The organism is Curtobacterium sp. YR515, assembly GCF_900113095.1.
Classification (GTDB): Bacteria; Actinomycetota; Actinomycetes; order Actinomycetales; family Microbacteriaceae; genus Curtobacterium.
On the sequence record NZ_FOOD01000001.1, the window covers coordinates 398,689 to 455,042 of the forward strand.

General features: G+C 70.5%; 56 protein-coding genes and 1 riboswitch. Of the genes, 22 read left to right on the forward strand and 34 right to left on the reverse strand.

The window, feature by feature from the left end; all coding sequences use genetic code 11:
• The first annotated feature begins 73 nt into the window (after positions 1–73).
• Together dapD and BM028_RS01875 are read left to right on the forward strand one after the other, a co-directional pair.
• Positions 74–1,042, forward strand: coding sequence for a 2,3,4,5-tetrahydropyridine-2,6-dicarboxylate N-succinyltransferase (gene dapD, locus BM028_RS01870; protein ID WP_092384210.1), 969 nt, complete (start codon positions 74–76; stop codon positions 1,040–1,042).
• Between the two features lie 11 nt (positions 1,043–1,053).
• Entirely contained in the window at positions 1,054–1,860 is an 807-nt protein-coding gene (locus BM028_RS01875) for an alpha/beta hydrolase (RefSeq protein ID WP_092384212.1), read from the forward strand.
• Between the two features lie 130 nt (positions 1,861–1,990).
• On the opposite strand, the gene BM028_RS01880 is transcribed toward BM028_RS01875, so the two are convergent.
• From BM028_RS01880 to typA, 7 genes are all read right to left on the reverse strand, one after another.
• Positions 1,991–3,289, reverse strand: a complete 1,299-nt coding sequence (locus tag BM028_RS01880; protein ID WP_083403225.1) for a citrate synthase — start codon at positions 3,287–3,289, stop codon at positions 1,991–1,993.
• Between the two features lie 151 nt (positions 3,290–3,440).
• Positions 3,441–4,559, reverse strand: a complete 1,119-nt coding sequence (gene dapC, locus BM028_RS01885; protein WP_092384214.1) for a succinyldiaminopimelate transaminase — start codon at positions 4,557–4,559, stop codon at positions 3,441–3,443.
• A 14-nt stretch (positions 4,560–4,573) separates the two neighbouring features.
• Positions 4,574–4,891 (reverse strand): ferredoxin, encoded by a 318-nt coding sequence (fdxA, locus tag BM028_RS01890; RefSeq protein WP_058728223.1) that lies wholly within the window; start codon positions 4,889–4,891, stop codon positions 4,574–4,576.
• Positions 4,892–4,973: 82 nt separating this feature from the next.
• Positions 4,974–6,173 carry a PIG-L family deacetylase gene (locus BM028_RS01895; protein WP_092384216.1) on the reverse strand — a complete coding sequence of 400 codons (1,200 nt, stop codon included), beginning with the start codon at positions 6,171–6,173 and terminating at the stop codon, positions 4,974–4,976.
• Positions 6,174–6,198: 25 nt separating this feature from the next.
• Entirely contained in the window at positions 6,199–6,741 is a 543-nt protein-coding gene (locus BM028_RS01900; RefSeq protein ID WP_071294977.1) for a hypothetical protein, read from the reverse strand.
• 113 nt (positions 6,742–6,854) lie between these two features.
• Entirely contained in the window at positions 6,855–8,048 is a 1,194-nt protein-coding gene (locus BM028_RS01905; RefSeq protein ID WP_175495958.1) for an amidohydrolase, read from the reverse strand.
• 93 nt (positions 8,049–8,141) lie between these two features.
• The gene (typA, locus tag BM028_RS01910; protein ID WP_070416707.1) at positions 8,142–10,064 is read right to left on the reverse strand and encodes a translational GTPase TypA; all 1,923 of its coding nucleotides are present in this window, start codon (positions 10,062–10,064) and stop codon (positions 8,142–8,144) included.
• A gap of 138 nt (positions 10,065–10,202) precedes the next feature.
• Here typA and BM028_RS01915 point away from each other — a divergent pair, with 138 nt between their 5' ends.
• The 3 genes from BM028_RS01915 to BM028_RS01925 all read left to right on the forward strand — a co-directional run bounded on the left by BM028_RS01915 (position 10,203) and on the right by BM028_RS01925 (position 12,358).
• Positions 10,203–10,952: a CPBP family intramembrane glutamic endopeptidase gene (locus BM028_RS01915; RefSeq protein WP_092384220.1), complete on the forward strand. Its 750-nt coding sequence runs from the start codon at positions 10,203–10,205 to the stop codon at positions 10,950–10,952.
• Between the two features lie 182 nt (positions 10,953–11,134).
• Positions 11,135–11,614, forward strand: coding sequence for a peroxiredoxin (locus tag BM028_RS01920; protein WP_092384222.1), 480 nt, complete (start codon positions 11,135–11,137; stop codon positions 11,612–11,614).
• A 195-nt stretch (positions 11,615–11,809) separates the two neighbouring features.
• On the forward strand, positions 11,810–12,358 hold the full coding sequence (locus BM028_RS01925) for a hypothetical protein (protein ID WP_092384224.1): 549 nt from the start codon (positions 11,810–11,812) through the stop codon (positions 12,356–12,358).
• 84 nt (positions 12,359–12,442) lie between these two features.
• Here BM028_RS01925 and BM028_RS01930 read toward each other — a convergent pair whose 3' ends face one another.
• On the reverse strand, positions 12,443–14,155 hold the full coding sequence (locus BM028_RS01930) for an ABC transporter family substrate-binding protein (protein WP_070416711.1): 1,713 nt from the start codon (positions 14,153–14,155) through the stop codon (positions 12,443–12,445).
• A 262-nt stretch (positions 14,156–14,417) separates the two neighbouring features.
• On the opposite strand from BM028_RS01930, the gene BM028_RS01935 reads away from it, so the two are divergent.
• From BM028_RS01935 to BM028_RS01945, 3 genes are read left to right on the forward strand one after another with little or no spacing between them, the layout of a single operon-like run.
• Positions 14,418–15,398: an ABC transporter permease gene (locus BM028_RS01935; protein ID WP_070416712.1), complete on the forward strand. Its 981-nt coding sequence runs from the start codon at positions 14,418–14,420 to the stop codon at positions 15,396–15,398.
• A 3-nt stretch (positions 15,399–15,401) separates the two neighbouring features.
• A complete protein-coding gene (locus BM028_RS01940) occupies positions 15,402–16,340 on the forward strand; it encodes an ABC transporter permease (protein ID WP_083295025.1) in 939 nt (312 codons plus the stop codon).
• Positions 16,333–18,477, forward strand: a complete 2,145-nt coding sequence (locus BM028_RS01945) for a dipeptide ABC transporter ATP-binding protein (RefSeq protein WP_092384226.1) — start codon at positions 16,333–16,335, stop codon at positions 18,475–18,477. The genes BM028_RS01940 and BM028_RS01945 overlap by 8 nt, the downstream gene beginning before the upstream one ends.
• A gap of 79 nt (positions 18,478–18,556) precedes the next feature.
• Here the strand turns inward: BM028_RS01945 and BM028_RS01950 are convergent, their stop codons facing one another.
• The 8 genes from BM028_RS01950 to gcvT form a co-directional block, all read right to left on the reverse strand.
• Positions 18,557–19,012: a PH domain-containing protein gene (locus BM028_RS01950; RefSeq protein ID WP_092384228.1), complete on the reverse strand. Its 456-nt coding sequence runs from the start codon at positions 19,010–19,012 to the stop codon at positions 18,557–18,559.
• Between the two features lie 98 nt (positions 19,013–19,110).
• A complete protein-coding gene (locus BM028_RS01955; RefSeq protein ID WP_070416715.1) occupies positions 19,111–20,853 on the reverse strand; it encodes a dipeptide ABC transporter ATP-binding protein in 1,743 nt (580 codons plus the stop codon).
• Complete coding sequence (locus tag BM028_RS01960; protein ID WP_071302003.1) at positions 20,850–21,800, reverse strand: ABC transporter permease; 951 nt, start codon at positions 21,798–21,800, stop codon at positions 20,850–20,852. Before BM028_RS01960 ends, BM028_RS01955 begins: the two co-directional genes overlap by 4 nt.
• Positions 21,790–22,719 (reverse strand): ABC transporter permease, encoded by a 930-nt coding sequence (locus BM028_RS01965; RefSeq protein ID WP_071294538.1) that lies wholly within the window; start codon positions 22,717–22,719, stop codon positions 21,790–21,792. The genes BM028_RS01960 and BM028_RS01965 overlap by 11 nt, the downstream gene beginning before the upstream one ends.
• A 231-nt stretch (positions 22,720–22,950) precedes the next feature.
• On the reverse strand, positions 22,951–24,579 hold the full coding sequence (locus BM028_RS01970; protein WP_092384230.1) for a peptide ABC transporter substrate-binding protein: 1,629 nt from the start codon (positions 24,577–24,579) through the stop codon (positions 22,951–22,953).
• A gap of 314 nt (positions 24,580–24,893) precedes the next feature.
• Entirely contained in the window at positions 24,894–27,818 is a 2,925-nt protein-coding gene (gene gcvP / locus BM028_RS01975) for an aminomethyl-transferring glycine dehydrogenase (RefSeq protein WP_092384232.1), read from the reverse strand.
• Positions 27,815–28,192: a glycine cleavage system protein GcvH gene (gene gcvH / locus BM028_RS01980; protein ID WP_092384234.1), complete on the reverse strand. Its 378-nt coding sequence runs from the start codon at positions 28,190–28,192 to the stop codon at positions 27,815–27,817. The genes gcvP and gcvH overlap by 4 nt, the downstream gene beginning before the upstream one ends.
• Positions 28,193–28,196: 4 nt before the next feature.
• Positions 28,197–29,315 carry a glycine cleavage system aminomethyltransferase GcvT gene (gcvT, locus tag BM028_RS01985; RefSeq protein ID WP_092384236.1) on the reverse strand — a complete coding sequence of 373 codons (1,119 nt, stop codon included), beginning with the start codon at positions 29,313–29,315 and terminating at the stop codon, positions 28,197–28,199.
• Positions 29,316–29,485: 170 nt separating this feature from the next.
• A riboswitch (glycine riboswitch) is annotated at positions 29,486–29,588 on the reverse strand.
• A gap of 93 nt (positions 29,589–29,681) precedes the next feature.
• Between gcvT and BM028_RS01990 the strand changes: the two genes are divergently transcribed.
• From BM028_RS01990 to BM028_RS02005, 4 genes are read left to right on the forward strand one after another with little or no spacing between them, the layout of a single operon-like run.
• The gene (locus BM028_RS01990) at positions 29,682–30,056 is read left to right on the forward strand and encodes a BlaI/MecI/CopY family transcriptional regulator (protein ID WP_070416722.1); all 375 of its coding nucleotides are present in this window, start codon (positions 29,682–29,684) and stop codon (positions 30,054–30,056) included.
• Between the two features lie 10 nt (positions 30,057–30,066).
• Positions 30,067–30,807 carry a M56 family metallopeptidase gene (locus tag BM028_RS01995; RefSeq protein ID WP_070416723.1) on the forward strand — a complete coding sequence of 247 codons (741 nt, stop codon included), beginning with the start codon at positions 30,067–30,069 and terminating at the stop codon, positions 30,805–30,807.
• Between the two features lie 35 nt (positions 30,808–30,842).
• Positions 30,843–31,325 carry an FBP domain-containing protein gene (locus BM028_RS02000; protein WP_070416724.1) on the forward strand — a complete coding sequence of 161 codons (483 nt, stop codon included), beginning with the start codon at positions 30,843–30,845 and terminating at the stop codon, positions 31,323–31,325.
• On the forward strand, positions 31,322–31,576 hold the full coding sequence (locus tag BM028_RS02005) for a hypothetical protein (RefSeq protein ID WP_070416725.1): 255 nt from the start codon (positions 31,322–31,324) through the stop codon (positions 31,574–31,576). Before BM028_RS02000 ends, BM028_RS02005 begins: the two co-directional genes overlap by 4 nt.
• A gap of 19 nt (positions 31,577–31,595) precedes the next feature.
• On the opposite strand, the gene BM028_RS02010 is transcribed toward BM028_RS02005, so the two are convergent.
• Complete coding sequence (locus BM028_RS02010) at positions 31,596–32,483, reverse strand: LysR substrate-binding domain-containing protein (RefSeq protein ID WP_092384240.1); 888 nt, start codon at positions 32,481–32,483, stop codon at positions 31,596–31,598.
• A gap of 69 nt (positions 32,484–32,552) precedes the next feature.
• Between BM028_RS02010 and BM028_RS02015 the strand changes: the two genes are divergently transcribed.
• Genes BM028_RS02015 through BM028_RS02025 form a run of 3 tightly spaced genes read left to right on the forward strand, consistent with a single transcriptional unit; the run spans position 32,553 to position 34,138 of the window.
• On the forward strand, positions 32,553–33,050 hold the full coding sequence (locus BM028_RS02015; protein WP_092384242.1) for a GNAT family N-acetyltransferase: 498 nt from the start codon (positions 32,553–32,555) through the stop codon (positions 33,048–33,050).
• Between the two features lie 43 nt (positions 33,051–33,093).
• On the forward strand, positions 33,094–33,294 hold the full coding sequence (locus BM028_RS02020) for a hypothetical protein (RefSeq protein ID WP_071294532.1): 201 nt from the start codon (positions 33,094–33,096) through the stop codon (positions 33,292–33,294).
• Between the two features lie 58 nt (positions 33,295–33,352).
• On the forward strand, positions 33,353–34,138 hold the full coding sequence (locus tag BM028_RS02025; RefSeq protein WP_092384244.1) for a class I SAM-dependent methyltransferase: 786 nt from the start codon (positions 33,353–33,355) through the stop codon (positions 34,136–34,138).
• Positions 34,139–34,222: 84 nt separating this feature from the next.
• Here BM028_RS02025 and BM028_RS02030 read toward each other — a convergent pair whose 3' ends face one another.
• Together BM028_RS02030 and BM028_RS02035 are read right to left on the reverse strand one after the other, a co-directional pair.
• Entirely contained in the window at positions 34,223–35,410 is a 1,188-nt protein-coding gene (locus BM028_RS02030; protein WP_254789356.1) for a MalY/PatB family protein, read from the reverse strand.
• Positions 35,411–35,599: 189 nt separating this feature from the next.
• A complete protein-coding gene (locus BM028_RS02035; protein WP_092384248.1) occupies positions 35,600–36,481 on the reverse strand; it encodes an AraC family transcriptional regulator in 882 nt (293 codons plus the stop codon).
• 97 nt (positions 36,482–36,578) lie between these two features.
• Here BM028_RS02035 and BM028_RS02040 point away from each other — a divergent pair, with 97 nt between their 5' ends.
• From BM028_RS02040 to BM028_RS02050, 3 genes are all read left to right on the forward strand, one after another.
• Entirely contained in the window at positions 36,579–37,355 is a 777-nt protein-coding gene (locus BM028_RS02040; protein WP_092384250.1) for an isocitrate lyase/PEP mutase family protein, read from the forward strand.
• Between the two features lie 83 nt (positions 37,356–37,438).
• On the forward strand, positions 37,439–38,065 hold the full coding sequence (locus BM028_RS02045) for an HD domain-containing protein (protein ID WP_092384252.1): 627 nt from the start codon (positions 37,439–37,441) through the stop codon (positions 38,063–38,065).
• A 232-nt stretch (positions 38,066–38,297) separates the two neighbouring features.
• Entirely contained in the window at positions 38,298–38,585 is a 288-nt protein-coding gene (locus BM028_RS02050) for a hypothetical protein (RefSeq protein WP_071294526.1), read from the forward strand.
• Positions 38,586–38,647: 62 nt separating this feature from the next.
• Here BM028_RS02050 and BM028_RS02055 read toward each other — a convergent pair whose 3' ends face one another.
• Positions 38,648–39,064 (reverse strand): hypothetical protein, encoded by a 417-nt coding sequence (locus tag BM028_RS02055; protein WP_092384254.1) that lies wholly within the window; start codon positions 39,062–39,064, stop codon positions 38,648–38,650.
• Positions 39,065–39,397: 333 nt separating this feature from the next.
• Here BM028_RS02055 and BM028_RS02060 point away from each other — a divergent pair, with 333 nt between their 5' ends.
• Positions 39,398–39,874 carry an XRE family transcriptional regulator gene (locus BM028_RS02060; protein ID WP_092384256.1) on the forward strand — a complete coding sequence of 159 codons (477 nt, stop codon included), beginning with the start codon at positions 39,398–39,400 and terminating at the stop codon, positions 39,872–39,874.
• A gap of 10 nt (positions 39,875–39,884) precedes the next feature.
• On the opposite strand, the gene BM028_RS02065 is transcribed toward BM028_RS02060, so the two are convergent.
• Positions 39,885–40,349, reverse strand: a complete 465-nt coding sequence (locus BM028_RS02065) for a phage tail protein (protein WP_092384258.1) — start codon at positions 40,347–40,349, stop codon at positions 39,885–39,887.
• An 83-nt stretch (positions 40,350–40,432) separates the two neighbouring features.
• On the opposite strand from BM028_RS02065, the gene BM028_RS02070 reads away from it, so the two are divergent.
• The gene (locus tag BM028_RS02070) at positions 40,433–40,951 is read left to right on the forward strand and encodes a hypothetical protein (protein WP_139219725.1); all 519 of its coding nucleotides are present in this window, start codon (positions 40,433–40,435) and stop codon (positions 40,949–40,951) included.
• Between the two features lie 120 nt (positions 40,952–41,071).
• Here BM028_RS02070 and BM028_RS02075 read toward each other — a convergent pair whose 3' ends face one another.
• Complete coding sequence (locus BM028_RS02075; RefSeq protein WP_092384262.1) at positions 41,072–41,305, reverse strand: hypothetical protein; 234 nt, start codon at positions 41,303–41,305, stop codon at positions 41,072–41,074.
• 43 nt (positions 41,306–41,348) lie between these two features.
• Positions 41,349–42,422 (reverse strand): redox-regulated ATPase YchF, encoded by a 1,074-nt coding sequence (ychF, locus tag BM028_RS02080; protein WP_070416738.1) that lies wholly within the window; start codon positions 42,420–42,422, stop codon positions 41,349–41,351.
• Positions 42,423–42,677: 255 nt separating this feature from the next.
• On the opposite strand from ychF, the gene BM028_RS02085 reads away from it, so the two are divergent.
• Positions 42,678–43,313: an exonuclease domain-containing protein gene (locus tag BM028_RS02085; RefSeq protein ID WP_083295392.1), complete on the forward strand. Its 636-nt coding sequence runs from the start codon at positions 42,678–42,680 to the stop codon at positions 43,311–43,313.
• A gap of 73 nt (positions 43,314–43,386) precedes the next feature.
• Positions 43,387–44,145 (forward strand): GntR family transcriptional regulator, encoded by a 759-nt coding sequence (locus tag BM028_RS02090; RefSeq protein ID WP_070416740.1) that lies wholly within the window; start codon positions 43,387–43,389, stop codon positions 44,143–44,145.
• Positions 44,146–44,154: 9 nt separating this feature from the next.
• On the opposite strand, the gene BM028_RS02095 is transcribed toward BM028_RS02090, so the two are convergent.
• The 11 genes from BM028_RS02095 to iolC all read right to left on the reverse strand — a co-directional run bounded on the left by BM028_RS02095 (position 44,155) and on the right by iolC (position 56,189).
• The gene (locus BM028_RS02095) at positions 44,155–44,562 is read right to left on the reverse strand and encodes a tautomerase family protein (RefSeq protein WP_092384264.1); all 408 of its coding nucleotides are present in this window, start codon (positions 44,560–44,562) and stop codon (positions 44,155–44,157) included.
• A gap of 121 nt (positions 44,563–44,683) precedes the next feature.
• On the reverse strand, positions 44,684–45,901 hold the full coding sequence (locus BM028_RS02100) for a Gfo/Idh/MocA family protein (protein WP_070416742.1): 1,218 nt from the start codon (positions 45,899–45,901) through the stop codon (positions 44,684–44,686).
• Positions 45,898–47,010, reverse strand: a complete 1,113-nt coding sequence (locus tag BM028_RS02105) for a transaldolase family protein (RefSeq protein ID WP_092384266.1) — start codon at positions 47,008–47,010, stop codon at positions 45,898–45,900. The genes BM028_RS02100 and BM028_RS02105 overlap by 4 nt, the downstream gene beginning before the upstream one ends.
• Entirely contained in the window at positions 47,007–47,876 is an 870-nt protein-coding gene (locus BM028_RS02110; protein ID WP_092384268.1) for a sugar phosphate isomerase/epimerase family protein, read from the reverse strand. Before BM028_RS02110 ends, BM028_RS02105 begins: the two co-directional genes overlap by 4 nt.
• Positions 47,877–47,879: 3 nt before the next feature.
• Complete coding sequence (locus tag BM028_RS02115; RefSeq protein WP_070416745.1) at positions 47,880–48,911, reverse strand: Gfo/Idh/MocA family protein; 1,032 nt, start codon at positions 48,909–48,911, stop codon at positions 47,880–47,882.
• Between the two features lie 20 nt (positions 48,912–48,931).
• Positions 48,932–49,858, reverse strand: coding sequence for a sugar phosphate isomerase/epimerase family protein (locus BM028_RS02120; RefSeq protein ID WP_070416746.1), 927 nt, complete (start codon positions 49,856–49,858; stop codon positions 48,932–48,934).
• Between the two features lie 38 nt (positions 49,859–49,896).
• Entirely contained in the window at positions 49,897–51,777 is a 1,881-nt protein-coding gene (iolD, locus tag BM028_RS02125) for a 3D-(3,5/4)-trihydroxycyclohexane-1,2-dione acylhydrolase (decyclizing) (protein WP_175495991.1), read from the reverse strand.
• A 17-nt stretch (positions 51,778–51,794) separates the two neighbouring features.
• On the reverse strand, positions 51,795–52,697 hold the full coding sequence (gene iolB / locus BM028_RS02130) for a 5-deoxy-glucuronate isomerase (protein WP_070416747.1): 903 nt from the start codon (positions 52,695–52,697) through the stop codon (positions 51,795–51,797).
• A 6-nt stretch (positions 52,698–52,703) separates the two neighbouring features.
• On the reverse strand, positions 52,704–54,215 hold the full coding sequence (locus tag BM028_RS02135) for a CoA-acylating methylmalonate-semialdehyde dehydrogenase (protein WP_070416748.1): 1,512 nt from the start codon (positions 54,213–54,215) through the stop codon (positions 52,704–52,706).
• Entirely contained in the window at positions 54,212–55,243 is a 1,032-nt protein-coding gene (locus tag BM028_RS02140; RefSeq protein WP_092384272.1) for a class I fructose-bisphosphate aldolase, read from the reverse strand. The genes BM028_RS02135 and BM028_RS02140 overlap by 4 nt, the downstream gene beginning before the upstream one ends.
• On the reverse strand, positions 55,236–56,189 hold the full coding sequence (gene iolC / locus BM028_RS02145; protein ID WP_441294437.1) for a 5-dehydro-2-deoxygluconokinase: 954 nt from the start codon (positions 56,187–56,189) through the stop codon (positions 55,236–55,238). Before iolC ends, BM028_RS02140 begins: the two co-directional genes overlap by 8 nt.
• Between the last annotated feature and the right edge of the window lie 165 nt (positions 56,190–56,354).

The window sequence follows — 56,354 nt, forward strand, 5'->3', positions numbered from 1 at the left end:
CCGACCCTTGCAGCCCGGCGGAGCCGTCCGGACGGACGGGTGGCCCCCTCCCCTCGCTGGGTACCCTGGTCCGGTGACCGACACGACCGCTGCCACCGCCCGCCCGACCCACGCCTGGGGCCACGGCCTCGCGACGATCGCCGCCGACGGCACGACGCTCGACACCTGGTACCCGGAGACGTTCGTCGGCACACTGCCCGCCGACGCCGTGTTCCCCGCCGACCTGCGCGCACACGTCGGCGACGACCCGCGCCGCGGTGTCACGATCGAGGCGGTCACGACCGAGGTCACGATCGACGCCGCACCCGCGAGCACGCCGGACGCGTACCTCCGCCTGCACCTCCTCAGTCACCTGCACGTGGCGCCGAACGAGGTCAACCTCGACGGTGTCTTCGCCCACCTGCCGATCGTCGCGTGGACGAACGCGGGCCCGGTGCACCCCGACGACCTGACCCGCCTCCGCCCCGGCCTGCAGCGCGCCGGGATCGCCGTGCACGCGATCGACAAGTTCCCCCGGCTGGTCGACTACGTCGTGCCCGACCGCGTGCGCATCGCCGACGCGAACCGGGTCCGGCTCGGCGCCCACCTCGCTCCCGGCACGACGGTGATGCACGAGGGCTTCGTGAACTTCAACGCCGGCACCCTCGGCGACGCGATGATCGAGGGCCGTGTCTCGCAGGGCGTCGTCGTCGGGAACGGCACGGACATCGGCGGCGGTGCCTCCATCATGGGCACGCTGTCCGGCGGCGGCACCCACCGCGTCTCCCTCGGCGAGCGCGCGCTGCTCGGTGCGAACGCCGGTCTCGGCATCTCGCTCGGCGACGACTCCGTGGTCGAGGCCGGGCTGTACGTGACGGCCGGCACGAAGGTCGTCGTCGTCGGCGCGGCCCCGAACCCGGACGGCACCCCGAAGACGGTCAAGGCCGCCGAGCTCTCCGGCACGCCCAACATCCTGTTCCGCCGCAACTCGGTCTCCGGCGCGGTGGAGGCACTGCAGCGCCAGGGGCAGGGCATCCAGCTCAACACCGCGCTGCACGCGTAGGCGGTCCGTCCGTGGGGGGAACGGTCGACGGACCGCACGGCCCGGTGCCGGTCCGCCGGTACGCCGCACGCCGGGGCACGACGTCGGCCACGACGCTCGTGTGGTTGCACGGGGGTGGGTTCTTCCGCGGCAGCCTCGACCTGCCGGAAGCGCACGTCGTCGCCGGCACCCTCGCCGACCGCGGGCTCGACGTCGTCACGGTCGGGTACCGCCTCGCTCCCCTGCCCGGGTTGCCCGTCGTCGGACGCCGAGGAACCCGGGGGCGACGCCGCCACCCGGTGCCGAACGACGAGGTCCGCGCCGTGCTCGAGGTCGTCCGCGGCGAGACCGACGGTCCCGTCTTCCTCGGCGGGGCGAGTGCCGGCGCGTGCCTCGCAGCAGCCGTGACCCGGACGCTGCCGGACGCCGCACGGCCGGACGGACTCGTCCTCGCGTACGGGTTCTTCCACGCCCGCACCCCGCGCGACGCGGCAGTCCTCCGATCGGTCCGCGGGCACCGGCGGCTCACGCACCACCCGGCACTGCTCGACCGGGCGAACCGGAACCACGTCGGCCGCGCGGGTGACACCGCCACCGCGTTCCCCGGCGGCGAGGACCTCTCCGGCTTCCCCCGCACGCTCATGGTGGACGCCGAGCACGACACGATGCGGGCCTCGGGCGACCGGTTCGCCGACGAGCTGCGCGGCGCCGGGGTCGCGGTCGAACGGCACGTGCTCCCGGCAGCGCGCCACGCCTTCCTCAACCGGCCGGGGTCATCGGACTCGGACCGGGCGCTCGATCTCGTCACCGCCTGGGCGGCGCGCTCGTCCGGCGCCTGAGCGGCGCGGGCGGGCACGCGGCGGAGCCGACCGTGCGACGGACGGGAGGCACGGTGCCAGCCCGCACCGTGCCTCCCGTCGGTCGATCCGTACCGTCCACCGCCGCGCCCGCGCGTGGCTGCGCGGCGCGTCAGCGTGCGGGCAGGTCGCGCTCCGGGTGCCCGACGTAGAGCTGCTGCGGGCGCCCGATCTTGTTCAGCGGGTCGTTGTTGAGCTCGCGCCACTGCGCGATCCACCCGGGCAGACGCCCGATGGCGAAGAGGACCGTGAACATCCGCGGCGGGAAGCCCATCGCCTTGTAGATGATGCCCGTGTAGAAGTCGACGTTCGGGTAGAGCTTCCGGCTGACGAAGTACTCGTCCTCGAGCGCGATGCCCTCGAGCTCCATGGCGATGTCGAGCAGGTCGTCCTGCACGCCCAGCGCCTCGAGCACCTCGTGCGCCGACTCCTTCACGAGCTTCGCCCGCGGGTCGTAGTTCTTGTAGACGCGGTGCCCGAAGCCCATGAGCTTCACGCCGCGCTCCTTGTTCTTCACCCGCTCGACGAAGCGGGTCACCGGCTCGCCCGAGTCCTTGATCTGCTGGAGCATCTCGAGCACGGCCTCGTTCGCACCGCCGTGCAGCGGACCGTACAGCGCGTTGATGCCGGCGGAGATCGAGGCGAACATGTTCGCCTTCGTCGACCCGACCATCCGGACCGTGGCGGTGGAGGCGTTCTGCTCGTGGTCCTCGTGCAGGATCAGGAGCCGCTCGAGCGCCTTCGACAGCACCGGGTTCGGCTGGTAGGTCTCGGCCATCGTGCCGAAGTTCAGGCGCAGGAAGTTGTCGACGAAGGACAGCGAGTTGTCCGGGTAGAGGAACGCCTGCCCGATGGACTTCTTGTGCGCGTACGCGGCGATCACCGGCAGCTTCGCGAGGAGCCGGACGGTCTGGAGCTCGACCTTCTCGGGGTCGTCGACGTCCATGTCGTCCTCGTAGTAGGTCGACAGGGCGCTGACGGCGCTGGAGAGGACGGACATCGGGTGCGCCGAGTGCGGCAGGGCGTCGAACAGACGACGGAGGTCCTCGTGCAGCAGCGTGTGGCGGCGGATCCGGGCGTCGAAGGACTCGAGCTCGGCGGGCGTCGGCAGCTCGCCGTAGATGAGGAGCCAGGCGACCTCGAGGAAGGTCAGGTTCGACGCGACCTGGTCGATCGGGTAGCCGCGGTACCGCAGGATGCCCTGGTCACCGTCGATGTAGGTGATGGCGCTCTTCGTCGACCCGGTGTTCACGAACCCGTAGTCGAGCGTGTTCATCCCGGTCTGCTTCTTGAACGTCGAGATGTCGATGGTGGACGCACCGTCGACGCTCGGCAGGATCGGGAACTCCGCCGTGCCGCCCGGGTACGTCAGCGTCGCGGTCGCCGCGGTCTGCTCGGCGGCGGGACTCACGGGGACGGGCGTGGTGGGCGGTGTGGCCGTCTTCTGAGCGTCATTGGCAGTGTCAGTCACGGTGACAGCCTAATCGCGCCCACTGTCGGTCGTGCACACATCGAGCCTCAGGACTTGGTGGGAACCACGGATTGCGCCGAGCGCGAAAGGCTCAGGCGGACGCCAGACGACGCCCGCTCGCCAGTCGCTGCGCGGCTGCGGCGATGCGCTCGTCGGTCGCCGTGAGCGCCACACGCACGTGCTCGGCACCCGCTGCACCGTAGAAGGTCCCCGGTGCGACGAGGATCCCGCGCTCGGCCAGCCAGGCGACGGTGTCGAGCGCCGCTTCGCCGCGGGTGGCCCAGAGGTACAGGCCCGCCTCGCTGTGGTCGACCCGGAAGCCGGCGCCTTCGAGTGCCCGTCGGAGCATGTTCCGTCGGGCGCGGTAGAGCGCCTTCTGCGCCTGCACGTGGGACTCGTCGGCGAGGGCGACGATCATCGCTTCCTGCACCGGGAGCGGCGGCATCATGCCCGTGTGCTTGCGGACCGCGAGCACCTCGGCGAGGACCCGCGCGTCACCGGCGACGAAGGCCGCCCGGTAGCCGGCGAGGTTCGACTGCTTCGAGAGCGAGTAGACGCTGAGCACCCCGTCCACCGAGTCGCCCACGACCCGGGGGTCGAGGATCGTCGGGGTCGGTGCGGTGTCGTACGGCGGTTCCCACCCGAGTTCGGCGTAGCACTCGTCGCCGACGATGACGGCGCCGAGCTCCCGCGCCCGCTCGACCGCGGCGCGCAGCTCGTCGATCGACAGGACGCGGCCGTCGGGGTTGCCCGGGGAGTTCAGCCAGACGAGCTTCGTGGTGGACGGCCAGGCGGCCGGGTCGTCCGACGCGAGGGCGTCGGCGCCGACCAGGGCCGCACCGAGCTCGTACGTCGGGTACGCCGCGGCCGGGAACACCACCGTGTCGCCGCGGCCGATGCCGAGCCAGAGCGCGAGCCCGGCGATGAACTCCTTCGACCCGATGGTCGGGAGGACCTGGTCCGGCGTGAGGGTCACGCCCTGGCGCCGGCCGTACCAGTCCGCGATCGCCTCGCGCAGGGCCGGGGTGCCGGCGACCTGCGGGTAGGCGTGCGCGTCGGTCGCCTCGGCCAGCGCCGTGCGGACGACGGCGGGCGTCGGGTCGACGGGCGAGCCGACGCTGAGGTCGACGATGCCGCCCTCGACCGCCGCGGCCTGCTGCTTGAACGGGACGAGCTGGTCCCAGGGGAAGTCGGGGAGGTCGAGCGCCACGGGTCGGATCCGGTTCAGCCGCGGGGCGGTTCGGCCATGACGACCGGGTGGTCCTTGTGGATCACACCGACCTTCGCGGCACCGCCGGGGGAACCGACCTCTTCGAAGAACTCGACGTTGGCCTTGTAGTAGTCGGCCCACTCGTCGGGGAGGTCGTCCTCGTAGTAGATCGCCTCGACCGGGCACACCGGCTCGCACGCACCGCAGTCGACGCACTCGTCGGGGTGGATGTACAGCGACCGGTCACCCTCGTAGATGCAGTCGACCGGGCATTCGTCGATGCAGGCGCGGTCCTTGACGTCGACACAGGGCTGGGCGATCACGTACGTCACGGTTGGGGTGCTCCCTTCGGACTGAGCAGATCGAGTCTACCCGCGCGACCCGGCCGCACCTGACCGCCCGGCGGACGGACCGTCAGGCCCGGTCGGCCGTCCCCGACCGCCCGGCGGCCGACGCCCGGATGCCGGACAGGTCGGGCCACGCGAGCACGAGCGCCGTGACGGCCGCCGGCCCGAACGTCCACACGTAGCCCGCGACGTTGGCGAGCACGAGCGGGGAGCTCTGCCCGCCCACCGACGACAGCACCTGCGTCGCGGCGATGATCCCGATGCCGACCGCGGCGACCATCGCCCGCGACCGGTACAGCAGCCGGATGCCGACCGTGAGCCCGATCACGATCAACGAGGTGAGCACGATGCCGACCGGGAAGCCTCCGAGGGTCTGCTGGTGCGTGACCGTGCCGAGTCCCCCGGCGACGAGTCCGAGCACGAGGGCGACCACGACGGCGGTGACCTTCCCCTGCCGCGAGAACTCGGCGAACGTCTGCGGCGCCTGCGGGACCCGGTCGGCGTCGTGACGGAACGCCTCGACCGCCGGCGCCTGGTGCCGGGCACCGTGCGGCATCACCCACGACAGCGCGGTCGGGTCACGGGGATCGACCGGGTCGACCGTCACCTGGGACCGGTACTGCTCGACGGCCGCCCGGACCTTCGCCCGCACCGGTACGACGTCGACGGTCAGGTCGGCCTGCCCGGAGTCCGGGTCCACGATCATCGAGAACGGGAGTTCCTCGGCACGGGCGGCGTACCGCGCGGCGTGGTGGACCCGCACGTGGTCGGGGTGGCCGTAGCCGCCGTCGTCGGCGTAGCTCACCACCGCGTCCGCGCCGGCGGACCGGATCGCGGCGCGGATGTCGTCGACGACCTCGCCGAGGTCCGCCGCGGTCAGCGAGTCCGCCGGGGCGTCCCCGGCGGCGACGGCACGTCCGTCGGGGCCCCACTGCATGCCGGAGTCGGTGTAGCGGCGCTCGGGCAGGTCCGTCGGACGCGCACCCGACCCGCCGAGCCAGAGGTGCGCCGGACCGCCGAGTGCGGCGAGGGCGGCGGCGATCTCGGTCTCGCGGTGCGCGGCGACCCGCGGACCGTCGCCGAAGAGCGGCGCGAGCTCGGGCGTCAGCATCTCGCCGCGCTCGCCACGGGTGGCGGTGAGCACGGTCACCTCGGCGCCGAGCTCGAGCAGGGTGGCGATCGTCCCGCCCGACGAGAGCGTCTCGTCGTCGGGGTGGGCGTGCACGAACAGGACGCGCTCGGGGCGGGTTGCGGGGGCCTTCGACATCGGGTCCAAGCGTACCCAGCGGTGGCTAGCGGGGCGTCACGATGTAGGTCGCGGTGACGCCGTCGCTGCCGTCGGAGAAGGTCAGGACCACCCGGTAGCCGTCGCTCCGGAACATCCCGAAGGCGCTGGACGAGTCCGCCCGCTTCGCCGACTCGGTGAACCCGGCGTCGGTGAGCTGCTGCGCGGCGGCCTCGAAGTCGTCGACCGAGGCGGCACGGACCTGTGCCACCCACCCGGATCCGTTCGGCCCGCTCCCGCCGCCGAGCACGGTGCCGTCGACGAGCGGGACGTCCTTCGTCGGGAAGCCGTCGGGGACCTTGCCGTCCGAGGTCACGTTCGCGCCCTTGAGCGCGGTGTCGAGTGCGCCGTCGATGCCGCCGGCGACCGAGGCCATGCCGTCCTGGACGGCCTTGCCGTCGATGCCCTGCACGCCCTCGGCGACGCTCGACGCGACCGACGAGCCGAGGTCGGTGGCCTGCTTCACGGCGTCGGACGAGCAGCCGGCCAGTCCGGCGAGGGCGATGCCGGCGGCGACGGCGGCGATCAGGGTGCGGGTCGGGGTGCGCATGCCCAGCACCCTAGGGGGCGAGACGGGAGGCGCGGCGTGAGTCCCCTGGGAACGTCACGTGCGTGGCGGGGTCGCGCCGCGCCTCCTGGCTCGGTCCTGCGAGACCGCCCGCGTCAGGCGACGTACGCGCGCGTCGCCGCCACGAGGGCGTCGACGCCCACCGGGATCGCCGTCTCGGCCTGCGGCGCGTAGAAGGGCGAGTGGTTGCTCGGGATGTCCTCGCCGCGACGGAACAGCTCCGGGTCGGTGATGCCGGTGAACCAGTACACGAGCGGCGCCCCCGCCGCGGTGGCGAGCTGGCCGACGTCCTCGGACGCCATCGCCAGGCCGATCTCGAGGTCGCGGGCTCCGGGGACCTCGGCGCGGATCGCGTCGAGCACGGTCTGGGCGGCCTCGGCGTCGTTCACGGTGACCTCGGCACCCGGCGACCGCACGATCGTCGGCTCGGGGAGCCCACCGGCCTCGCTCTCGGCGCGGACGATGCGCTCGATCGAGGCGATGATCCGCTCGCGGGTCTCCTCGTTGCGGGCCCGCGTGGAGATCTCGATGACGGCCTGGTCGGGGATGATGTTCGCGCGGGTGCCGGCGTGGAAGCTGCCGACCGTGACGACCCCGGCGTCGCTCGGCGAGACCTCGCGCGAGACCACGGTCTGCAGGCGCACGACGGCCGACGCGGCCGTGACGACCGGGTCGAGCGAGGCCTGCGGGGCGGAACCGTGCGCGCCGCGGCCGTTGAACGTGACCGTCAGCCGGTCGCTCGACGCCATCACGGGGCCGCTGCCGACCGCGACGATGCCGACCGGCGCCGGCGCGGAGTGCTGTCCGAGGACGACGTCGGGCGTCGGGAAGCGCTCGACGAGCCCGTCCTCGACCATCGCCCGGGCGCCGGAGATGACCTCCTCCGCCGGCTGGAAGACACCGACGACGGTGCCGTGCCAGTCGCCCGTGGTGGCGGCGAGGCGCTCGAGGGTCCCGAGCAGCCACGTCACGTGGATGTCGTGGCCACAGGCGTGCATCGTCGGGACGTCGTTGCCGTCCTCGTCGGTGCCGTGGTGCTCGCTGGCGTAGGGCAGGCCGGTGCGCTCCTGGACCGGCAGCCCGTCCATGTCGGCGCGGAGCCACACGACGGGCCCCTCGCCGTTCGACAGGACGCCCACGACACCGGTGCCGCCGACGCCCGTGGTGACCTCGATCCCGCCGATCTCCGCGAGCCGGTCGGCGACGATGCCCGCCGTGCGGTGCTCCTGGAAGCCGAGCTCGGGGTGGGCGTGGAGGTCCTGGTACAGCGCGAGGAGGTCGAGAGTCACGCGCACCACGGTACATCCGACGACGGCCCGGCCACCTCGAACGAGGTGACCGGGCCGTCGGGGGGAGGCCGTGCCTCCTGGATGGACCGCTGCTTACGCGTCCTGACGCTTCAGGCGGGCGTAGGCGCGCTGGCGGGCCTGCGCGTCGAGCTCGACCTTGCGGATGCGCACGGCGTCGGGGGTGACCTCGACGCACTCGTCCTCACGCGCGAACTCGAGGCACTCCTCGAGCGACAGCTGGCGCGACGGCGTCATCGACTCGAAGGTGTCAGCGTTCGCCGAACGCATGTTCGTGAGCTTCTTCTCCTTCGTGATGTTGACGTCCATGTCGTCGGCGCGCGAGTTCTCGCCGATGACCATGCCCTCGTAGACCTCTTCGGTGGGGTTGACGAAGAACGTCATCCGCTCCTGGAGGTTCGTGATGGCGAACGGCGTGACGACACCCGAGCGGTCGGACACGATCGACCCGTTGATGCGGGTCTGGATCGGGCCGGCCCACTCGTCGTAGCCGTGCGAGATCGCGTTGGCGATGCCGGTGCCGCGGGTCTCGGTGAGGAACGACGTGCGGAAGCCGATCAGGCCGCGCGACGGGACGATGAACTCCATGCGCACCCAGCCGGTGCCGTGGTTCGTCATGTTCTCCATGCGGCCCTTGCGAGCGGCCATGAGCTGCGTGATCGCGCCGAGGTACTCCTCCGGCGTGTCGATCGTCATGTGCTCGTAGGGCTCCTGGAGCTTGCCGTTCTCGTCACGCTTGGTGACGACCTGCGGCTTGCCGACCGTGAGCTCGAAGCCCTCACGACGCATCTGCTCGACGAGGATGGCCAGTGCGAGTTCGCCGCGGCCCTGGACCTCCCACGCGTCGGGACGACCGATGTCGAGGACCTTGAGCGAGACGTTGCCGATGAGCTCGCGGTCGAGGCGCTCCTTGACCATGCGGGCGGTGAGCTTGTGGCCCTTGACCTTGCCGACGAGCGGGCTGGTGTTCGTGCCGATCGTCATCGAGATCGCCGGGTCGTCGACCGTGATGGTCGGCAGCGGACGGACGTCCTCGGGGTCGGTGAGGGTCTCACCGATGGTGATCGTGTCGAAGCCGGCGACGGCGACGATGTCACCGGGGCCCGCCGACTCGGCCGGGTAGCGCTCGAGCGCCTTGGTGACGAGCAGCTCGGTGATGCGGGCGTTGACGACGCTGCCGTCGTGCTTGACCCACGCGACCGTCTGGCCCTTCTTCATGGTGCCGTGGAAGATGCGCAGGAGCGCGAGGCGACCGAGGAACGGCGACGCGTCGAGGTTCGTGACGTGCGCCTGCAGCGGGTGCTCGTCGTCGTACTTCGGGGCGGGGACGTGCTGGAGGATCGCCTCGAAGAGGGGCTCGAGGTCGTCGTTGTCCGGCAGCGAGCCGTCGGCCGGCTTGTTGCGGCTGGCGGCACCCGCACGACCCGAGGCGTAGACCACGGGGACGTCGAGGATCGCGTCGAGGTCGAGGTCGTCGACCTCGTCCGACAGGTCGGAGGCGAGCCCGAGCAGGAGGTCCTGCGACTCGGACACGACCTCGTCGATGCGGGAGTCCGGGCGGTCCGTCTTGTTGACGAGCAGGATCACCGGGAGCTTCGCGGCGAGCGCCTTGCGGAGCACGAAGCGGGTCTGGGGCAGCGGGCCCTCTGATGCGTCGACGAGGAGCACGACGCCGTCGACCATGGAGAGGCCGCGCTCGACCTCACCACCGAAGTCGGCGTGACCCGGGGTGTCGATGACGTTGATCGTGATGGGGCCGTCCGCGCCGAACTCGGTCGCGTGCTTGCCGTTGTAGAGCACCGACGTGTTCTTCGCGAGGATCGTGATGCCCTTCTCGCGCTCGAGGTCGTTCGAGTCCATCATGCGGTCTTCGCCCTCGAAGTGGGCGTCGAACGAGTTGGTCTGCGTGAGCATCGCGTCGACGAGGGTGGTCTTGCCGTGGTCGACGTGTGCCACGATGGCGACGTTGCGCAGGTCGGACCGGGTGGCGAGCGCCATACAGGACATCCTTTGGTGTTCGGAAGAAGATCGGGCGGCCGACTGTGGCGCTCGCGCCGCGGTGGCACTGCCCGGAGGTGGGCAGAACGCCCGACACGCCAGTCTACCGGTAGTTCGCAACCGAGAGGAGTACCCCCGATGAGCCGTCGGCGAACGTGGATCGAGATCACGATCGTGCTGATGCTCTCGCTCGGCGGCAGCGCGCTGTACTCGGTGCTGCAGATCATCGACGACCTGTCGCAGACGACGCCGCTCGGGCAGCAGTCCACGGCGCTCAACACCTCGACCACGACCGTGCAGTACGTCGACCTCGCCCGGCAGCTCGTGGGCATCGCGGTCGACCTCGCGCCGGTCGCGCTCGTCTGCTTCCTGCTCTGGAGCACCACCCGCCCGCACCTCGGTCGGCTCGGCATCGACCGGTTCCGCGTGCGGCCCGACCTCGGTGGCGCGGCGCTCATCGCCCTCGGCATCGGGATCCCCGGGCTCGCGCTGTACTTCACCGGGCGGGCGCTCGGGTTCACCGTGAACGTGAACCCGGCGGCGCTCGACTCGTACTGGTGGACGATCCCCGTGCTGCTGCTCTCGGCGATCCGCTCCGGGCTGCAGGAGGAGGTGATCGTCGTCGGGTACCTCTACGAACGGCTGGGCGGCCTCGGGTGGGGGCGCTGGCAGGTCGTCCTGTCCACCGCGGTCCTGCGCGGGAGCTACCACCTCTACCAGGGGTTCGGCGCGTTCGTCGGGAACGCCGTGATGGGCATCGTGTTCGGCTGGATCTACACGAAGTGGGGTCGACTCCTCCCCCTGGTCATCACGCACTGCCTGCTCGACGCCGCGGTGTTCGTCGGGTACCCGTGGGTCGCGCACGCGTTCCCGCAGCTCTTCCGCTGACGCTGGTCGCCCGCGGCACGGCGGGCGACCGGTCCCGGGCGTCCGCCGCGCCGACCGCGCGGCATCCCCCCGTTCGGGCGTCGGCGATGCGGCGGACCCGTCCGACCCCGGTCCGACGGACCCACAGCGAACCCACAGCGCGGCGCCGCACCGGACCGTGGTCCCGCACCTACCGTGGCCGCATGAGCATCCCCGAGGTCGGCGATCCCGCACCCGGATTCACCCTGCCCGGCATGATCGTGCGCGACGGCACCCGCACCGACGACGAGTACGCCCTGTCGGCCGAGATCGGCCGGACGCTCGTGCTCGCCTTCTACCCGGGCGACGCCACCCCGGTCTGCACGGCACAGCTCTGCAGCTACCAAGAGGAACTCGACGACTTCGGCGACCTCGGCGCCGTGGTGTGGGGCGTCAGCCCGCAGGCGCTCGACTCGCACGAGGCGTTCGCCCGCGGGTCCTCGCTCACCTTCCCCCTGCTGAGCGACACCGCGGGGGACATCATCCGCGCGTACGGCGTGCAGGCGCCGGGGATCGGGCTCCGGCGGTCCGTGTTCGTGATCGGGCCGGACGGCGTGGTCCGCTGGCGGCACGTGGGGCTCGTCGGGCTCCGGTTCCCCAGGGCGGACGCGATCCGGGCGCAGATCGAGCTCCTCGTGGCGTGACACGGCGTGTCGGTCCCCCGAAAATGCGACGGTCTGGGGTATTGACACCCGAACGGGGGCCGAGGACGATTGACGCCACGAGAGGTCCACACAGGATCTGCCTCCCCGGGGAATCGGGTCGTCCGGAGATACGCGCTGGTGTGTCACACCCGCTCCCCGGGCGTTCCCGGGGAGGCATCTCGTAACCTCTTCGGCGTGACCACGATCCTCGCCCCCGGCATGCGTCTGCTCGCCGTCGTCCTGTGGGTCGCGGCCGCCGCGCTCGTTCCCCTCGCCCTCCTGAGCGGCGGCACCGCCTGGCTCGCCCCGGTCCCGAGCATCTGCATCGCCTTCATCGCGTGGGCGGTCCTCTGGCGCCCGCGCTTCGAGCTGACCGACGAGCACCTCCGCATCGTCGACGTCCGCCGCACCAGCACCTACACCTGGCGCCGCGTCACCGAGGTCCGCACCAAGTACGGCATCGAGATCGTCACGAGCGAGGGCGTCCGCCGCACGTGGCTCGCCACCCGCAGGTCGGCCCGGCTCGCCGCCGTGGTCGACGGTCGTCCAGGAGGCGCGGATCGCGTCGACGTCGACGCTGCGGCCGAGCGCATCCGGGCGTTCGTGCCCGAGCCGCCCGCACAGGACGGCCCGCCTCCGGCGACCGTGACGGCTGCGCCGATCACGCACCGTGTGCACGGGTGGACGATCCTCGCGATCGTCGTCCTCGCGTTCGTCGCGACCCTGGCGGCCGCGCAGCTCTGACCGCCGCGATCCCTCCGACGAAGAACGACATCCCCGACGTCGTGCGACGTCGGGGATGTCGTTTCCGTTCTCCAGCGGAGCGGACTACTTCTTGTAGCCCACGTCCTGCCACTTCACGGAGGACTGCTGGAACTGCGCCGGACCGTAGTTCACGAGGTCCTTGCGCACGCCCCAGGCGTAGGGCTCCGGGAACAGCGGGATCGTGCCCGCGACCTTGACGATCTTCTTGTCGATCGCGTCCGCGTCCTCGATGCGCTTGTCGGCGTCGAGTTCGGCGTTCGCCTTGTCCCAGGCGGCACCGAGCGAGTCGTCGGTCACGCCCGTGTAGTTCTGCCCCGCGTCGGCCGGGTAGTAGATCGACTTCAGCGACGACACCGGGAACGGCGTGCCCTGCCAGGCGAAGTACGTGGCGTCGAAGTCACGGCCGTCGGTGGTGACGTACTTCGTGAAGAAGTCGTCGGTCGGGACGGTGTCGATGGTCACCTTGAAGCCGGCGAGCTTCGTCTGCTGCTGCACGAGCTGCGCGACGTTCGCCGAGTTCTGGTTGTCCGACGGGATGACGAAGCGGACGTCGAGCGTCTTGCCGCCCTTGGTCGCGTAGCCGTCCGAGCCGATCGTGTAGCCGGCGTCCTCGAGCTTCTTCTTCGCCTTGTCGGTGCTGTAGCCGTAGACCGAGGAGACGTTGTCCTGGTAGCCCTTCTGGCCGGGCAGGTAGACGAGGTTGTTGAGGACCTGCACCGGGCTCTTCACCGGCGAGAGGATCGCCTGCGCGACGACCTGGCGGTTGATCGCCTGGGCGAACGCCTGGCGGACCTCCTGGTCCTTGAAGACGTCCGACGTGCCGTTCAGGGTGATCTGACGCTGGGTCGTGCCGAGCGAGCGCTCGATCTTCGAGTCCGAGCGGCTGTTCGCGGTCTTGAAGTTGTCCGCGCTGCCGTTCAGGTTGAAGGCGTCGAACTCCTTGTTCGCGTAGGCCTGGGCGACACCGTCGCGGGACACGGTCTTGAAGACGATCGTGTCGAGCTTCGGCGCGTCACCCCACCACTTCGAGTTCTTCTCGAAGGTCACGACGCCGCCGTTGGCGTCGAAGGTCTTGAGGATGTACGGGCCGGCGGAGACGTACGTCTTGCCGTCCGCGGCGAACGGACCCTTCGCCCACGAGTTGTTGAAGTGGTCGGGGGTGTCCACGGCCCAGTAGGGGTAGATCGCGGTGAAGACGCTCGGCCAGTCGGCGTTCGTCTTCGAGAACGTCACGATGACGTCGCGCTCGTCCGAACCCTGCGTGACGGAGTCGACGTCTTCCCAGACGTTGGTGGCGAGCGGGGCGAAGGCCTTGTTCGTGCCGTTCAGCGCCTTCCAGTTCGCCTCGACGTCCTTCTCGGTGATCGGGGTGCCGTCGGACCAGACCGCCTTGGGGTTGATCTTGATCTCGACGGTCTGGGGCGAGTCCTTCGTCAGCTCGATCGAGTCGACGTAGTCCTTGTTCGCCTCCCACTCGCCGTTGGCCTTGAACTGGATGAACCCGGGCAGGTAGGTGCCCGCGATCGTGTTGTCGTCGACCGTCCCGGAGTCGAGGTTCGACAGCTGCCAGTTCGCCGGTGCGGAGTCGATCGGCAGGGTGAGCGAGCCGCCGTCCTTGATCGTGTCGCGGTCGGCGACCGTCCAACCCGTCGACTTCAGCGACGACGTGGCGACGGCCGAGCTGCTCTGTCCGGCGGACCCGCCGCCGGAGCAGCCCGCGAGCACGAGTGCCGCGGCGGCTGCTGTGGCGAGCACGGCCGTCGTCTTGATCCTCATTCGCATGGCGAGGATTCCCTTTCGTTGTGGTTCGCGCCGGAGCGCCGGGACGCGACGGCCCCCGCCGCCACGCCTGTTGGTTGAGAACCCTAGTCACATCCGAAGGTCGCACAAGGGCTGCTGTACCGAATCGAAACATGCTCGTAACGAATGTTGCATAGCGTCAACAGGGATCACCCACCCCGGCTCGGAAGCGGCTAGCCTGTCGCCACCGAACAACGCCGTCCGGACGGACGGCCGCACCCCACTGAGGTCCCAGTACATGCTTGCTTTCCTCGCGAAGCGGATCGTCAACTACGTGATCCTGACGATCGTCGCGACGACGCTCGGCTACATCCTCGCCAGCGCGACGCTCAACCCGACGTCCCGGTACCTCGGCAAGAACCCGCCGGTCCCGCAGAGTTCGATCGACGCCGCGCTCCAGAAGCTCGGCGCCGACCCGAACACCCCGCTCCTGGTCCGCACGTGGAACTGGTGGGTGAACCTGGTCACGCACGGCTCACTCGGCATCAGCGCCCGCGGCACCGAGGTCACGGCCGACATCGTCGCCCGCTCCGGCACGAGTCTGCGACTGCTGGTGATCGGCACCCTGCTCGGTGCGATCCTCGGTGTCCTGCTCGGCGTCTGGAACGCCGTCAAGCAGTACAAGACGTCCGACCAGGTGTCGACCTACCTCTCGTTCGCGGTGCTCGCGACGCCCCCCTTCGTCATCGCGGTGGTGCTGATGATCCTCGCGACGACCCTGAACGGGGCGGTCGGGACGCAGCTGATCTCGTTCACCGGTGAGTACACCCCGGGGGTGACCGGGTTCTTCCCGGTGCTCGGCGACCGGCTGGTGCACCTGCTCTTACCGACGATCTCGCTGACGGTCGGCGCCGTCGCCTCGTACTCGCGCTACCAGCGCTCCGCGATGCTCGACGTGCTGTCGAACGACTTCATCCGGACGGCGCGCTCGAAGGGCCGGACGCGTGGATCGGCCATCATGCGGCACGGTGTCCGCGTCGCCCTCATCCCGATGTCGACGTTCTTCGCGTACTCGTTCGGCCTCATCCTGACCGGCGCGAGCATCACCGAACTGGTCTTCAGCTGGCACGGCATGGGCGAGTACTTCGTCCAGAGCATCAGCAACAACGACATCAACGCGGCAGCGGGCACGATCCTCTTCACGGCGATCCTCGTGCTCATCGCAGGCACCCTCGCGGACCTGCTCTACGCCGCGCTCGACCCGCGAGTGAGGGTGTGACCCGTGTCTGTTCTCGACCCCACGACCACGACCACCGCCGGCGACCCCGGTGACGGCAACGCCGGGCAGCCGGCGCACGTCGTCGAGGTGAAGGGAGGCCGCACCCCGCTCTGGCGCAAGGTGCTCGGCACCTGGCGTGCCCGCATCGGTGGCGGTGCACTCCTCCTCATCCTGCTCTGGGCCTTCGTCGGTCCGTACCTGTACCACTGGAACGCCGTCGACTCCGACGGGCTCGCCTTCGGCATGCCGCCGAGCGCCTCGCACTGGTTCGGCACGAACGACATCGGCCAGGACATCTACGCCCAGACCCTGGTGGGCCTGCAGAAGTCCCTGCTCATCGGGCTCATCGCCGGTCCCGCCGCGACCCTCATCGCGGGCATCGTCGGTGCGATCGCCGGGTACTTCGGCGGGTTCGTCGACCGGGCGCTCGTGTGGGGCATCGACCTGCTCCTGGTCATCCCGTCGTTCTACGCGCTCGTGCTCCTCAGCCCGCTGTTCAAGAACCTCAGCTGGCTCGCGCTCATCGTCGGCCTGGCGATCTTCGGGTGGATGATCATGGCCCGCGTGATCCGCGGACAGACGATGTCCCTCCGGGAGCGCGACTACGTCAAGGCCGCACGGTTCATGGGCGTCCCGTCGTTCACGATCATCCGGCGGCACATCCTGCCGAACGTGGCCTCGCTGCTCATCATCGACGCCACGCTCGGCGTCGGCGCGATGATCCTCTCCGAGAGCGCCCTGAGCTTCTTCGGCTTCGGCATCCAGGTGCCGGACGTGTCGCTCGGCACCCTGCTCGCCGCCGGCAGCCAGTCCGCGGTCACCCGACCGTGGCTGTTCGTCCTGCCGGCTGCGACGCTCGTCGCCACGGTCCTCTCCACCAGCCTGCTCGGCGACGCCCTGCGCGACGCCATCGACCCCACCTCGGGAGCCAACCGTGACTGAGCCGCTGCTCACCGTCTCCGACCTCGCCGTCACGTTCAACCCGGGCTCCAAGCCCGTGTACGCCGTGCGCGGCGTGGACTACTCCGTCAACCAGGGCGAGTTCCTCGGCATCGTGGGCGAGTCCGGATCGGGCAAGTCGGTGTCCTCGATGGCCGTGATGGGTCTGCTGCCGTCGTCGGCCAAGGTCGAGGGCAGCATCCGGTTCGACGGCCGCGAGCTGCTCGGCCTGAACGACCGCGAGATGTCGAAGCTCCGTGGCGGCGACATCGCGATGGTCTTCCAGGACCCGCTCTCCGCCCTGACGCCCGTGTACACGATCGGCCAGCAGATCATCGAGGGGCTGCGGCTGCACGACCGGAACCTCACCGCGCACGCCGCCCGGGCCCGCGCCGAGGAACTCCTGCGCGTCGTCGGCATCCCGAACCCCTCGCGGCGGCTCGACGCCTTCCCGCACGAGTTCTCCGGCGGCATGCGGCAGCGCGCCATGATCGCGATCGCCATCGCCAACGACCCGAAGCTGATCATCGCCGACGAGCCGACCACGGCGCTCGACGTGACGATCCAGGCACAGATCCTCGACGTGCTGCAGACCGCCAAGGACATGACCGGTGCCGCCGTCGTCCTCATCACGCACGACCTCGGCGTCGTCGCGGGCAACGCGGACCGGGTCGCCGTGATGTACGCCGGCCGGATCGTCGAGACGGCACCGGTCGAACCCCTCTTCCGCGAGCCGGTCATGCCGTACACGATCGGTCTGCTCCGCTCGATGCCGAACATGGCCTCGGCACGCTCGGAGCGCCTCGTCCCGCTCGACGGCCGCCCGCCGCTGCTCACCCAGAAGCCGACCGGCTGCCCGTTCGCCGACCGCTGCCCCGCGGTCCTCGACGCCTGCCGTGAGGGCGAGCCGGCCCTGATCGCCCCGTCGGTGGCACCGAGCGACGACAACCCGGTCCTGACCGGTGCGACGCCGACCATCACGAACGGCGCCTTCGACGACGAGCACACCGCCGCGTGCATCCGCCGCGACGAGATCGCCGCCGGCACGCTCGCCCGCTCCGAGATCTTCCCGCGCCCGGAGGACGTCCCCGAGTCCGAGATCGACCACGGCGACGACGTGGTCCTGCAGCTCGACGACGTCGTGAAGACCTTCCCGCTGACGAAGGGCGCCCTGTTCCGCCGGCGCATCGGCGAGGTGCACGCGGTCGACGGGATCTCGCTCACGCTGAAGCGCGGACAGGTCCTCGGGCTCGTCGGCGAGTCCGGCTGCGGCAAGACCACGACGATCATGGAGATCCTCGAGCTCGCCGGCGCGCAGCAGGGCAGCATCAAGGTGAACGGCGTCGACACCGGCACGCTGTCGAAGTCCGACCGCCGTGCGCTCCGGAGCGACATCCAGGTCGTCTTCCAGGACCCGATGGCCTCCATCGACCCCCGACTCGACATCGGGTCCGTGATCGGCGAGCCGCTCACGGTGCAGGGCGTGCCGAAGGACGAGATCCGCCGACGCGTGCGGGACTCGCTCGAGCTCGTCGGTCTCGAGCCGAGCTACATCGACCGGTACCCCCACGAGTTCTCCGGCGGCCAGCGACAGCGCATCGGCATCGCCCGCGCGCTCATCGTCGAGCCGAAGATCCTCGTGCTCGACGAGCCGGTGTCGGCGCTGGACGTGTCCGTGCAGGCCGGTGTCATCAACCTGCTCGAGGACCTCAAGCACCGCCTGGGCCTGTCCTACCTGTTCGTCGCGCACGACCTCTCGGTCGTCCGGCACATCGCCGACGACGTCGCGGTCATGTACCTCGGCCGGATCGTCGAGTACGGCGACGGCGACCGCGTGTTCGACGACCCGCAGCACCCCTACACCAGGGCCCTGCTGTCCGCGGTCCCGGTGCCGGACCCGTTCGCCGAGGCCGCCCGCGGACGCATCCTGCTCGACGGCGACCTCCCCTCCCCCACGGAACGGATCGACGGGTGCCGGTTCCGCACCCGTTGCCCGCTGTACCAGCTCCTCGACGAGGACCGGCAGCAGCAGTGCCGTTCGGTGGACCCGCGCCTGCAGGACGTGCACGGACGCGGCGTGGCCTGCATCCAGACCGACCAGAACCACCTGCTCACCGAGCGGGTGTCGGCGACGGTGTGACCGACTGACGTTCCGTGTGACGGACGGGAGGCGCGGTGCCAGCTGGCACCGCGCCTCCCGTCCGTCCTGTCGGGACGTCTCAGACGACGATCGCGACGACGCAGAGGGCGAACACGGCGATGCCGGACGCGACGGCCGGCACGTCCCAGCCCCGGACGACGGGGGCGTCGGGCGTGCGCCCGTGCCGTTCCGACCAGCGGTCGCGGACCGCGACGAACTCGTCCGGCTGCCGCAGCACGCGGGGCTCCCCGCGTCGGGTCGGCTTCGGCCGCGGCAGCGACGGACCGCCCCAGCAGGTGAGCCGGCGGCCGTCGGCGAGGTCGAGCACGATCTGCCATCGCATCCGGACGTCCTCGACGGCGCCCCACGGGACCGTGGTGGACCGGAGCGGGTTCACCACCGTGATCGCGTGGTCGGTGATCCGTACGTGCGGGCGGAAGGTGAGCACCCAGAGCACCCAGACGAGCGCGGCGAGGGGACCGACGGCGTGCAGGACGACGTCCCAGCTCCCCCGCACCGCGGCGTCGCCGAGCATGAACAGCGCCAGGAACGCGACGAGGCCGGACGCGACCGCGCCTCCGCGGCCTGCGCGGAGGACGACGGTGCGTCCGGCCTCGTTCGTGTCCAGCGGGATCAGCGTCCGAACTCGAACCCGGCGCCGGGGATGGCGTCCAGCAGGTCCTTCGTGTACTGCTCGCGCGGGTTGGCGAAGACCTCGTCGGTGGTCGCCTTCTCGACGATCTGTCCCTTGCGCATGACGCAGACGTTGTCCGCCACGAGGCGGACGACGGCCAGGTCGTGCGTGATGAACAGGTAGGTCAGGCCCAGCTCGGACTGCAGCTCGGTGAGCAGGTCGAGGATCTGGCCCTGCACGAGCACGTCGAGCGCGGAGACCGCCTCGTCGAGCACGATGACCTCGGGTTTGAGCGCGAGGGCCCGCGCCACGGCGATGCGCTGCCGCTGCCCGCCCGAGAGCTCGTTCGGGTAGCGGTTGACCATCGACTTCGGCAGCGCGACCTGGTCGAGCAGCTCCAGCACGCGGGCCCGGCGGGACGCCTTGTCGCCCACCTTGTGCGTGTGCAGCGGCTCGGCGATCGTGTTCCCGACGTTGTACATCGGGTCCAGCGAGCCGTACGGGTCCTGGAAGACCGGCTGCACGCGGCGGCGGAAGTCGAAGAGGTCCTTGCCCTTCAGCGCGCCGATGTCGATGCCGTCGAACTGGACCGTGCCGCTCGTGATGGCCTCGAGCTGCAGGACGAGCTTCGCGACGGTCGACTTGCCCGAACCGGACTCGCCGACGAGCGCCGTGGTGGTGCCCTTCGGGATCGAGAACGAGACGTCGTCGACGGCCTTGAGCTCGCGGGAGGCGAGGTTCTTGCCGCGCAGCTTGTAGACCTTCTCGAGGTTCTTCACCACGATGAGGTCCTTCGCCGGTGCCTGCTCGCGCTCCTGGGCGCGGGCGAGGAGCTCGGCGTCGTCGCTGCCGACGTCCGCGATGTCGACGCGCTGGTGCTGCACCTTGGACTGGATGCGACGGCTCGCGAGCGAGGGTGCCGCGGCGACGAGGCGCTGCGTGTACGGGTGCCGCGGGTTCGCCAGGATCTCCTTCGAGGGCCCGGCCTCGACGACCTGGCCCTTGTACATCACGACGAGCTTCTCGGCGCGCTCGGCAGCGAGGCCGAGGTCGTGCGTGATGAACAGGACGGAGGTGCCGAAGTCGCGGGTGAGGGTCTCGAGGTGGTCGAGGATCACGCGCTGCACGGTGACGTCGAGCGCACTCGTCGGCTCGTCGGCGATGAGCAGCTTCGGGCGGCTCGACAGACCGATGCCGATGAGCACGCGCTGCCGCATGCCGCCGGAGAACTCGTGCGGGTACTGCTTCAGGCGGGTCGACGCGTCGCCGAGGCCGGCCTCCTGCAGGACCTCGACCGCACGGGCACGGATGGCGTGCTTGCCGGTCGCGATGCCGTTGGCCTTGATGGCCTCTTCGACCTGGAAGCCGATCGACCACAGCGGGTTGAGGTTCGACATCGGGTCCTGCGGGACGTAGCCGATCTCCTTCCCGCGGATCTCCGACATCTCCTTGTCGCTCAGGCCGACGAGCTCGCGCCCGTTGAACTTGATCGACCCGCCGGTGACCTGGCCGGTCCCGGGCAGGAGCTTGATGATCGCCTGGGCGCTCGTCGACTTGCCGGAGCCGGACTCGCCGACGATCGCGAGCCGCTCACCCTGCTCGAGGGTGAAGCTGGCACCGCGGACCGCCTGGACGAAGCCGTTCTGCGTCTTGAAGCCGACCTCGAGGTCGGTGATCTCGAGCAGGGGCGCACCGGAGCCGCCGGTACGGCTGGCGTTCGGCTGGGTCAGTGTCTCGCTCATCGGCGGGCCCTCGCCTTCGGGTCGAGTGCGTCGCGGACCACGTCACCGAGGAGGAGGAACGCGAGCACGGTGATGGACAGGGCGGCGGACGGCCAGAAGATGGTCGACGGCGCGGTGCGGATCGACGCCTGGGCGTTGCCGATGTCGACACCCCAGCTGAGCGCCGACTGCGGCAGTCCGATTCCGAGGAAGGACAGCGTGGCCTCGGCGACGATGAACGTGCCGAGGGACACCGTCGCGACGACGATGACCGGTGCGAGCGAGTTCGGGACGACGTGGCGGACCAGCGTGGTGAAGCGGCTGACACCGAGCGCGGCCGAGGCCGTCACGTAGTCGGACTGCTTCGCGCTGAGCACGGCGCCGCGCATGATGCGGGCGATCTGCGGCCACGCGAACACGGCCAGCACGAGTGACACCGTCAGGGCGTTCCGCGCGGGGATCACGGACATGATCACGATCGCGCCGAGGACCGTCGGGATCGAGAAGAAGATGTCACCGATGCGGGACACGATCGTGTCGAGCCACCCGCCGAAGAAGCCGGCGAGGGCACCGATCACGATGCCGACGATCGACACGAGGACGGTCGCGACGACACCGACGATGAGCGAGTTGCGCGTGCCCCAGATGGTGCGGGCGTAGACGTCGTTGCCCTGGCGGTTGAAGCCCAGGATGTGGCCGGCCTCGGGTCCCTCGTTGCTCTTCGCCAGGTCCGCCGCACGCGGGTCGACGTGGGCGAAGAGCCCCGGGAAGAGCGCCACGAGGACGATCAGCAGGATGAGGACCGACGACACCCAGAACATCGGACGGGTCCGCATCGAGTCCCAGGCGTCGCTCCAGGTCGAACGGGTCTTCTCGTCCTCGTTGACCTGGTCGACCGCCTGGAGCGGGGTCTCCTCGATCGGGGCGACGTAGTGCGTCGCCGAGCGGGGTGCGGCGTTACTTGGCATAGCGGATCCTCGGGTCCAGGACGGCGTAGAGCAGGTCGACCAGGAGGTTGGCGAGCATGAAGATGATGACCATCACGGCGACGAACGACACGACGGTCGGACCCTCGCCGAGCTTGACGGCCTGGAACACCGTGCCACCCACACCGTGGATGTTGAAGATGCCCTCGGTGACGACCGCGCCGACCATCAGGTTGCCGATGTCGACACCCAGGTAGGTCACCACGGGGATGAGCGAGTTGCGGAAGATGTGCACACCCACCACGCGACGGCGCGGGAGCCCCTTGGCGGTCGCGGTGCGGACGAAGTCGGCCGACACGTTCTCGGCGACGCTCGCGCGGGTGAGGCGGACGATGTACGCGAACGACACCGACGCCAGCACGATCGCGGGCAGGACGAGCTCGGACCACGGCGCCTGACCCGACACCGTGACCCGGAACAGGCCGAGGTTGATGCCGAGGACGTACTGCAGCAGGAAGCCGACCACGAACGTCGGGACCGAGATGAGCAGGAGGCTCACGACCAGGGCGGTCGCGTCGAAGAGCTTGCCCTTGCGGAGACCGGCGATGACACCGACGACGATGCCGGCGATCGACTCGAACAGCAGGGCGAGGATCGCGAGGCGAGCCGTGATCGGGAAGGCCTGCGCGAGCTGCGAGCTCACGGGCAGACCCGAGTAGGTCAGCCCGAGGTCACCGCGGAACACGCCGCCGATCCAGAGCAGGTACTGGATGATGAACGGCTTGTCGAGGTTGTACTGCTGGCGCAGCTGCTCGATGACCTGCGGCGACGGCTGACGGTCACCGAACAGGGCGGCGATCGGGTCACCCGGCAGGGAGAACACCATGAAGTAGATGAGGAACGTGGCCCCGAAGAACACGGGGATGAGTTGCAGGAGGCGCTTGCCGAGGTACCAGGCCATCAGATCCCTGCCTGGTTCGGGACGCGCATGTCGTTCAGGTTCATGTCGTGAGGGGTGGACGGTCCGCGGGTCGGCACGGGAGTCCGGTGCGGGCGGCGGCGCCCGCTGTGGTGGGGGAAGGTGTTGCCGCCGAGGTACGGGGGTTCGGGAGCCTGGTGGGCTCCCGAACCCCCGTCCGGTGGTCGCGGAGCAGGATACCCGTCCGCGATGTGTCTCACGAGGAGACTGAGGTTACTTCTTGACCTCGACGTCGTAGTACAGCGGCACCGAGTTCCAGCCGAACTTCACGTTCGACACGGTGTCCGCGTTCCACACGCCGGTGACGTTGGAGTACCACAGCGGGATCTCCGGGAGGTCCTTGAACAGGAGCTCCTGCGCCTGGTCGAAGAACTTGTTGCCCTCTTCGACGGTCGCGGCCGAACGGCCCTTCTGGAGGAGCTCGTTGTACTCGGCCGAGTCGTAGCGCGAGTAGTTGCTCGACGAGCCGTCACCCATGGTCGGGCCGAGGAAGTTGTACAGCGACGGGTAGTCCGCCTGCCAACCGGTACGGCTGCCGCCCGTGAGCTTGTCGTCCGTCTGGACCGCGAGGGCCTCGGCGAACGTCGGGTACGCCTTGCCCTCGGCCTTGATGCCGAGCGTGCTCGAGATCGAGTTCGTGACCGCGGTCACCCACGCCTCGTGTCCGCCGTCGGCGTTGTACGAGATGGTGAGGGTGTCGTTGTACTTCGAGATCTTGTCGGCCTCGGCCCACAGCTCCTTGGCCTTCGACTTGTCGTAGGTCAGGACGTCCGAACCGTCGAGGTCGTCGTTCCAGCCGGCGATCACCGGGGAGGTGAAGTCCTTGGCCGGGGTGCGGGTGCCGTCGAAGATCTTGTCGGTGATCTGCTTGCGGTTGATCGCCATCGAGATCGCCTCGCGGCGGAGCTTGCCCTCTTCACCCTTCCAGTGGTCGAGGTAGTAGGGCAGGTAGATCGCCTGGAAGATGGCGGCGGCCTGGTTGACGTTCGAGTCCGGGAAGTCGGACTTGTAGGTCGCGAAGGCGCTGTCCGGCACGGCGTCGAGGACGTCGAGGTTGCCGCCCTGCGCATCGGAGTACGCGGTGTCCTGCGAGGTGTAGAACGTGACCGTCAGGCCGCCGTTCTTCGGCTTGCGCTTGCCCTCGTAGTCCTTGTTGGTGACGAGCTTGATCGACTGGTTGTGCGTCCACGCACCCTTGCCGTCGAGCTTGTACGGGCCGTTGCCGATCGGGTTCTCACCGAAGGCCTTGGTGTCCTTGTAGAACTCCGAGGGCAGCGGCACGAACGCCGAGTAGCCGAGCGACAGCGGGAAGTCCGACTGCGCCGACTTGAGCGTCACGGTGAACTCGTCGTCGCTGACGACCTTGAGGCCGGTGAGCTCGGAGTCCTTCGTGGCGTCGTAGCCCTCGATGTTCTCGAAGAAGTAGCTCGCGCCCTGCTTGTTCGAGAACTGGGCGGCCCAGTTCCACGCCTTCGTGAACGACTCGGCCGTGACCTTCTCGCCGTTGGTGAAGGTGTAGTCGGTGTTGAGCATGATGTCGAACGTCTTCGAGTCATCGGTGTCGATGCTCTTCGCGACCTCGTTCACCGGCTTGCCCTTGGCGTCGTAGGACACTAGGCCTTCGAAGATCGAGTCGATGATCTTGCCGCCGCCGACCTCGGTGGTGTTCGAGGGGATGAGCGGGTTCTGGGGCTCGTTGCCGTTGGTGGTGACGATGCCGGACGCGTTCGTCGAGCCCGCCTTGTCACCTCCACTGCTGCTGTTGCTGGAGCAGCCGGCCAGGGCGATTGCTGTGGCCCCGAGCACGGCGAGGGCTGCGAGCCCAGCGCGCTTCTTGATCAAGATTCCTCCTGGTGCATGGGACGCGGCGGGCGCACGGGTGCCTGCTCGCCACGTTTGACCTTTGCACTGTAGGCAGTGTGGGGAGTGCTCACCAAGCCCAGGGGAGATCGGTTACAAATCGGAAACCAAGTTGCACGATCCTTGCGAGAGGATGCAAGATTCGGGCGGATCACGGACGCCGGGGCGAGATTGTTGCAACCGCATCGAGATGCTTGCGTCCGTGCACAACTCTGTGCAAGCCGATTGCCTGGCTGCGCACAGCAGTGTGCCCCGCCCGGGACACCGGACGGGGCACACGTTACGCGAGCTCGGGATCAGGCGAACGCCTCGACCGGCGGGCAGGCGCACACGAGGTTCCGGTCGCCGTACGCCTGGTCGATCCGGCGCACCGGCGGCCAGTACTTCCGGGCGCTGATGCCCGGCAGCGGATAGACCGCCTGCTCGCGGGTGTAGGCGTGCGTCCACTCCCCCGAGATCACCGACGACGCGGTGTGCGGGGCGTGCACGAGCGGGTTGTCGTCCGCCGGCCACTCCCCGCGCTCGACCGCCGAGGCCTCGGCACGGATGGCGAGCATCGCGTCGACGAAGCGGTCGAGCTCGGCGAGGTCCTCGCTCTCGGTCGGCTCGACCATGAGCGTGCCCGCGACCGGGAACGACATCGTCGGGGCGTGGAAGCCGTAGTCGACCAGGCGCTTCGCGACGTCGTCCACCGTGATGCCCGTCGTGTCCCGGAGCGGGCGGAGGTCGAGGATGCACTCGTGCGCGACGAGACCCGACTCCCCCGTGTAGAGCACCGGGAACGCGTCGCGCAGGCGTGCGGCGATGTAGTTCGCCCCGAGCACCGCGGCCTCGGTCGCACGGGTGAGCCCCTCGAGCCCCATCATCCGGACGTACGTCCACGTGATCGGCAGGATGCTCGGGCTGCCGTACGGCGCTGCACTGACCGGGCCACCGGCGTGCGCGTCGCGGTCGGAACCCTCGGCGCGCACGGAGCCGGTGCGACGGTCGGCGTCCTGCGCGAACGGGTGGCCCGGCAGGAACGGTGCGAGGTGCGACTTCGCCGCGACCGGACCGACCCCGGGCCCGCCGCCACCGTGCGGGATGCAGAACGTCTTGTGCAGGTTGAGGTGCGAGACGTCCCCGCCGAAGTCGCCGAACCGAGCGTGGCCGAGCAGCGCGTTGAGGTTCGCGCCGTCGACGTAGACCTGGCCACCGGCGTCGTGCACGGCGGCGCAGATCTCGCGGATGTCGTGCTCGTAGACGCCGTGCGTGGACGGGTACGTGATCATGAGCGCGGCGAGCTGGTCGCCGTGCTGCTCGGTCTTCGCACGGAGGTCGTCGAGGTCGACGTTGCCGTTCTCGTCGCAGGCGACCACGACGACCTGCATGCCGGCGAGGACGGCCGACGCGGCGTTCGTGCCATGCGCGCTCGACGGGATGAGGCAGACCGTGCGGGACTCGTCGCCGCGGGACCGGTGGTACCCGCGGATCGCCAGGAGTCCGGCGAGTTCGCCCTGACTGCCCGCGTTCGGCTGCAGGGAGACCGTGTCGTACCCGGTGACCTCGGCCAGCCAGGACTCGAGGTCGCCGATCATGTCGAGGTAGCCCTCGACGTCGTCGCGCGGCGCGAACGGGTGGATGTTCGCGAACTCCGGCCACGTCACGGCAGCCATCTCGGTCGCCGCGTTGAGCTTCATCGTGCAGCTGCCGAGCGGGATCATGCCGCGGTCGAGCGCGTAGTCCTTGTCGGCGAGGTGCTTGAGGTAGCGCATCATGCGGGTCTCGCTGCGGTGGGCGCTGAAGACCGGGTGCGTCAGGTACTCGCTGCTCCGCAGCAGATCGGACGGGAGGCGCGTGGCCGCGTCCCGCACGGCGGTCTCCGTCGCCGGGACGGTCGCGTCGACCGCGCCGAACACGACGGCGAGGGCCGTCACGTCCTCGGGCATCGTCGTCTCGTCGACGGACAGCTGGAAGGTGTCGGCGTCGACGAGGTGCAGCAGGCGGTCCGCGTCACGGGCCGCGGCGACGAGTGCCTCGGCGCGTCCGGGCGCGCGGAGGGTGAGCGTGTCGAAGAACGCGTCGTGCACGACCTCGAGCCCGGCGTCACGGGCGGCCCCGGCGAGCGCCGACGTCGTCCGGGCGACGCGGCCCGCGATGAAGCGGAGCCCCTCGGGTCCGTGGTACACCGCGTACATCGAGGCCATCACGGCGAGCAGGACCTGCGCGGTGCAGATGTTGCTCGTCGCCTTCTCGCGGCGGATGTGCTGCTCGCGGGTCTGCAGGCTGAGGCGGTAGGCCATCTGCCCGTCGGCGTCGAAGGACACCCCGACGAGGCGGCCGGGCAGCTGGCGCTCGAGGCCGGCACGGACGGCGAGGTACCCGGCGTGCGGGCCACCGAAGCCGAGCGGGACGCCGAAGCGCTGGCTCGTGCCCACGGCGACGTCGGCGCCGAGGTCGCCGGGGCTGGCGAGGAGCGTCATCGCGAGGAGGTCCGCCGCGACGACCGCGATGCCCCCACCGGCGTGCACGCGCTCGATGACCGACGACGGGTCGACGATCCGACCGGAGGCGCCGGGGTACTGCACGATGACGCCGAAGGCACCGTCGAGCTGCTCGTCGGTCGGTCCGGCCACGGCGTCGAACCCGCGCAGGGCGATGCCGACGGCCTCGGCCCGGTGGTCGAGCAGCGCACGGGTCTGCGGCAGCAGGTCGGCGTCGACGAGGAACGCGTCGCCCTTGACCTTGGACGCCCGGCGGGCGAGGAGCATGCCCTCGACCACGGCCGTGCCCTCGTCGAGCATCGAGGCGCCGGCGGTGGCCATGCCCGTCAGGTCCGAGACCATGGTCTGGAAGTTGATGAGCGCCTCGAGCCGGCCCTGCGAGATCTCCGGCTGGTACGGCGTGTAGGCCGTGTACCAGCTGGGGTTCTCGAGCACGTTCCGCTGGATCACCGCGGGGGTGTGGGTGCCGTGGTACCCGAGCCCGATCATGGCGCGACGGACGGTGTTGCGGGCGGCCTTGGCGCGCAGTTCGGCGAGCGCCTCGGTCTCGCCGATCGCTGCGGGGATGCCCGAGTGGACGGTCGGCGCCGCGTGGATCGCCTCGGGGATCGCGGCTCGGACGAGGGCGTCGAGGGACGGCTGGCCGACGGCGTCGAGCATCGTCCGCTGGTCGGCCGGTGTGGTGCCGATGTGGCGGTCGGCGAAGGACGTCTGGAGGTTCTGGAGGTCGCCGGTCATGCGATGGACGCCCGGTACGCGTCGTGGTCCATGAGGTCCTCGGGGAAGGAGGTGCCGTCCACCTTGATCTTGACGAGCCAGCCGGCGCCGAACGGGTCCTGGTTGACGGTGTCGGGGGCGCCGACGACGGCGTCGTTGATCGCCACGACCTCGCCCTCGATCGGGGCGAAGAGCTCGCCGACGCTCTTGGTCGACTCGATCTCGCCGATCTGCTCGCCCGCGGTGGTGGCGGTGCCGACGGCGGGGAGCTCGACGTAGACGACGTCACCGAGCTGTTCGGCGGCGTGGTCGGTGATGCCGACGGTGACGGTGTCGCCCTCGACGAGCAGCCACTCGTGGTCGGCCGTGTACTGGAGTGCGGTCTGGTCGGTCATTGCATCAGCCTTTCGAGGCGCGGCGGTAGAAGGGGAACGCGGTGACGGTGCTGGGGATGGCCGTTCCGCGGACGTCGATGTGGAGGAGCTGTCCCTCGGTGGCGAGCGCCGGGTCGACGAACGCCATCGCGACGGGGTGGCCGAGGGTCGGCGAGAGCGCACCGGAGGTGACGGTGCCGACGACGACGCCGTCCTGCACGACGTCGTACCCGGCACGCGGGGCCCGGCGGCCCTCGGTGACCAGGCCGACGAGCACGCGGGCGTCGTCCGACGGGGTGACGCCGGTGGCGCCGACGAAGTCGCCGTCCTTGGCCACGACCCGGCCGAGGCCGGCCTGGGCGGGACGGACGTCGGTGCCGAGCTCGTGCCCGTAGAGCGGCATGCCCGCCTCGAGCCGGAGGGTGTCGCGGGCGGCGAGGCCGGCGGGCACGACCCCGCGGTCGGCGCCGGCCTCGAGCAGGGCGTCCCAGAGCGCTCCGGCGACGGACGGGTCGCTGTAGACCTCGAAGCCGTCCTCGCCGGTGTAGCCGGTGCGCGCGACGAGGACCTCGGCGCCGTCGAACACCGCGTGCAGCGCCCGGTAGTACCCGAGCTCGTCGAGGGGGCTCTCCGGCTGGAGCCGGTCGGCGACGACGAGCGCGTCGAGCGTCCCGGCAGCGGCCGGGCCCTGGATCGCGACCAGTGCGGTGGTGTCCGAGTCGTCCGACACCTCGACGTCGAAGCCGTCGGCCCGTGCCGTCAGGGCGTCCACCGCGACCTGCCGGTTCGACGCGTTCGCGACGACGAGGAAGACGTCCTCGTCGGTGCGGTAGACGACGAGGTCGTCGAGGATGCCGCCGTCGTCGGCGAGGAGGAGTGAGTACTTCGCCCGTCCGACCGGCATCGCCCCGAACGATCCGGCGAGCGCGTGGTCGAGGAAGGCCACGGCCTGCGGACCGGTGACGCCGACCTCGGCCATGTGCGAGAGGTCGAAGACACCGGCGGCCTGACGCACGGCGTGGTGCTCGGCGAGGTCGGACGAGTACCGGACGGGCATCCGGTACCCGGCGAAGTCGGTGAAGGTGGCGCCGGCGGCTTCGTGGGCGGGCTCCAGCGGCGACGAGCGCAGTGGGGACGTTGGCATGGGCGGAGTTCTCCTGGCATCGGCAGGACCCGACGACCGTCGTCGGGCGGAACTCCCCCTCTGTCATGGGCCTGAGAGTTTCACCGCGGCCCGTGAGGTCCGGCGGCTTTCACCGTGGGCGAGCCACGGACCGACCCGGTGGGGGCATCGTGGCTGCTTTTCAGAGTGGCCTGTCCGCTGCGGTGTGGGACCTGAGAGATTGTCGGGGGGATTGCTCCTTCGGTGCCGTGCAGGGTGCCCAGGGCACCGCACGACGTCTCCCGCGGCGGATGAACGGCCGGTCTTCAGTTGTCGGGCCGATCATACCGACCCCGCGTTTCGGGCATGTGACGGACCCGGTGGTTCGACATCTCGTAGAATGCGGGGATGGCAGGTCAGCGATCACGCCCCCGCGGGCAGCTCGAGCAGGCGGTGCTCGACGCGCTCTGGTCGGCGGACGGCGGGCTCAGCGCGCGCCAGGTGCTCGACGCCTTCCCGGAACCCCGGCCCGCACTGACGACCGTGCTCACCGTGCTCGACCGCCTCGGTCGCAAGGGTCGGGTGGAGCGGCAGCAGCACGACGACGCACCGCTCACCTTCCGTGCGACGAACAGCAGGGAGGAGCAGACGGCCTCCCTCATGTCGAACGCCCTCGCTGCCGCGACCGACCGCGAAGCCGCCCTGCTGCAGTTCACCGGCTCGCTCGCCTCCGACGACCTCGACGTCATCCGCCGCGCCCTCGACGCCCGAGCCCGTTCCTGACGGATCCGCCGTGGTCGTCACCGGAGTCGTCCTCATCGCGCTCGCCCTGGCGGTCGTGGTGCTCGCGCCCCGGGTCCTGACCCGCTCCGCGTGGACGATCGACCGGCCGCGAACCGCGCTGGTGTGCTGGTCGGTGGCGGTGCTGCTCGGCGTGGTCGGCTTCGTCGCGGGCATCACGTTGCTCGTCGTGGCGAACCGCCCGATCACCGACCCGATGGGCTTCGGCGGCTCCCCCACGCACGGCCTCAACGTCGGGGTCGCCCTGCTCGCCGTGCTCGCGTTCGTGATCGCGGTCCGGGTCCGGCCCGGCCCCGAGCACGAGGCCGTTCGCGAGGCGATGCGCTCCGGCGCGGCACCGCACCGCGAGATCGACGGCACGCCGGTGTCCGTCCTCGAGGCGGACCACGCACTCGCCTGCGCCGTCCCCGGCAGGTCCGGCGGCGTGCTCGTGAGCACCGGGCTCGCGGACCGTCTGCGCACCGACGAACTGGAGGCCGTGGTCGCCCACGAACGCGCGCACCTGACCCAGCGCCACGCGGTCGCGGTCGGGATCGCCGAGTCGATCGAGCGTGCGGTCCCGTGGATCCCCGGTGCGCGCGCCATGGCGCGCTCGACGCGCGTCCTCGTGGAGTTCGCCGCCGACGACGCGGCCGCACGACGTGTCGGACGCGACGCGCTGCGGCGAGCCGTCCTGGTGGCGGACGGGACGAGCGCGCTCGGGGCGATCCGCGCCTCCCGTCTGGGGTCCTGACGCGTGTCGGCGGTGGGGCATATGGTGATTGCACCGTGAAGCCACTGACCGAAGCAGACATCCGTTCGTCGTTCGTCAACGCCACCCCGGACGAACTCGCCCAGCTGCCCATCCCCGGCCTGCACGAGACGCTGTGGGACGAGCGCGAGTTCCTCGGGTGGCGCGACCCGCAGGCCGCCCGCCGCGGCTACATCGTGTCGTGGATCGACGACCGCCCGGTCGGGATCGTCGTGCGCTCCGCCGGTGGGTCCCTCCGCCCCGGGATCGCGGCGATGTGCTCGTTCTGCCACTCCCCGCAGCCGGCGACGCAGGTCCGCCTGTTCTCGGCCGCGCGTGCCGGAGAATCGGGGCGGAACGGCAACACCATCGGCTCCTACATCTGCGAGGACCTCGGGTGCCCGATGCTGATCCGCACCGCGCCGCCGCACCTCAACCCGCCGGCGACGATCGCGATGCGCGGCGAGGCGCTCCTGCAGCGGGTGCGGAACTTCACCGAGGACGTGGCGAAGACCGCGTGAGCCGGTTCAGCACCGCCCGGTGGGCCGTCGTCGAGGAACTCGGCGACGGCCGGTGGCGCCTGACCCTTCACGACGAGGCGGACGACGAGCTCGGCGCGTTCGGACTCGGCGTCGAGGGGCCGTGGGACCCGGACGTCGAACCGCACGTGGGCTTCGTGCTCGCGCAGCTCGGTCTGACGCTCCGCGGCACCCGACCCTGGCGGGTGGACGAGCTCGGGGACCAGCGGGCACCGGTGCTGCCGCTGGCGTGAGGGGCCCGGCGCTGCGGACTCACTCCGTCGCGGCGATGAAGTTCCGCAGGATCTCGCGGTCGTCGTCGGCGCGGGCGGCCCAGACGAGCTCGCTCCGGTGGTCGTCCGCCTCGAGCGGCAGCAGCACGACGGTGTCCGGAGCGGCGAGCGTGGCGCTCTCCGGCGCCACCGTCACCCCGAGGCCGGCGCCGACCAGGTGCAGCACCGTGGCCCAGGTGGTGGCCTCCTGCACGATGACGGGTCGCCGGGGACCGGACACCACCGGGGCGAGGTTGCGTTCGGTCGCGACCGATCCGGCCTCCGCCGGGAAGAACACGAACGGGTCGTCGAGCAGCTCCGGTCCCCGGATCGATGCCCGCGCCGCGAGCCGGTGCCCACGCGGGACCGCTGCCACGAACCGCTCGCTGCGGAACGGCAGGAAGCGCACGGCCGGGTCGGGATCGGGATCGCGCACGATCGCCAGGTCGAGCTCCCCACGGACGATCCGCGCCAGCAGGGTCGACGAGTAGCCCTCGGTGAGTTCCACGCGGACGAGCGGGAAGCGCTCCCGGAACACCTGCACGCGTTCGATCGGACCGAGCGGCAGCGCGGAGACGACGAACCCGACGTCGAGCCGACCCGCTTCGCCCCGGCCCACCCGCACGGTCTCGTCGAGGTCCCGGCGCGCCTGCTGCAGGAGCGATCGTGCCCGGCCCTGCAGCACCCGTCCGGCCGGGGTGAGCGCGACGCTGCGGCTCGTCCGCACGAAGAGGTCGACGCCGAGCGCCCGTTCCGTCCGCCGGATCTGCTGCGACAGTGCCGGCTGCGCGATCCGGAGCGCCTCGGCAGCACGTCCGAAGTGCAGTTCGTCGGCCACGGCGAGGAACGCCCGGAGCTGCCGGAGGTCGACGTCGGGCTCACGATCCATGCACACAGCGTATCGATCCGCGCGAACGAGTATTGGACGGGACTCGGCACGGCGTCCGATGATGGGTGCATGCCCGATGCGACCACCACCGACGCCGTGCTCATCACCGACATCGCCTCCGCTGCCGACGCCGAGGCGTTCCGCGTCCTGAACGAGGCGTGGATCAGCCGGTTCTTCACGCTCGAGGACAAGGACCGCAAGCTCCTCGGCGACCCGCTCGGCCAGATCGTCGAGCCCGGCGGCGCCGCCTTCGTCGCACGGCTCGGATCGGACGGGCCGGTCATCGGCTGCGTCGGCATCGCGCCCGTCGGGCCCGGGGTGTTCGAGCTGGTCAAGATGGCCGTCTCGCCCGAGCACCAGGGGCACGGCACCGGCCGGAAGCTCATCGCCGCGGCGCTCGAACGTGCCCGGGCGATCGGTGCGCACCGGGTGGTGCTGGAGAGCAACGCGCAGCTGGCCAGCGCCGTGCACCTGTACGAGGCGTTCGGGTTCCGGCACCTCGGCCACGACGAGGTCGCGCCCAGCCCCTACGCCCGCGCGGACGTCCACATGACACTCGACCTCTGAGCGGAGCCGCCAGGGAGCGGTACCAACCCGGTACGCTCGCGGCATGGCGACACACGAGGTGCAGGCCGTCCGCGAACGCGGCGCGTGGCAGGTGTTCATCGACGGGTTCCTGGTGACCGAGGTCACCCGGTGGCCCTCCGTCGGGTTCGTCGCCCGCGAGTGGATCGGGCTCACCGAAGAGGTGCCCGCGCGCGAGGTCGACCTGACGATCCGCGTCGTCGGACGCAACCAGTACGTGGCCTGACGCTCCCCGTCAGCGAGCAGCTGCGACGAGCTGGCGCCCTCGCCGGGGAGACGCCACCATGGACCGCGTGAGCACCACGACCTTCGACGACCTGATCGCGATCGGCGAAGCCGCCGACGTCACCGGCTGGGACTTCTCGTGGCTCGACGGCCGCGCCACCGAGGAGCGCCCGCCGTGGGGCTACGCGAAGCTGCTCGGCGAGCGACTCGGCCGCCTCGCCGAGGTCCCCGGTTCCGCCAGCCTCGACGTGCAGACCGGCGGTGGTGAGGTCCTCGCCGAGGCCACGGCGTTCCCGGCCACGGCGGTCGCGACGGAGTCCTGGGCGCCGAACGTCGCCGCCGCCACTCGGCTCCTGCACCCGCGCGGAGTGGTCATCGTCGCTGACCCGGACGAACCGCCGCTGCCCTTCGCCGACGGCGCCTTCGACCTCGTGACGAGCCGGCACCCCGCCGCGATCCACTGGGACGAGATCGCCCGGGTACTCGCCCCCGGAGGCACCTACTTCGCCCAGCACGTCGGCCCGGCGAGCGTGTTCGAGCTCATCGAGTTCCTCCTCGGCCCGAAGCCGATCGAGCGTCGGGGGCGACACCACGACGACGAGGCCGACGCCGCGCGAGCCGCCGGCCTCGAGGTCGTGGACCTCCGGACCGCTCGCACCCGCATCGAGATCCGCGACGTCGCGGCGGTGGTCTACCTGCTGCGGAAGGTGATCTGGTGGGTGCCGGACTTCAGCGTCGAGCGGTACCGCGACCGTCTGCGCGACCTGCACGAGCTGATCCAGCGGGACGGACCGTTCGTGGCGTCCTCAGCCCGGCACCTCATCGAGGCGCGCCGACCCGAGTAGCCGACCCGCGCCTCCAGGCCGACGGCAACAGCCGACAGCCGATAGCCGACAGCCAGCAGCTGACGGCCCGCACCAGCCCGCCGCTCACGCGACGTGCCAGACCAGCCCCTCCTGCGCACTCGACGGGTAGGCAGCCGCGATCCGCAGCACCGCCTCGCGCAGCGTGTCCGGCGAGCACGCCAGGTTGAGCCGCGCGAACCCGCGGCCCTGCGATCCGAACCCGAGGCCGGAGTTCAACGCGACGTAGGCGTGCTCCCGGAGCGGCACGGCCGGGTCGTCCCCGAGCCCGATGCCGCGGAAGTCGAGCCACGCCAGGTAGCCGGCGCGGGGCCGGGTGTACACGACGCCGGGCAGGTGCTCCGCGAGGAGGGAGCCGAGCAGCCGTTCGTTCGCGACGATCCGAGCGACCACGTCGTCGAGCCAGTCCGTCGCCAGGCTGAACGCCGCGAGGTTCGCGTGCAACCCGAGGATGCTCGTGCGGCAGGCGACCTCTTCCCAGAGCGTGTCGAGGAGCGCTGCCGTCCGTGCGTCCCCGGCGACGATGATCGAGCACTTCACCCCGGCGAGGTTCCAGCCCTTGCTCGCGCTCGTGACGCAGATGCTCCGCGCCCCGGCGGGCTCGGCGACCGCGGCGAACGGGGTGAAGCGGACGCCGGGGTGCGTCAGCGGTGCGTGGATCTCGTCGCTGATGACGAGGACGTCGTACCGTGCGGCCAGTTCGGCGAGCGCCACGAGGTCGTCGTGGTCGTGCACGAGGCCGACGGGGTTGTGCGGGTTGCAGAGCAGGAAGACGCGGACGCCGTCGGCGAAGGCGCGCTCGAGCCCCTCGAGGTCGAGCCGGTAGACGCCCCACTGCTCGAGCAGCGGGACCTCCACGACCTGACATCGGGCCTCTTCGACGAGCTCGAAGAACGGCGGGTACACCGGCGGCGTGATCGCGACCCGGCCGCCGTCCGGCAGCGCGAGGCGGAGCGACTCGACGATCCCGACGCTGACGTCCGTGGCGAGGGAGACCCGGGCGGGGTCGACGTCCCAGTCCCAGCGGTCCTTCGCGAACGCGGCGAACGCCGGTGCGAGCGGCCCGGGCCCGTCGAGGTACCCGAGGTCGGACTGCTGCACCCGCTCGATGAGCGCCTGCCGGATCGCCGGCGCGACCTCGTGGTCCATCTCGGCGACGAACAGGGGCAGCACGTCGGGCGCGTACCGCGTCCACTTGATGCTCGTGCGGACCCCTCGCAGGGTGCCGACCGGGTCCTCCTCGTCGTGCGCCATGCGTCCCAGCATGCATCGGACTGGAGGCGCGGCGCGAGTCCGGCCGTCATCCTGCGTCGTGCGCGGGCCGGCCCGCGGCCGCGGGCCGGCCCGCGCGCCGGGGCCGCGCCGGGGCCGCGGATCGCATCGTGAGCAGAAAGAGTCGGGTTGCCTGCGCCGACCCGACCATTGCTGCTCAGCAGATGCGCGTCACGCCCCCGGCTCGGGCTCGACCGCGAGCCAGAGCTCGGCCTCCGCGGTACGACCGCCGGGTGCGAGCCGGACACGAGCGATCTCCGGCGCCGCCACGAGACGGTACGGGTTGGCGGGCAACCACTCCCCGAACGCCTGCGGCCACAGCGCCTGGATCGCTCCGGGCACCGGTCCCGAGCCGGAGAACACGACCCACGTCGCTGCCGGCACCTCGATGACTTCGAGGCCCGGTGCGCTCTCGACCGAGGTGGCGGCGACCACCGAGTAACGGAGGAGACTGCCGTCCGCGCGGCCCTCGGCGAACGCATCGGAGACGGACAGCACGCCCGAGGGCTCCTGGTCGGAGAGTCCGGCGATGCGCTCCCGGTCCTCGGGGGTGATGCTGCGTTCGAACGCCTGGATGGCGTCGTTCGGCCCCTCGTACACGAGCGGGACAAGGGTCGAGCGTCCGATGAGACGGAAGGCGGGTTTCTGGACGAGGCGGTACTGCACGGGAGTGCTCCCTTCGACGGTGAGACGGAAGGACAGCCGACCCTGCGACCGGAGGACGGCGCCGGGCTCGCGCGCCTCCTGCGGCCCGATGCCGTGCACGGCGCGGAACGCCCGCCCGAACGCATCGGCCGAGCCGTACCCGAAGCGTGCGGCGACGTCCGAGACGGTCGTCGTCCCCGAGGCGATGACGGCCGCGGCAAGCGTCATCCGCCGACGTCGGACGTACTCGGAGAGCGGCATCCCGGCGAGCGCGGAGAACACGCGCCGGAAGTGGTACTCGCTCGTCCCGGTGATGCGCGCGAGCTCGTCCACGTCGAGCACGGTGTCGTCCGGGCCGCCGTCGAGGTGCTCCTCGACCGCGGCGATCGCCTCGTTCCAACGCTCCATGTCGGTGTCCTTCCTGGTGGTGTCCTCGACGCTACGGTGACGTCGCGCGACGGACACGATGATCCCTGCCCGGGCTGGTCGGCCTACTGTCTGGGTCATGAGCACGAGCACCGCCGACAAGGCGACCACCCTCACGCAGCTGCACGAAGCACCGGAGATCCTCCGCGTCGTCAACGTCTGGGACGCGATCAGCGCGAAGGTCGTCAGCGACCTGCCGGAGACGAAGGCGATCGCCACCGCCGGGCACTCCATCGCCGCCTCGCACGGGTACGACGACGGCGGGATGCCGCTCGACCTGGCACTGTCGGGCGCCGCGACCGTCGCCGCCGCCACGGACCTGCCCGTCACGGCGGACCTCGACGACGGCTACGAGGACCCGGCCGAGACGATCCGCCGCGCGATCGCTGCGGGAATCGTGGGCGCGAACGTCGAGGACCGCCTCCGCCCGTTCGACGAGGCCGTCGCCCGGGTCGCCGCCATCACCGCCGCCGCCCAGGCCGAGGGCATCGACTTCCAGCTCAACGCCCGCACCGACGCCATCGCCCGCGGCGGGGACCGCCCGATCGAGGAGAGCATCGCCGACGCGATCGCCCGCGGCAAGGCGTTCCTCGACAACGGCGCCGCGCTGGTGTTCGTGCCGGGAGCCATCCAGCGTGACGTCGTGGAGCAGCTCGTCGCGGGCCTCGGTCGCGGCAAGCTGTCCGTGATCGGGCTGCCGGGCGCCCTGCCCGCCGCCGAGTACGAGGCCCTCGGGGTCGCCCGCATCTCGTACGGCCCGCTGACGCAGCGCGTCGCGCTCCGCGCGCTGCGCGACCTGGCGACCGACCTGTACGGCGGTGGCGTCGTGCCGGAGGACACCCCGACCCTGAACTGAACCAACAGGTGGCCTGGAGGCGCGGTGCCAGCTGGTGCCGCGCCTCCCGTCCGTCGGTCGGTCGCCTCCGATACCTTCTTGCCATGACCCTGGACGTCGACGCGCTGCTCGCACCGCCCTCCCCCGTGGCCGCGCGGGCGCTGGATGTCGTGCGTGCGTGGTCCTCGCCGGCGCTGGTGCACCACTGCCTGCGCTCGTGGGCGTGGGCGTCGCTCCTCGCACCGACCATCGAGCTCGAGCCGGACCGTGAGCTGCTGTTCGTCGCCACGATGCTGCACGACCTCGGCGTGACGCCGTCTTTCGACGCCCACGCCGTGCCGTTCGAGGAAGCCGGCGGTGCGGTCGGCAGCGTGTTCGCCCTCGGTGCCGGGTGGGACGCCGCCCGTGCCCGCCGGGTCGGTGAGGTGATCGAGCGCCACATGTGGACGTCGGTCGACCCCGCGCTCGACGTCGAGGGACACCTGCTCGAGGTCGCGACCTCGCTCGACGTCTCCGGGGCCGGGTTCGCCCGGTGGACGGCGTCAGACCTGCTCGCCGTCACCGCGGCAGTCCCCCGCCTCGACTTCTCCGAGGCGTTCGACGGGCTGATCCACGAGCAGGCCGGTCGCAAGCCGTCGTCCTCCGCCGCCAGACTCGACGGCTCGGGCAACGTCGCTGCCGGTGGGAGCCGTTGGACATCGTTCCTGGACAATCCGGGCATCGTCGAGTAGAGTATTCTTTTGGTGCACTGCAGCGAACCCATCTGACTCGCGCACACCGAACCGTCTCGAAGCCGACTCACCCGAGTCGCATTCCCACGAGACCACCGCTCGATCCGAACGGACGAGCTGCACGTCGAAGCTCGACGTGCGCGCCCCGCACTCGATGCGTCGCGCCGGACTCAGCCGTCCGCCGACACCGAGTCGCCCTGGGCGCCGAACGACCAGGAAGTACCGCAACACCATGACCAGCAACGAACGAATCACCATCACCGGCACCGCCCTCGCGGCGCCGACCGTCTCCCCCGACCGCATCGCCGAGTTCGGTGTGCGCGACGAGCGCTCGCAGCGCGAGTACCTCGTCCGCATCCCGGCCGACGACCTCGGTCTCTTCATCACCCGTGGCGCCCGCGTCGACATCGACGGCGAGGCCGGCTGGACCGTGCCCGGTCGCTCGTGGCGCGGCGAGGCGAGCCGCACGCTCGTGCAGGCGCAGTCCGTCCGCGTGGGCGAACTGGCACTCGCAGCCTGAGCCCAGCACGCCACACACGAAGGCCGCCGAGCACTGCTCGGCGGCCTTCGTCGTGTGTCGGGTCAGTCGGTCTTGTCCGCGGCCGCTGTGTCCGCCGCGGCCGTGTCCGCGGTCGCCGTATCCGCGGCCGCCGTGTCCGCGTCCGCCGTGTTCGCTTCGTCGGCGTCGGCGAAGCGGTGCCCGCCGTCGACGTCCACCGGCCGTTCGGTCCCCGCTCGCTCCGCAGCGTCCCGCAGCCGCCGGATGAACGCGTGGTCCTCGGGCTCGAGTTCGTCGTCGGGCGCCGCGCTCACGGTCAACTCGCTCGCGGGGCCGATCAGCACCGTCGTCCGGGTCACCGAGCCGTCGTCGGCCACCGCGGGGATCGCAACGGTGTCGGTCCTGCCGTTGGCACCGAGGATCGCCGCGTAGTCCGCGACCGCATCGGCGATCGCGTCCCCCGTGAGGATCTGGCTGCCGTCGTAGTGGATGTACTTCACGTTGCCTCCTAGCCTCTCGACGGTAGGTGGGCGTGATGCGCGTGGGCCGAGCAAGCGCGTTCTGTGGCCAAACCGACGCGAGCGCGGCGCTGACGCTCGTTCCGCTGCTCCGTCAGGAGTGTTCGCATCGCTCGCAGCCTGGAGGTGTCGCCGGACAGCCCAGTGCGCGCTCCGTGCAGGAGCGAAGGGAAGATCCTGGTCTTCATCGTGCAGGCCACGTCCTCTCGTCGAAGTCACCCGATACTCGCGCGAACGTCCTGACCGCCACGAACATTCGGAATGTACGGGCGGATCGACTGCCCACCCCCATGGTGGTGATCTGGAGGTGCCCCGATGCTCGTCGAACGCAGCGCCGCCCTCATCCGTGCCTCGCGGGAAGATGTCCGCATGTCCACATCGAGCCTAGGGTCGGCGGCCGGAGTGGATCCTTCGATGATCGAGGCGTTCGAAGCAGGCACCGAACAGCCGTCGGAAGCGGTTCTCACCCGGATCCTCCGAGCGGCACGCCTCCGCCCGAGCATCCCGCTCGCGCTCTTTGCCGACGAGATCATCGCCGTCGCCCGCGAGTTCCACCTCCGGGACGTTCGTGTGTTCGGGTCGACGGTACGCGGCCACGACACCGACGCGAGCGACATCGATCTGCTGGTTTCCACCACGCCGGCGACGTCCCTCTTCGATCTCGGAGGCTTCGCCGACGCCGTCGAATCGATGACCGGTTTCCCTGTCGACGTCCTCCTCGACGACCTCCTCGACGACCTCGAGGATGACGAACACTTCCGTCACGTGCTCGTCGAGGCCGTGCCCCTCTGAGCGGGACAGATCAGTACTCGCCCTTGACGACGAAGTACGAACCGCGGATCGTCCCCGCCAGCTTCGACTTCTGCCGCGCGAACTTGAACTTGTCCGCCAGCTCCTCCGGCACTTCCATGCCGTCCGAGAGCTTGAACCCGACCGCTCGCTTGCCGCCCGGCTCCAACGTGTAGAGGACGTTGACCGCGAGTCCGGACTCGTAGAAGACGTGGGTCCAGCGGATCCCGTCGACGAAGGCCTCGGTGGCTTCGAGCGGCTTCGAGGCGATGACCAGCCCCCGCTCGTCCTGGAGGACCTTCGTGACGTAGTCGACCAGGTCGGGCACGTCCTCGGCGGGGTGGGTGGTGAAGACGTGGTCGTACTTGTTCTTGAAGTACCTGGCCTCGTTCGCCCGGAGTCCGGCGAGGGCGTCGGCGACCGGCGAGGACTCCAACCCCACGGTGGACACGTGCTCGAAGTCGACGACGTACGACATGGGGCCTCCTCGGCGATGGACTCAGCGCAAATCTAGTCGGTTCGCAATTCGCGTTGCTGTCCGTACGCGCGGCGATGCGGACCGTGTGGCTGACGCTCGCGCTCACCGTGCCGATAGCGTCCGTGATGCAAGCTTCTTCGGTATGGCGTCGGATCGCCTCCAATCCGTTCCTTCGATGGGTGAACACGTTTCTCCTCGGTGCGCTCCTCATCCCCCTCACGATCGGTGCGGTCAACCAGCAGAATGCCAACGACGAAGCAAACCGAGCCCGCATGATCGAGACCTACGACGCGGTCATCACGACGTCGACGGCTTACATGGCCGTGCGGAGCTCACCAACATCAGATGGTCCACACCTCGAACAGGTCCAGGCGGACTTCGACGCCGCCTACTTCACTGCCCTGATGTATGCGAGCAGCAACTCGAGCGAGGAGAACGTCCGGGTCTTCGCCGCGCTGAACAAGCTCATGTCCGAAGTCCACGATGAACGCGATCTCGATCAGAAGCGGTTCTATACACGGCTCCTGAACCTCGTGATCGCGACCTGCTCGGTACACAACAGTCCGAGCAAATGCTCCGATCGGGCACTCTTGACCGAGTGACCAGCCCCATTGGACATGAGCGGCGCGGCCCGGACGACGCGGTCCGATGGCGCTTCTGCCCCTTGCACGTGCACCACGAATTGTGGAACGAAACTCCCCCACGCTTCGCCGTGCACGGCGTCAACTCCTGAGGACCTCGAGCAGTGCGGTCACGACCATGACGAGACCGAATACACCGAGCACAGCACCCAGCATGCGAATCCAAGCGGTTCCCCACCTCGCCTGCGGATTCCACGCGAGGCCAGCTTTCTCCGCTGCCAACGCCAGCTTGATGATCACCTGCGGGAAGACCACCACGAAAGCGCCCCACAGCAGCACCACGGCCCCGACGATCAGTTGGAATCCCGTCCCCATGCGAACGACGGTACTGGTCGTGACCGCAGCGGGGGCAACTCGCTCAGTTGTTGAAGCGGAACTCCACCACGTCGCCGTCCTGCATGACGTAGTCCTTGCCCTCGATCCGTGCCTTGCCGTGCGCACGGGCCTCGGCGATGGAGCCAGCAGCCATGAGGTCCTCGAACGAGATGACCTCGGCCTTGATGAAGCCCTTCTCGAAGTCGGTGTGGATCACGCCGGCAGCCTGGGGTGCCTTCCACCCCTTGCCGATCGTCCACGCGCGGGCTTCCTTCGGACCGGCCGTCAGGTAGGTCTGCAGCCCGAGCGTGTCGAAGCCGATGCGGGCGAGCTGGTCGAGGCCGGACTCGGTCTGCCCGGTCGATTCGAGGAGCTCCGCGGCGTCGGCCGGGTCGAGCTCGATCAGCTCGGACTCGACCTGGGCGTCGAGGAACACGGCCTGGGCGGGCGCGACGAGGGCGGCCAGTTCGGCCTTGCGGGACTCGTCGGTGAGGATCGCCTCGTCGACGTTGAAGACGAAGATGAACGGCTTCGCCGACAGGAGCCCGAGCTCGGCGATCGGAGCGAGGTCGATCGAGGTGGCGGACAGGAGCGTGCCCTGCTCGAGCGCTGCCTTGGCCTCACGAGCGGTCTCGAGCACGATCGGCTCGGCCTGCTTCAGCTTCACGGTCTTCTCGTACCGCGGCAGCGCCTTCTCGATGGTCTCGAGGTCGGCGAGGATCAGCTCGGTGTTGATGACCTCGAGGTCGTCCTTCGGCGACACCTTGTTCGCGACGTGCACGACGTCGTCGTCGGTGAAACCACGGACGACCTGCGCGATGGCGTCGGCCTCGCGGATGTTGGCGAGGAACTTGTTGCCGAGCCCCTCGCCTTCGCTCGCACCCTTGACGATGCCGGCGATGTCGACGAACGACACGGGGGCCGGCACGGTCTTCTCGGAGTTGAAGAGCGTTGCGAGCTGGTCCAGCCGCGGGTCGGGGAGGTTCACCACGCCGACGTTCGGCTCGATCGTCGCGAACGGGTAGTTCGCGGCGAGGACCTGGTTCTTGGTCAGGGCGTTGAACAGGGTCGACTTGCCGACGTTCGGGAGACCGACGATTCCGATGGTGAGTGCCACGGGAGGACAGCCTACCGGCGGCCGCCCGCCGGGGCCGACCCGCGCCTCCAGTCCGACAGTCCAAGGGCGGACGGCGGACGGAGGACGGCCGACAACCGACAACCGACAACCGACAACCGACGCCCCCCCCCCCCCCCCCCCCCCCCCCCCCCCCCCCCCCCCCCCCCCCCCCCCCCCCCCCCGGCCCGGCCCGGCCCGGCCGCAACGCCGAGGGGCTCTGCGGCGATGTCGGCGCCGCGTGCGACGATCGGGACCGTGCCGTTGAACTTCACCGCGATCGACTTCGAGACCGCGAACAGCTCGCCCGCCAGCGCCTGCTCGGTCGGACTCGTCAAGGTCCGCGCGGGCAGGGTCGTCGAGCGGGCGTCGTGGTTCATCCGACCGCCGCTTGGGCACGACGCCTTCCTCGAGTGGAACACCCGCATCCACGGCATCGTCGCGTCGGACGTCGTCGGGGCGAAGTCGTGGGAACAGCAGTACCCGGACATCGTGGCGTTCGCCGACGGGGACGTCCTCGTGGCGCACAACGCCCGCTTCGACATGGGCGTGATCGCCGGTGGGTGCTCGGCGACGGGGATCGACCTCGCGGAACACCACTCGCTGTGCTCGCTGCAGGTCGCCCGCAAGACCTACACGCTCGACTCCTACCGCCTGCCGATGGCGGCACGGGCCGCCGGTTACGAGGGCTTCCAGCACCACGACGCGGCCGCCGATGCCGAGGCGTGTGCGGCGATCGTCGTGCACGCGGCCGGGCACCACGGGACGGACACGGTCGAGGCGCTCGGCGCGGCCGTCCGGGTCGCCATCGCTCCGGTGCGGGCCCGAGCGGAGAAGCCGCGGACGGCTGCGCAGCCCCGGCTGTCGAACCGCCCGATGATCTTCGCCGACTGACAGCGGCGCGCTGGCCGGTCCGCCGCGGGCCCGGTGGTATTGTCACGACAATCCCTACTGCTGAAGGACCGCGATGACCAACGAAGGCCAGCTGCCGTCCGACCTGTTCATGGACCTGGACCGGTCGGGTCCGATGCCCCTGTACTTCCAGGTCGCCTCGCGCATCGAGGAGTCGATCCGCTCCGGCGCGATGCCCCCGGGTGCCCGCCTCGAGAACGAGATCGCCCTCGGTGAGCGGCTCGGGCTGTCCCGGCCGACGATCCGCCGGGCGATCCAGGACCTCGTCGACAAGGGCCTGCTCGTGCGCCGGCGCGGGATCGGCACCCAGGTCGTGCACGGCCCGGTGACCCGCAAGGTGGAGCTCACCAGCCTCTACGACGACCTCGCACAGGGGTCGCAGGCCCCGGCGACGAAGCTCCTCGAACGCAACGACGTGCCCGCCCCGGACGCCGTCGCCGAGGCGCTCGGCATCGCACCGGGCACCACGGTCGCCCACATCCGTCGCGTGCGCTTCGCCGAGGACGTCCCGATGGCGATCCTCGAGAACTACCTGCCGCCGGAGTTCCTCGAGATCACCGACGACGACCTGCAGACCCACGGCCTGTACCAGCTCCTGCGCGGCCGCGGCGTGACCATGCGGGTCGCGAAGCAGCGCATCGGCGCCCGAGCGGTCACCGACGAGGAGGCCGGCCTGCTCGAGATCGAGGACGGCGACCCGGTGCTCACGATGAGCCGCACCGCGTACGACGCCTCGGGCCGCGCGGTCGAGTACGGCGTGCACTGCTACCGCCCCGACCGCTACTCGTTCGAGGTCACGCTCGTCGACAAGTAGGCGGCCCGCTCAGGCGAACGAGGGGACCCCGAGTTCGCCCGTCACGTACTGCGCCCGGCCGAAGCCGAAGGACCAGTCCTCCGGCCCGTTCTCGACGTACCCGATGAAGACGTCCTCGGACGCGACACCGACCCCGGCAAGGCCGTCGTGGATCGCGCGGTAGAGCTCCTGCTTCGCGGCCTGGTCGCGCCCGCGCTGCGTGAAGACCTGGATCATCACGACGCCGTCGGTGCGCTCGAACCCGAGTCCGGCGTCCTCGGCGATGATCTGCTGCGCCGGGTGCTCGGTGACGACCTGGAACCGGTCGCGTGCGGGGATGCCGTACACGTCGACGATGGCGGTGTGGATCGCGTCGGCGACGGCACGCACGGCCTCGGGCGTGCGGCCGGTGGCGAGGTCGATACGGACGAGCGGCATGGTGCCTCCTGCGGGTCGATACTTTGTCCTGACAAACTAACATGGATTGCGACGGCAGGACGAGCAGACGGGAGGCGCGGTGCCAGCTGGCACCGCGCCTCCCGTCCGTCGGGTCGTGCGTCTAGAGCACGGGGGTCGCCGCCGCGTAGGTGAGCGGTCCGTCGACGCGCGCCACCTCGTGCCACGCCCCGTCGGCGAGCGACGCCTCCGCCGCTTCCACGATCGACGCAGCCGCCAGGCCGTCGGCGACCGACGGCGCGAGCTGCTCCCCGCGCCGGACGCTCGCGATGAACTGCGCGGCCTCGACGGTCTTCAGGTCGTCGTACCCCATGGCGGTGCCGGCGCCCGGCTGGAAGCGGGCGAACTCGCCGTCCCCCGCGGCCACGTAGTGGGTGGCGTAGCCGTCGACCTCTTGCCCGTCGAGGTAGACCTCGAGCTCGTTGAGGCGCTGGAAGTCCCACCGCACCGAGCCCTTCGTGCCGTACACCTCGAGCGTGTACTCGGCGTGCGGCCCCCGCATGACGCGGCTGGAGTCCATCGTGCCGACGGCGCCGTCCTCGAAGCGGAAGAGCAGGGCCGCGTAGTCCTCGTTCTCGACCGGCTTCCGCTCCCCCGTCGCGGCGGCGCTGCGGTCGACGATGCCAGCGCCGGGGAGCGGTCGGTCGACGATGAAGGTCTCCGCGAGCGCCGTCACGGACGAGATCCGGCCGACGACGTACTGCGCCAGGTCGAGCCCGTGCGAGAGCAGGTCGCCGAGGACGCCCGAGCCGGCACGCTCCCGCTCGAAGCGCCAGGTCAGCGGCGCCGCGGGGTCGGACGAGTAGTCGGCGAGGAGCGACCCGCGGACGTTCGTGATCCGGCCGAGGCGCCCGCTGCGGACGAGTTCGCGCGCCCGTTCGATCGCCGGGGCGTGCCGGTAGTTGAAGCCGACGCTCGTGATGACACCGGCGCGCTGCACGGCCTCGTGGATCTGTCGGGAGTCGCTGGCGTACCGGCCCATCGGCTTCTCGATCCAGAACGGCTTGCCCGCCTCGGCAGCGGCGACCGCCATCTCGCGGTGCAGGAAGTTCGGCGAGCAGATCGAGACGACGTCGACCTCGGGGTCGGCGAGGACCTCGTGGTAGTCGGCGACGGCCCGCTCGTAGCCCAGGCGGGTCACGGCCTGGTCGCGTGCAGCCTCGATCGGGTCGGCGGCGACGACGAGCCGGGGGTGCACGCCGAGCTCCGGGAAGTGGTCGGGCAGGGCGCGGTAGGCACGGGAGTGCAACCGGCCCATCCAGCCGACCGAGATGAGGCCGACACCGATGGTGGCAACGTCGGCGGACGCGGCTGCGCTCATGCTGCCGGCACGATGATGTCGCGGACCAGGGCGTCGAGCTTCGCGTCGGCGTCGAGGAACTGGCGCAGCGTGGTCACCGTGGCGCCGAAGCGGTCGAACTCGTCGATCGTCATGCCGTCGACGTCGTAGCCTCGGGCGAACTCCGGCGTGGCCGCACGCAGCGCGTCGATGACGTGCGCGGGGACCTCGTCGTGGATGGCGTCCGGACGGAACGGGAACGCGTTGTCGTTGATGTCCTTCGACCACTGGAACGGCGGCGACACGACGAGGTCACCACCCTGGAACTCCGACCACTGCATCGCGTTCCGGAAGGCGGCGACGAGCACGCGCGACCGGAAGCCGCGCTCCTGGAAGACCCGGTACGCGTGCTTCACCGCAGCGACACCGGCCCACTCGAGGATGCCGGGGTCGACCATCACGTGGTCGCGCTTGACGACGGTCTTCAGCCAGTCGTCGAAGCGGCCGGCCATCAGCGTGACGACGTGGCCGAACTCCTGCTCGGGCAGACCCTCGGCGGCACGGCGGTCGAGGGCGCGCTCGATGGCCTCGCCCACGGCGACGACCTGCGGCACGGTGAACGACACGGTCGCGTTGATCGAGACACCGCGGTACGCGGCCTCCTCGATCGCGGCGATGCCGACCTTGGTGGCGGGGATCTTCACGATGATGTTCGGCGCGAGCTGCGAGAACCGCACGGCCTGTTCGACGAGGGCGTCCCGGTCGCGGTGGAGACGCGGGTCGGTCTGCATGCTCAGCCGGCCGTTGCGGCCACCCGACGCCTCGAAGGCGGGCAACAGCTGCGCGGCCGCGGCGATCGAGAGCTCCTCGACGGCCTTCCAGCCGATCCAGGACTCCCCCGCGGTCGGGTGCTCGGCGGCGATCTCGCGGATGCGCGGGACCCAGGTGTCGGGGTCCTGCTGGATGCAGGTGTACGCGATCACCGGGTTGCAGGTCGCTCCGACGGCGCCGTACTCGTGGATCGCGGTGGACAGCTCGCGCGGATCGGCGGAGTCGTTCCACAGGGCGGTCACGGTCTGCGACGCAGCCTGCAGCGTGACGGGTCGGGCGTCGGTGCCGGTGGGCGTCGGGGTCTCGATGGTGGTCGTCATCGGTTCAGTCCCTTCGTGATCGTGTCGAGCTGGAAGCGGGAGACCTCGTCGGCGTTCTCGTCCTCGGCGAAGACGCTCGACACCGCGACGGTGTCCTCGCGCGCCGTGAAGCCGACTCGGTCGAGGGCGGCCCAGAAGGCGTCGAAGTCGACGTCCGCCTGCCCGACGGGGAGGTGCTGGTGCACGCGCACGGGGTTGCCCGGCGGGTTCGTGATGTAGCGGAGGCCGTGCGACCGTCGGTGGTCGTAGGCGTCGGCGACGTGGATCAGCTGCAGCGAGTCGCCCGCGGCGTCGATGATCTCGTCCATGTTGCCGCCGTAGTGGAAGGTGTGGCAGGCGACGTAGACGAACCCGACGTGCTTCGAGTTGAGGCCGCGGATGACCCGGAGGGCCTCGAGGCCGTCCTCGACGAAGTCGTCCGGGTGCGGGTCGATGAGCACGCGGAGTCCGGCGTCCTCGATGATCGGCAGGAGCTCCTCCATCGAGCGGTAGAAGGCGTCCTCGGACTCCTCGGGGAGTTCGGGGCGGCCGGAGAACTCGGTGTTGATCGTGTCGACGCCGAGGCGCTTCGTGATCTCGATGACCCGCTTCCACTTCGTCACCGCGGCCTCGCGGGCGTCACGGTCGGGCCCGGACCACCGGAGGACCGGCAGGACGGACGCGACCTCGACCCCGGCCTTCCGGCACGCGGCCGCGAACGCATCGACGAGGTCGTCGTCGGCCTTCGGGTGTCGGTAGAAGGGGATGAAGTCCTGGTGCGGGGTGAGCTGCAGGTACTCGTAGCCGAGGTCCGCGACCTTCTGCGGGAACTCCAGCAGCGACAGGTCGTGGTGGAACGGCGTCGGGTCGAGTGCGATCTTCGGCATCGATCAGGCCGTCTCGTAGAACGCCGGCTTCGCGGTGGCGTAGGCGACCTGCTCCAGCGCACCGGTCTGCTGCGCACGCACGGCCACCTCGGCGACGACGGACGCCGTGTAGCCGTCCCAGGCGCTCGGCCCGTCGATGCCGCCGGTCTTGGCGGCGTCGACCCAGCGCTGGACCTCCTCGTCGTAGGCGGCGCCGAAGCGCTCCACGAACGACGGGGTGACGCCCTGGCCGGACACGCCCTGCGACACGAGGTTCAGCGAGGTCTCGCGGCCGATGTAGGCGACACCCGACTCGAACACCGCGTCGGTCGTGACCTGGTAGCCGAACTGGGCGTTGACGTTGATCTCGACGATCGCCATCGTGCCCGACTCGGTGGTGAACAGGACGAACTGCGGCTCGGGCAGGTCGGCCGGTGCGAGGGAGTTCTTGCGCGGCTTCTTCACCTCGACGGCGACGATCGGCTCCCCCGTGATGAACGGGATGATGTCGATCTCGTGGATCACCGAGTCGTGGATGAGCATCGACTCGCTGAAGTTCGGCGGGGTCGTCGGGTTGCGGTGCGCGTGGTGCAGCGCGAGCAGGGCACCGTTCGAGCCGGACTCCCGCAGCGCACGGAGCTCCTGGTAGCCCTTGTCGAACCGGCGCATGAAGCCGACCTGGATCTTCGGGCGCTCGGACGTCGCCTGCTCGAGCTCGACGATCCGCAGGGAGTCCGCGGCCGACGTCGTGAGCGGCTTCTCGCAGAGGACGGCGAGGCCACGCTCGATGGCGGGCACGAGGACGGGCTCGTGCAGGAAGCCCGGGGTCGCGACGATGACCGCGTCGATCGGGGTGGCCTCGAGTGCGTCCTCGAACGACGACGCGGTGATCGCACCCGGGGCCTTCGCCGCGGCCGCGGTGGCCCGGGCTGTGTCGGGGTCGACGATCGCGACGACGTCGGCGCCGGCGATGGTCGACGTGATGCGACGCACGTGGTCGCTGCCCATCGCGCCCGCTCCGACGACGGCGACGCGGAGGTTCTCGGTGGTGCTCATGCTGGGTTCTCCTGGGGGTGTCAGAGGGCGCGGGCGGCGGCGGTCGAGCCGAAGATGTGCTGGAACGTGCGCTCGGCGATCGGGCCGGGAGCGTCGACGGAGCAGCCGTACATGTCCTGCTCGACGATGCCGAAGATGTCCGGGTTGATCTTCGCGACGGCCTCGATGATGGGCGCGAGCTCCGGGGTGCCGTGCGGCGGCTCGGTCATGATCCCCTGCGCCACCGCGGTGGCGAACGGGACGTCGTTCTTCAGGACGTCCGGGAGCAGGTCGGTGTCGACCTGCTTGAGGTGCAGGTAGCCGACGCGCTCGGGGTGCTCGGCGATGAGCTTCAGGTTGTCGCCGCCGTAGTACGCGAAGTGACCGGTGTCGAGGCAGAGGTTCGTGTACGCCGGGTCCGTCTCGGACAGGAAGCGCACGGTCTCCGTGTAGGTGCCGACGTGGCTGTCCGCGTGCGTGTGGAACTGCTGGTGCACGCCGAACTCCTCGAGCAGCGCCTTGCCGAGCTGGTCGTGGCCCTTGCCGAGGCGCTCCCACTGCTCATCCGTCAGCGTGCGCGACTCGAGCACCTCTTCCGTGGCGTCCGAGCGCCAGAGGTCCGGGATGGTCACGAGGTGCTCGGCGCCGAGCGCGGCGGCGAGACCGGCGACCTTGACGGCCTGGTCCCAGGCGCGTTGGAACTGGTCGTCGCCCTTGTGGAACCCGGTGAAGACGGTGCCGGCTGACAGCTGGAGCCCGCGGGACTCCAGTTCGTCGCGCAGCCGCGAGGGGTCGGTGGGCAGGTACCCGTACGGCCCGAGCTCGATCCACTTGTAGCCGGCCGCGGTCGCCTCGTCGAGGAAGCGCTGCCACGGGACCTGCTTCGGGTCGTCGGGGAACCAGACGCCCCACGAGTCGGGGGCGGTGCCGATCCGGATGGCGTCGGTGGCGGTGGCGGTGTCGGTCATGACGTCGTCGTCTGCTTTCTGCGTGTGGTGGAAGGTGTTCAGCCGAGCAGGGGACGCTGCGCGGCGACCTGCTGCTCGTACGCGGTGCGGGCCTGCTGGGTGCTCGGCAGCGTGGAGGTCTGGGCGACCGGGACGTCCCACCAGCCGTCACCCTCGGGGGCGTAGACGAGCGGGTCCGAGTGGACGTGCACGAGCGTGGTGTGGTCGTTCGCCTTCGCCTGACGCACCGCGGACTTGAGGTCCTCGATCGCGTTCGGCCCGGGCTGCACCTCGATGACGTCGACGCCGTACGAGCGTGCGTTGGCGGCGAGGTCGACGGGCAGCACGTCGTCGCCCTCGAACGAGCCGGTCTCGTCGAGGTAGCGGTACTTCGTGCCGTACCGCTCGGACCCGACCGTCTCGGACAGGTGCCCGATGGACGCGTACCCGTTGTTCTGGATGAGGACCACCACGATCTTGATGCCCTCGGCCACGGCCGTGACGAGCTCGGTGTGCAGCATGAGGTAGCTGCCGTCGCCGACCATGACGATCGCGTCGCGGTCCGGCGCCGCACGGCGGACGCCGATGCCCCCGGCGATCTCGTAGCCCATGCACGAGAACGCGTACTCGACGTGGTAGCCGAGGGCGTCCCGCACCCGCCAGAGCTTGTGCAGGTCGCCCGGCAGCGATCCGGCAGCCTGGATGACGACGTCGCGCGGGTCGGCGGCGGACTGCACCGCGCCGATGATCTCGGACTGACCGGGCACGGCCAGGCCGGACGGTGCGAAGGCCTGGTCGACCACGGCGTCCCACTCCTGCTTCCGCTGCGCGATCTCGGCCGCGTACCCGGCGTCCACCGAGAACGCGGCGAGGTGCTCGGCGAGCGCGACGAGCGTCTCGCGCGCATCCGCGACGATCGGCAACTGCGACCCGTGCTTGTAGGCGTCGAACGCGGCGACGTTGACGTTGACGAACGTGACGTCCGGGTTCTGGAACGCCGTCCGGGAGGCCGTCGTGAAGTCGCTGTACCGCGTGCCGATCCCGATGACGACGTCGGCCTGCGCGGCGATCGCGTTCGCCGCGGCGGTACCGGTCGCGCCGATGCCACCGAGGTACTGCGGGTGGTCCCAGACGAGCGACCCGCCGCCGGCCTGCGACGTGCCGACCGGGATGCCGGTGGCCTCGACGAACGCCGCGAGTTCCTGCTCCGCACCGGAGTACAGCACGCCACCGCCGGCGACGATGACGGGACGCTTCGCCGCCCGGATCGCCGCGACCGCACGCGCCAGCGGCCCGTGCTCGGGCAGCGGCCGGCGGATGTGCCACTCACGCGGCTGCAGGAAGGCGACGGGGACGTCGAGCTGCTCGGCCTGGACGTCCTCGGGCAGGGCGATGGTCACGGCGCCGGTCTCGGCCGGGTCGGTGAGCACCCGCATCGCCGCGAGCGCGATCGAGAACAGCTGCTCCGGACGCTCGACGCGGTCGAAGTACCGGGACAGCGGACGGAACGCGTCGGTCACCTGCAGCGAGGTGTCGTGCGGCAGCTCGATCTGCTGGAGCACCGGGTCGGTCGTGCGCGTGGCGAAGGTGTCCGACGGCAGCAGCAGTGCGGGCAGCCGGTTGGTCGTCGCGAGCGCCGCGGCGGTGAGCATGTTCGCGGCACCCGGGCCGACCGACGCCGTCGCGGCGAAGGTGGCACGGCGGCGGTGCATGCGGGCGAAGCCGACGGCCTCGTGCACCATCGCCTGCTCGTTGCGGGCCTGGTGGTACGGCAGCAGGCCGGGCTGCTCGACGTGGAGCTGCTTGATGGCCTGGCCGACGCCGGCGACGTTGCCGTGCCCGAAGATGCCGAAGATCCCCGGGATGGTGCGTTCGCGGACGTCACCGTCGACGGTCCACTGGTTGGCCAGGAACTCGACGAGTGCCTGGCCGACGGTCATCCTCCGCGTGTTGGTGGTCACGCGAGCTTCCTTTCGTAGGGCAGGCGCGGGTCGATCGACTCGGATTCCCACACCTGGCGGACCCAGCCGTGCGCCGGGTCGTCGGTGATGTTCCAGACGCGTTCCGGGTCGGGCCCGGCCATCACGTTGAGGTAGTACATGTCGTAGCCCGGCGCCGCGACGGCGGGACCGTGCCAGCCGTACGGCACGAGGGCGATGTCGCCGGTGCGCACCTGCCGGAACTCGTCGATCGCGCGGTCGTCGGACGCGTAGGTCCGGTGCAGTGCGAACGGGTCGGCGGTGCTCGGTGCGGAGACCCCGCGCGCGACGGCGGACTCGTAGTAGTAGATCTCCTCGAGGTTCGACTCCTCGCCGGGCACGGACGTGTCGTGCTTGTGCGGCGGGTACGACGACCAGTTGCCGGCCGGCGTGATCACCTCGCACACGATGAACCTGTCCGCGTCGAGCGCCGCCGGGGTGCCGAAGTTGTGCACCTGCCGGCTGGACTGTCCGGCACCGCGGAGCTCGACCGGCACGTCCTGCCGGGCCACGTACGTCGTCGGCTTGACGGTGTCGGTGGGTGCTTCGGCGACCGCGAGCCGACCGGTGCCGGTGATCCGCGCCTCCGTTCCCGAACCGAGGTACAGGACGTCGGTCGGTCCGTCGAACACGCTCGAACGCCCGTCGAGGGCCTGGTCGCCGTTCCCGGCGGCACCCGCGTACGTGACGCGGAACGATCCGGCGAGCGGCACGACGATGCGCTCCACGGCGTCGGCCTGGAGGCGCAGCTCGCCCCCGTCGGTCAGCGCGCCGGTCCGCAGACCGGTGTGCGCCCACCCCGCGACACGGCCGTCGATCACGTCCGTCCAGCCCGCCTCGGGGCGGGAGCCGGCGGGGTTGAACCAGTTGTCGGTCGTCACGAGCGCTCAGCCGTTCGACGGGAAGCCGAGGTTGATGCCGCCGTGCGACGGGTCGAGCCAGCGGCTCGTGATCGCCTTCTGGCGGGTGAAGAAGCTCACGCCGTCGGCGCCGTACGCCTTGTGGTCGCCGAACAGCGAGTTCTTCCAGCCACCGAACGAGTAGTACGCGACGGGGACGGGGATCGGCACGTTGATGCCGATCATGCCGACCTGCACGTCGCGCTGGAAGCGACGGGCAGCGCCCCCGTCGTTGGTGAAGATGGCGGTGCCGTTGCCGTACGCCCCGCTGTTGATGAGCTCGAGGCCCTCCTCGTAGGAGGCGACGCGGACGACGCTGAGCACCGGGCCGAAGATCTCCTCGGTGTAGACGCGGCTCGTGGTGGGGACCCGGTCGATGAGCGTCGGGCCCAGCCAGAAGCCGTTCTCGTCGCCGTCGGGTCGGACGGTGCGGCCGTCCACCACAACCACCGCACCGTCCTGCTCTGCGACCTCGATGTACGAGGCGACCTTGTCACGGTGCTGCTTCGTGACGAGCGGGCCCATGTCGCACCCGCGACGACCGTCGCCGATGCGCAGGGTCGCCGCGCGCTCCGTGATCTTCTCGATGAGCTCGTCGGCCACCGGCTCGACGGCGACGACGACCGAGATCGCCATGCAGCGCTCACCCGCGGAGCCGAAGCCCGCGTTGATGGCGTTGTCCGCGACGAGGTCGAGGTCCGCGTCCGGCAGCACGAGCATGTGGTTCTTCGCGCCGCCGAGGGCCTGCACGCGCTTGCCGTGCTTCGTGCCCGTCTCGTAGACGTACTGCGCGATCGGGGTCGACCCGACGAAGGAGATCGACTCGACGTCGGGGCTGGTGAGGAGCCCGTCGACGCTCAGCTTGTCGCCGTTCAGGACCGTGAAGACACCGTCGGGCAGTCCGGCCTCCTTGAACTTCTCGGCGAGCCAGATCGCGGCGCTCGGGTCCTTCTCGCTCGGCTTCAGCACGACGGTGTTGCCCGCGGCGATCGCGATCGGCAGGAACCACAGCGGCACCATGGCGGGGAAGTTGAACGGGCTGATGATGCCGACCACACCGAGCGGCTGACGGATCGAGTACACGTCGATGCCGGTCGACACCTGGTCGCTGAACTCACCCTTGAGCAGGCTCGGGATGTTCGTCGCCAGCTCGACGACCTCTTGCCCGCGGGCGATCTCGCCGAGGGCGTCGTCGATGACCTTGCCGTGCTCGCTCGTGATGATCTCGGCGAGCTCCGCCTTGTCGCGGTTGAGGACCTCGCGGAAGGAGAACAGGATCTGCTGGCGCTTCGACAGCGACAGGTTGCTCCACGCCGGGAACGCCGCCTTCGCACTCGCGATCGCCGCCTGGATCTCCTCCTCGTTCGCGAGGGCGACCTGCTTCGTCGCGACCCCGAGCGCCGGGTCGTACACCGGGGCCGTGTTGCCGGAGGTCGACGCGACGCGTGCCCCGTCGATCCAGTGCCCGATGGTCGTGGTGGCGGTCTCGGTGGTGGTCATGCGTTGCTTCCTTCCGGGATGGACGAGTCCATGGTGGTGGCGCCCGCGAGCCGAGCGGCTGGGTCGTGGGATTCTGTGGAGAACCCGGCCCGGGCCTCCTGGGTGTGGACGGACCCCCCGGACGCGCCTTCAGGCGCCTCTTGGGTGTGGACGAGCCCGGCGGCCACGTCCACGGCTGCGGCGACGTCGCCGTCCGGCGGGTAGAGCAGCGTGCGGCCGACGACCAGGCCGCGCACCCCGGGGAGTGCCAGCGCGTCGGCCCACTTGGCGTAGGTCTCGAGCGGGCGGGTCGACGGGTCCCCGCCGAGCAGCAGGGTCGGCAGCGTCGTCGCGGCCATCACCCGTTCCATGTCGTCCACGACCGGGATCTTGAGCCAGCTGTACGCGCTCGACTCCCCCAGTCCCGCGGCGATCGCCATCGAGGTGATCACGGCGTCGGCGGTCAGGTCGTTGACGACCCGGCCGTCCTGCCACGCCGACATGAACGGTTCGAGCATGATCGGCAGCCGGAGCGCGGCCGCCTCGCTGACCGCCCGGGCCGTCGCCTCGAGGGTCGGGGCGGTGCCCGAGTCCTCCAGGGCGATGCGCACCAGGAGCTTGGCGAAGTCCAGCCCCGAGTCCTTGATGGCCTGCGCCGAGTACGCCGTGTAGCGGTCGTCCATCTCGAACGTCGCGCCCCGGAGGCCACCGCGGTTCATCGAGCCGACCACGACCTTGTCGTCGAGGGCGCCGAGGAGTGCGAGGTCCTCGAGGATGTCCGGCGTGCCGAGCACCCCGTCCACCCCGGGGCGTCCGAGCGCCGTGACGAGCCGCTCGAGCAGGTCGTACCGGTCGGCCATGGCGGACTCGTCGTTCCGGACGGCCAGCGCTCCTCGCGCCGGGTGGTCCGCGGCCACGATGAAGAGCTTGCCGTCGTCGGCGAGCAGGGAGCGCTTGCGGCGGGCGTCGAGCGCGGCCCGCACGAGCTCGGGCTGCCCGGCGCGGACGTCCCGCAGCCGCGCGAAGTCGGCAGTGCTGATCTCAGGCATTGACGGCCTCCTCCGTGGGGTTGTCCTGCAGGAACTGCTCGATCTCGTCGCTCGTCGGCATCGCGGTCGAGCACTCGAACCGGGTCGCGACGATCGCGCCGGCGGCGTTGCAGAACGCGAGGGTCCGCTCGAGCCCCCAGCCCTGCAGCAGTCCGTGGGTGAGTGCCCCGCCGAAGCCGTCGCCCGATCCGAGGCCGTTGACGACGTCGATGTGGTGCGGGCGGAACTCGACGAACTCGTCGCGGGTCTTGGCGAGGACGCCCTTCGGCCCCTGCTTGACGATGGCGATCTCGACCCCGCGCTCGAGCAGGGCGTCGGCGGCGCGGACGGGGTCGGTCTCACCGACGGCGACCTCGCACTCCTCGCGGTTGCCCACGGCCACGGTCGCGTGTTCGAGGGCGACGGCGACCTCGCGCGTCGCGGCCTCGGGCGACGACCAGAACATGGACCGGTAATCGAGGTCGAGCACGGTGTGCCGGGCGGTCGGGGACGCGGCGGCACTGCGCGCTTCGTACGCCACCTGGTGGGCCTGGCGGCTCGGCTCCTCGCTGAGGCCGGTGACCGTCGTCCAGAAGATCTTCGCCCGCTCGATCTCGTGCAGCGGCAGGGACTTCGCCGTGATCATGAGGTCCGGGGCCTTGGGTGCCCGGTAGAAGTACAGCGGGAAGTCGTCCGGCGGGAAGATCTCGCAGAACGCGACGGGGGTGTTCAGCCCCTCGACCGTCTCGACGAAGGCGTTCGCGACACCGAACTCCGGCAGGGTCCTGGCGATGTAGCGGCCGAACGGGTCGTTGCCCGTGCGGGTGATGACCGCCGCGTCGGCTCCGTGCCGGGCTGCCGCGATCGCGACGTTCGTGGCGCTGCCGCCGACGGACTTCGAGAACGTCGAGACGTCTTCGAGCGGCCCCGTCTGCTGCGGGTAGATGTCGACGCTCACACGTCCCATCGTGATCACGTCGTACGCGTGGGGAGCTGGGTTCGTCATGCGACGCGGGGGACCTTCCGTGCGGCTTCATCGGCGGACGATCACGACTGTACACCTTGTTTGCCCTAATGTCATGACATGGATTCGGGCGGCCCAGGAGGCGCGGTGTCGGTGGGTCCTGCCAAG

Excerpts from the sequence above, each read along its gene's own strand:
- BM028_RS01895 (WP_092384216.1), bottom strand. The coding sequence starts at position 6,173 with ATGTCGAAGGCCCCCGCAACCCGCCCCGAGCGCGTCCTGTTCGTGCAC.
- BM028_RS01900 (WP_071294977.1), bottom strand. The coding sequence starts at position 6,741 with ATGCGCACCCCGACCCGCACCCTGATCGCCGCCGTCGCCGCCGGCATC.
- typA (WP_070416707.1), bottom strand. The coding sequence starts at position 10,064 with ATGGCGCTCGCCACCCGGTCCGACCTGCGCAACGTCGCCATCGTGGCA.
- BM028_RS01915 (WP_092384220.1), top strand. The coding sequence starts at position 10,203 with ATGAGCCGTCGGCGAACGTGGATCGAGATCACGATCGTGCTGATGCTC.
- BM028_RS01920 (WP_092384222.1), top strand. The coding sequence starts at position 11,135 with ATGAGCATCCCCGAGGTCGGCGATCCCGCACCCGGATTCACCCTGCCC.
- BM028_RS01930 (WP_070416711.1), bottom strand. The coding sequence starts at position 14,155 with ATGAGGATCAAGACGACGGCCGTGCTCGCCACAGCAGCCGCCGCGGCA.
- BM028_RS01935 (WP_070416712.1), top strand. The coding sequence starts at position 14,418 with ATGCTTGCTTTCCTCGCGAAGCGGATCGTCAACTACGTGATCCTGACG.
- BM028_RS01950 (WP_092384228.1), bottom strand. The coding sequence starts at position 19,012 with ATGCTCGGCGACGCCGCGGTGCGGGGGAGCTGGGACGTCGTCCTGCAC.
- BM028_RS01955 (WP_070416715.1), bottom strand. The coding sequence starts at position 20,853 with ATGAGCGAGACACTGACCCAGCCGAACGCCAGCCGTACCGGCGGCTCC.
- BM028_RS01960 (WP_071302003.1), bottom strand. The coding sequence starts at position 21,800 with ATGCCAAGTAACGCCGCACCCCGCTCGGCGACGCACTACGTCGCCCCG.
- BM028_RS01965 (WP_071294538.1), bottom strand. The coding sequence starts at position 22,719 with ATGGCCTGGTACCTCGGCAAGCGCCTCCTGCAACTCATCCCCGTGTTC.
- gcvP (WP_092384232.1), bottom strand. The coding sequence starts at position 27,818 with ATGACCGGCGACCTCCAGAACCTCCAGACGTCCTTCGCCGACCGCCAC.
- gcvH (WP_092384234.1), bottom strand. The coding sequence starts at position 28,192 with ATGACCGACCAGACCGCACTCCAGTACACGGCCGACCACGAGTGGCTG.
- gcvT (WP_092384236.1), bottom strand. The coding sequence starts at position 29,315 with ATGCCAACGTCCCCACTGCGCTCGTCGCCGCTGGAGCCCGCCCACGAA.
- BM028_RS01990 (WP_070416722.1), top strand. The coding sequence starts at position 29,682 with ATGGCAGGTCAGCGATCACGCCCCCGCGGGCAGCTCGAGCAGGCGGTG.
- BM028_RS02010 (WP_092384240.1), bottom strand. The coding sequence starts at position 32,483 with ATGGATCGTGAGCCCGACGTCGACCTCCGGCAGCTCCGGGCGTTCCTC.
- BM028_RS02015 (WP_092384242.1), top strand. The coding sequence starts at position 32,553 with ATGCCCGATGCGACCACCACCGACGCCGTGCTCATCACCGACATCGCC.
- BM028_RS02020 (WP_071294532.1), top strand. The coding sequence starts at position 33,094 with ATGGCGACACACGAGGTGCAGGCCGTCCGCGAACGCGGCGCGTGGCAG.
- BM028_RS02025 (WP_092384244.1), top strand. The coding sequence starts at position 33,353 with ATGGACCGCGTGAGCACCACGACCTTCGACGACCTGATCGCGATCGGC.
- BM028_RS02030 (WP_254789356.1), bottom strand. The coding sequence starts at position 35,410 with ATGGCGCACGACGAGGAGGACCCGGTCGGCACCCTGCGAGGGGTCCGC.
- BM028_RS02035 (WP_092384248.1), bottom strand. The coding sequence starts at position 36,481 with ATGGAGCGTTGGAACGAGGCGATCGCCGCGGTCGAGGAGCACCTCGAC.
- BM028_RS02040 (WP_092384250.1), top strand. The coding sequence starts at position 36,579 with ATGAGCACGAGCACCGCCGACAAGGCGACCACCCTCACGCAGCTGCAC.
- BM028_RS02045 (WP_092384252.1), top strand. The coding sequence starts at position 37,439 with ATGACCCTGGACGTCGACGCGCTGCTCGCACCGCCCTCCCCCGTGGCC.
- BM028_RS02050 (WP_071294526.1), top strand. The coding sequence starts at position 38,298 with ATGACCAGCAACGAACGAATCACCATCACCGGCACCGCCCTCGCGGCG.
- BM028_RS02060 (WP_092384256.1), top strand. The coding sequence starts at position 39,398 with ATGCTCGTCGAACGCAGCGCCGCCCTCATCCGTGCCTCGCGGGAAGAT.
- BM028_RS02065 (WP_092384258.1), bottom strand. The coding sequence starts at position 40,349 with ATGTCGTACGTCGTCGACTTCGAGCACGTGTCCACCGTGGGGTTGGAG.
- BM028_RS02075 (WP_092384262.1), bottom strand. The coding sequence starts at position 41,305 with ATGGGGACGGGATTCCAACTGATCGTCGGGGCCGTGGTGCTGCTGTGG.
- BM028_RS02090 (WP_070416740.1), top strand. The coding sequence starts at position 43,387 with ATGACCAACGAAGGCCAGCTGCCGTCCGACCTGTTCATGGACCTGGAC.
- BM028_RS02095 (WP_092384264.1), bottom strand. The coding sequence starts at position 44,562 with ATGCCGCTCGTCCGTATCGACCTCGCCACCGGCCGCACGCCCGAGGCC.
- BM028_RS02100 (WP_070416742.1), bottom strand. The coding sequence starts at position 45,901 with ATGAGCGCAGCCGCGTCCGCCGACGTTGCCACCATCGGTGTCGGCCTC.
- BM028_RS02105 (WP_092384266.1), bottom strand. The coding sequence starts at position 47,010 with ATGACGACCACCATCGAGACCCCGACGCCCACCGGCACCGACGCCCGA.
- BM028_RS02110 (WP_092384268.1), bottom strand. The coding sequence starts at position 47,876 with ATGCCGAAGATCGCACTCGACCCGACGCCGTTCCACCACGACCTGTCG.
- BM028_RS02115 (WP_070416745.1), bottom strand. The coding sequence starts at position 48,911 with ATGAGCACCACCGAGAACCTCCGCGTCGCCGTCGTCGGAGCGGGCGCG.
- BM028_RS02120 (WP_070416746.1), bottom strand. The coding sequence starts at position 49,858 with ATGACCGACACCGCCACCGCCACCGACGCCATCCGGATCGGCACCGCC.
- iolD (WP_175495991.1), bottom strand. The coding sequence starts at position 51,777 with ATGACCGTCGGCCAGGCACTCGTCGAGTTCCTGGCCAACCAGTGGACC.
- BM028_RS02135 (WP_070416748.1), bottom strand. The coding sequence starts at position 54,215 with ATGACCACCACCGAGACCGCCACCACGACCATCGGGCACTGGATCGAC.
- BM028_RS02140 (WP_092384272.1), bottom strand. The coding sequence starts at position 55,243 with ATGCCTGAGATCAGCACTGCCGACTTCGCGCGGCTGCGGGACGTCCGC.
- iolC (WP_441294437.1), bottom strand. The coding sequence starts at position 56,189 with ATGGGACGTGTGAGCGTCGACATCTACCCGCAGCAGACGGGGCCGCTC.